This window comes from Pseudomonas sp. CAM1A, from assembly GCF_047501685.1.
Taxonomy (GTDB): Bacteria; Pseudomonadota; Gammaproteobacteria; order Pseudomonadales; family Pseudomonadaceae; genus Aquipseudomonas.
Map to the genome: position 1 here is coordinate 1 of NZ_JBFNXP010000015.1, position 57671 is coordinate 57671.

At 67.2% G+C, this 57671-nt stretch carries 44 protein-coding genes and 1 pseudogene (1 of these 45 running past the window's edge); 25 read left to right on the top strand and 20 right to left on the bottom strand.

Going from position 1 to position 57671, the window contains the following annotated elements:
- Positions 1 to 616: 616 nt before the first annotated feature.
- Positions 617 to 829: pseudogene (locus ABZO33_RS24505) on the top strand (MFS transporter); the annotation flags it as partial.
- A 3-nt stretch (positions 830 to 832) separates the two neighbouring features.
- Here ABZO33_RS24505 and ABZO33_RS24510 read toward each other — a convergent pair.
- The 3 genes from ABZO33_RS24510 to ABZO33_RS24520 all read right to left on the bottom strand — a co-directional run bounded on the left by ABZO33_RS24510 (position 833) and on the right by ABZO33_RS24520 (position 4348).
- The gene (locus ABZO33_RS24510) at positions 833 to 1465 is read right to left on the bottom strand and encodes a LysE family translocator (RefSeq protein WP_414538149.1); all 633 of its coding nucleotides are present in this window, start codon (positions 1463 to 1465) and stop codon (positions 833 to 835) included.
- 230 nt (positions 1466 to 1695) lie between these two features.
- Entirely contained in the window at positions 1696 to 2703 is a 1008-nt protein-coding gene (locus ABZO33_RS24515) for an aldo/keto reductase (protein ID WP_414538150.1), read from the bottom strand.
- A gap of 109 nt (positions 2704 to 2812) precedes the next feature.
- Positions 2813 to 4348 carry an FAD-dependent oxidoreductase gene (locus tag ABZO33_RS24520; protein WP_414538151.1) on the bottom strand — a complete coding sequence of 512 codons (1536 nt, stop codon included), beginning with the start codon at positions 4346 to 4348 and terminating at the stop codon, positions 2813 to 2815.
- 180 nt (positions 4349 to 4528) lie between these two features.
- On the opposite strand from ABZO33_RS24520, the gene ABZO33_RS24525 reads away from it, so the two are divergent.
- The 3 genes from ABZO33_RS24525 to ABZO33_RS24535 are packed head-to-tail and all read left to right on the top strand — an operon-like array spanning position 4529 to position 10218.
- Positions 4529 to 5671, top strand: coding sequence for a MexC family multidrug efflux RND transporter periplasmic adaptor subunit (locus tag ABZO33_RS24525; protein WP_414538152.1), 1143 nt, complete (start codon positions 4529 to 4531; stop codon positions 5669 to 5671).
- 15 nt (positions 5672 to 5686) lie between these two features.
- On the top strand, positions 5687 to 8815 hold the full coding sequence (locus ABZO33_RS24530) for a multidrug efflux RND transporter permease subunit (protein ID WP_414538153.1): 3129 nt from the start codon (positions 5687 to 5689) through the stop codon (positions 8813 to 8815).
- Complete coding sequence (locus ABZO33_RS24535) at positions 8815 to 10218, top strand: efflux transporter outer membrane subunit (RefSeq protein WP_414538154.1); 1404 nt, start codon at positions 8815 to 8817, stop codon at positions 10216 to 10218. Before ABZO33_RS24530 ends, ABZO33_RS24535 begins: the two co-directional genes overlap by 1 nt.
- A gap of 189 nt (positions 10219 to 10407) precedes the next feature.
- On the opposite strand, the gene mobA is transcribed toward ABZO33_RS24535, so the two are convergent.
- The gene (mobA, locus tag ABZO33_RS24540) at positions 10408 to 10983 is read right to left on the bottom strand and encodes a molybdenum cofactor guanylyltransferase MobA (RefSeq protein WP_414538155.1); all 576 of its coding nucleotides are present in this window, start codon (positions 10981 to 10983) and stop codon (positions 10408 to 10410) included.
- A gap of 215 nt (positions 10984 to 11198) precedes the next feature.
- Between mobA and ABZO33_RS24545 the strand changes: the two genes are divergently transcribed.
- Positions 11199 to 11471, top strand: coding sequence for an HU family DNA-binding protein (locus ABZO33_RS24545; protein ID WP_414538156.1), 273 nt, complete (start codon positions 11199 to 11201; stop codon positions 11469 to 11471).
- Between the two features lie 50 nt (positions 11472 to 11521).
- On the opposite strand, the gene ABZO33_RS24550 is transcribed toward ABZO33_RS24545, so the two are convergent.
- Complete coding sequence (locus tag ABZO33_RS24550; RefSeq protein ID WP_414538157.1) at positions 11522 to 14650, bottom strand: multidrug efflux RND transporter permease subunit; 3129 nt, start codon at positions 14648 to 14650, stop codon at positions 11522 to 11524.
- 11 nt (positions 14651 to 14661) lie between these two features.
- Positions 14662 to 15837 (bottom strand): efflux RND transporter periplasmic adaptor subunit, encoded by a 1176-nt coding sequence (locus ABZO33_RS24555; protein WP_414538158.1) that lies wholly within the window; start codon positions 15835 to 15837, stop codon positions 14662 to 14664.
- Positions 15838 to 15995: 158 nt separating this feature from the next.
- Here ABZO33_RS24555 and ABZO33_RS24560 point away from each other — a divergent pair, with 158 nt between their 5' ends.
- Together ABZO33_RS24560 and ABZO33_RS24565 are read left to right on the top strand one after the other, a co-directional pair.
- A complete protein-coding gene (locus tag ABZO33_RS24560; protein ID WP_062360827.1) occupies positions 15996 to 16697 on the top strand; it encodes a response regulator transcription factor in 702 nt (233 codons plus the stop codon).
- A 6-nt stretch (positions 16698 to 16703) separates the two neighbouring features.
- Entirely contained in the window at positions 16704 to 18002 is a 1299-nt protein-coding gene (locus ABZO33_RS24565; protein ID WP_414538159.1) for an ATP-binding protein, read from the top strand.
- 102 nt (positions 18003 to 18104) lie between these two features.
- Here ABZO33_RS24565 and ABZO33_RS24570 read toward each other — a convergent pair whose 3' ends face one another.
- From ABZO33_RS24570 to wecB, 5 genes are all read right to left on the bottom strand, one after another.
- Positions 18105 to 19190 carry a diguanylate cyclase domain-containing protein gene (locus tag ABZO33_RS24570; protein ID WP_414538160.1) on the bottom strand — a complete coding sequence of 362 codons (1086 nt, stop codon included), beginning with the start codon at positions 19188 to 19190 and terminating at the stop codon, positions 18105 to 18107.
- Positions 19191 to 19325: 135 nt separating this feature from the next.
- Positions 19326 to 20165: a DUF4434 family protein gene (locus ABZO33_RS24575; protein WP_414538161.1), complete on the bottom strand. Its 840-nt coding sequence runs from the start codon at positions 20163 to 20165 to the stop codon at positions 19326 to 19328.
- On the bottom strand, positions 20165 to 23167 hold the full coding sequence (locus ABZO33_RS24580; RefSeq protein ID WP_414538162.1) for a phage receptor: 3003 nt from the start codon (positions 23165 to 23167) through the stop codon (positions 20165 to 20167). The genes ABZO33_RS24575 and ABZO33_RS24580 overlap by 1 nt, the downstream gene beginning before the upstream one ends.
- Positions 23164 to 25338, bottom strand: coding sequence for a cyclic di-3',5'-guanylate-activated glycosyltransferase NrfB (nrfB, locus tag ABZO33_RS24585; protein WP_414538163.1), 2175 nt, complete (start codon positions 25336 to 25338; stop codon positions 23164 to 23166). Before nrfB ends, ABZO33_RS24580 begins: the two co-directional genes overlap by 4 nt.
- A complete protein-coding gene (gene wecB, locus ABZO33_RS24590) occupies positions 25335 to 26489 on the bottom strand; it encodes a non-hydrolyzing UDP-N-acetylglucosamine 2-epimerase (RefSeq protein WP_414538164.1) in 1155 nt (384 codons plus the stop codon). The genes nrfB and wecB overlap by 4 nt, the downstream gene beginning before the upstream one ends.
- Positions 26490 to 26805: 316 nt before the next feature.
- On the opposite strand from wecB, the gene ABZO33_RS24595 reads away from it, so the two are divergent.
- Together ABZO33_RS24595 and ABZO33_RS24600 are read left to right on the top strand one after the other, a co-directional pair.
- Entirely contained in the window at positions 26806 to 27243 is a 438-nt protein-coding gene (locus tag ABZO33_RS24595; RefSeq protein ID WP_050705876.1) for a PACE efflux transporter, read from the top strand.
- Between the two features lie 88 nt (positions 27244 to 27331).
- Positions 27332 to 28084, top strand: coding sequence for an AraC family transcriptional regulator (locus tag ABZO33_RS24600; protein ID WP_414538165.1), 753 nt, complete (start codon positions 27332 to 27334; stop codon positions 28082 to 28084).
- Here the strand turns inward: ABZO33_RS24600 and ABZO33_RS24605 are convergent.
- A complete protein-coding gene (locus ABZO33_RS24605; protein WP_414538166.1) occupies positions 28054 to 29484 on the bottom strand; it encodes an efflux transporter outer membrane subunit in 1431 nt (476 codons plus the stop codon). The two genes, ABZO33_RS24600 and ABZO33_RS24605, sit on opposite strands and share 31 nt — an antisense overlap.
- A 16-nt stretch (positions 29485 to 29500) precedes the next feature.
- Entirely contained in the window at positions 29501 to 30253 is a 753-nt protein-coding gene (locus tag ABZO33_RS24610; protein WP_414538167.1) for a helix-turn-helix transcriptional regulator, read from the bottom strand.
- A gap of 419 nt (positions 30254 to 30672) precedes the next feature.
- On the opposite strand from ABZO33_RS24610, the gene ABZO33_RS24615 reads away from it, so the two are divergent.
- Positions 30673 to 37014, top strand: coding sequence for an amino acid adenylation domain-containing protein (locus ABZO33_RS24615; RefSeq protein ID WP_414538168.1), 6342 nt, complete (start codon positions 30673 to 30675; stop codon positions 37012 to 37014).
- A gap of 31 nt (positions 37015 to 37045) precedes the next feature.
- Here ABZO33_RS24615 and ABZO33_RS24620 read toward each other — a convergent pair whose 3' ends face one another.
- A complete protein-coding gene (locus ABZO33_RS24620) occupies positions 37046 to 37690 on the bottom strand; it encodes a helix-turn-helix transcriptional regulator (protein WP_414538169.1) in 645 nt (214 codons plus the stop codon).
- A 310-nt stretch (positions 37691 to 38000) separates the two neighbouring features.
- Here ABZO33_RS24620 and ABZO33_RS24625 point away from each other — a divergent pair, with 310 nt between their 5' ends.
- The 7 genes from ABZO33_RS24625 to ribD all read left to right on the top strand — a co-directional run bounded on the left by ABZO33_RS24625 (position 38001) and on the right by ribD (position 44942).
- Positions 38001 to 39044 (top strand): methyltransferase, encoded by a 1044-nt coding sequence (locus ABZO33_RS24625; protein ID WP_414538170.1) that lies wholly within the window; start codon positions 38001 to 38003, stop codon positions 39042 to 39044.
- Positions 39044 to 39937: a VOC family protein gene (locus tag ABZO33_RS24630; protein WP_414538171.1), complete on the top strand. Its 894-nt coding sequence runs from the start codon at positions 39044 to 39046 to the stop codon at positions 39935 to 39937. The genes ABZO33_RS24625 and ABZO33_RS24630 overlap by 1 nt, the downstream gene beginning before the upstream one ends.
- A 65-nt stretch (positions 39938 to 40002) precedes the next feature.
- The gene (locus tag ABZO33_RS24635) at positions 40003 to 41013 is read left to right on the top strand and encodes a formylglycine-generating enzyme family protein (RefSeq protein WP_414538172.1); all 1011 of its coding nucleotides are present in this window, start codon (positions 40003 to 40005) and stop codon (positions 41011 to 41013) included.
- 33 nt (positions 41014 to 41046) lie between these two features.
- Positions 41047 to 41643, top strand: a complete 597-nt coding sequence (locus ABZO33_RS24640) for a GTP cyclohydrolase II (RefSeq protein ID WP_414538173.1) — start codon at positions 41047 to 41049, stop codon at positions 41641 to 41643.
- A 24-nt stretch (positions 41644 to 41667) separates the two neighbouring features.
- On the top strand, positions 41668 to 43359 hold the full coding sequence (locus ABZO33_RS24645) for a WD40 repeat domain-containing protein (protein ID WP_414538174.1): 1692 nt from the start codon (positions 41668 to 41670) through the stop codon (positions 43357 to 43359).
- Positions 43360 to 43371: 12 nt separating this feature from the next.
- Complete coding sequence (locus tag ABZO33_RS24650) at positions 43372 to 44031, top strand: SAM-dependent methyltransferase (RefSeq protein ID WP_414538175.1); 660 nt, start codon at positions 43372 to 43374, stop codon at positions 44029 to 44031.
- Positions 44028 to 44942: a bifunctional diaminohydroxyphosphoribosylaminopyrimidine deaminase/5-amino-6-(5-phosphoribosylamino)uracil reductase RibD gene (ribD, locus tag ABZO33_RS24655; RefSeq protein ID WP_414538176.1), complete on the top strand. Its 915-nt coding sequence runs from the start codon at positions 44028 to 44030 to the stop codon at positions 44940 to 44942. Before ABZO33_RS24650 ends, ribD begins: the two co-directional genes overlap by 4 nt.
- Positions 44943 to 45042: 100 nt before the next feature.
- Here ribD and ABZO33_RS24660 read toward each other — a convergent pair whose 3' ends face one another.
- Positions 45043 to 45771, bottom strand: a complete 729-nt coding sequence (locus ABZO33_RS24660; protein WP_414538177.1) for a class I SAM-dependent methyltransferase — start codon at positions 45769 to 45771, stop codon at positions 45043 to 45045.
- Positions 45768 to 47195 (bottom strand): MFS transporter, encoded by a 1428-nt coding sequence (locus tag ABZO33_RS24665; protein WP_414538178.1) that lies wholly within the window; start codon positions 47193 to 47195, stop codon positions 45768 to 45770. Before ABZO33_RS24665 ends, ABZO33_RS24660 begins: the two co-directional genes overlap by 4 nt.
- Before the next feature lie 134 nt (positions 47196 to 47329).
- On the opposite strand from ABZO33_RS24665, the gene ABZO33_RS24670 reads away from it, so the two are divergent.
- The 3 genes from ABZO33_RS24670 (at position 47330) to ABZO33_RS24680 (ending at position 48508) form a co-directional block, all read left to right on the top strand.
- On the top strand, positions 47330 to 47650 hold the full coding sequence (locus tag ABZO33_RS24670; RefSeq protein ID WP_023632483.1) for a YbjQ family protein: 321 nt from the start codon (positions 47330 to 47332) through the stop codon (positions 47648 to 47650).
- Between the two features lie 141 nt (positions 47651 to 47791).
- Positions 47792 to 47980 (top strand): hypothetical protein, encoded by a 189-nt coding sequence (locus ABZO33_RS24675; RefSeq protein ID WP_023632482.1) that lies wholly within the window; start codon positions 47792 to 47794, stop codon positions 47978 to 47980.
- Positions 47981 to 48202: 222 nt separating this feature from the next.
- On the top strand, positions 48203 to 48508 hold the full coding sequence (locus ABZO33_RS24680; RefSeq protein ID WP_414538179.1) for a hypothetical protein: 306 nt from the start codon (positions 48203 to 48205) through the stop codon (positions 48506 to 48508).
- A gap of 54 nt (positions 48509 to 48562) precedes the next feature.
- On the opposite strand, the gene ABZO33_RS24685 is transcribed toward ABZO33_RS24680, so the two are convergent.
- From ABZO33_RS24685 to ampC, 3 genes are all read right to left on the bottom strand, one after another.
- A complete protein-coding gene (locus tag ABZO33_RS24685) occupies positions 48563 to 48895 on the bottom strand; it encodes a hypothetical protein (protein WP_414538180.1) in 333 nt (110 codons plus the stop codon).
- Between the two features lie 307 nt (positions 48896 to 49202).
- The gene (locus ABZO33_RS24690) at positions 49203 to 49826 is read right to left on the bottom strand and encodes a glutathione S-transferase family protein (protein WP_414538181.1); all 624 of its coding nucleotides are present in this window, start codon (positions 49824 to 49826) and stop codon (positions 49203 to 49205) included.
- 1 nt (position 49827) lies between these two features.
- The gene (ampC, locus tag ABZO33_RS24695) at positions 49828 to 50967 is read right to left on the bottom strand and encodes a class C beta-lactamase (RefSeq protein ID WP_414538183.1); all 1140 of its coding nucleotides are present in this window, start codon (positions 50965 to 50967) and stop codon (positions 49828 to 49830) included.
- A gap of 133 nt (positions 50968 to 51100) precedes the next feature.
- Here ampC and ABZO33_RS24700 point away from each other — a divergent pair, with 133 nt between their 5' ends.
- Entirely contained in the window at positions 51101 to 52093 is a 993-nt protein-coding gene (locus ABZO33_RS24700; protein WP_414538184.1) for a bile acid:sodium symporter family protein, read from the top strand.
- A 34-nt stretch (positions 52094 to 52127) separates the two neighbouring features.
- On the opposite strand, the gene ABZO33_RS24705 is transcribed toward ABZO33_RS24700, so the two are convergent.
- Positions 52128 to 53444 (bottom strand): hypothetical protein, encoded by a 1317-nt coding sequence (locus ABZO33_RS24705; protein WP_414538185.1) that lies wholly within the window; start codon positions 53442 to 53444, stop codon positions 52128 to 52130.
- Between the two features lie 218 nt (positions 53445 to 53662).
- On the opposite strand from ABZO33_RS24705, the gene ABZO33_RS24710 reads away from it, so the two are divergent.
- The 4 genes from ABZO33_RS24710 to ABZO33_RS24725 form a co-directional block, all read left to right on the top strand.
- Positions 53663 to 54877 (top strand): sugar transporter, encoded by a 1215-nt coding sequence (locus tag ABZO33_RS24710; RefSeq protein ID WP_414538186.1) that lies wholly within the window; start codon positions 53663 to 53665, stop codon positions 54875 to 54877.
- Between the two features lie 204 nt (positions 54878 to 55081).
- Positions 55082 to 55567 carry a DUF2165 family protein gene (locus tag ABZO33_RS24715; protein ID WP_046855214.1) on the top strand — a complete coding sequence of 162 codons (486 nt, stop codon included), beginning with the start codon at positions 55082 to 55084 and terminating at the stop codon, positions 55565 to 55567.
- Between the two features lie 14 nt (positions 55568 to 55581).
- Entirely contained in the window at positions 55582 to 56676 is a 1095-nt protein-coding gene (locus ABZO33_RS24720) for an efflux RND transporter periplasmic adaptor subunit (protein ID WP_414538187.1), read from the top strand.
- Positions 56677 to 56694: 18 nt separating this feature from the next.
- Positions 56695 to 57671, top strand: partial view of a MexW/MexI family multidrug efflux RND transporter permease subunit gene (locus ABZO33_RS24725; protein WP_414538188.1) — the beginning only. It continues 2107 nt past the right edge of the window; the window shows 977 of its 3084 coding nt (coding positions 1-977); its start codon is at positions 56695 to 56697; the stop codon falls past the right edge of the window.

Here is a 57671-nt window from a genome sequence, read left to right on the forward strand (position 1 = left end):
TTCGGTGTAGCTGACCAGTTCGACGACGAGCCTGAACGGGGTGCTGAGGGCTTCGTCGAGGGTGAAGGAGACGACTTCGAAGAGGGTCTTGCTGGCCAGGGGCTGGAAGCGGTAATGCAGGTCGGATTGCGTGGGCATGGGAAGTCCTTTGGGTGCGGCTGTCCTTGAGTGGGCCGGTCTCGTCGCTGATGGCCTTTGCCAAACATGGCTATTGCAGTCAGTCACAAGCGACGGCTACGCAGACACGAAACCCTAGCGAGGAACGCCACACTGGTGGGCTATAGGGCTTCCCAAAACTACGTAGGACGTTTCTCCAATCGTCCTGATCGGCACGATTTGGCAGCATTCGGTTACAGTTCTTGGAGAAACTGTCTGAGGTTGCTGCCATGTCCGACACCTGCGCCCGTGAGCAGATCAACGCCCGTATCGCTAGCCTTGGCGCTCGGCCAGGCCTGGACCATCGCGCTCAGCTTGGGCAGGTGTCTGCGGTTGCGGCGCCAGGCCAGGTTGATCGGCAATCCTTCTAACGTGTACGCCGGCAGTACCTGTTGCCGCGTCCCGGCATCGAGCTGGCGCTGGAGCAGCCAGGTCGGTAACTGGGCGATGCCGTGCGCTGGCGCTGTTCCCGGTCTGCCAGGTGCGGGTGATGCAGGCCGGCGCCAAGGCCGGGACCTTGACCGTGTCGGCGGCCAATGCCGGTATCGCCGCCGGTGCGGCGTTGGGCGGCGCGACGATCCAGATGCTGGGGCTGGGCGCCTTGGGCTACGTGGCGTGCGGGTTTGCTGCGCTGGCGATGATCGCCACCCTGGCCATGCTGGCGAGCGAGTGAGGCCTACACCGCCCGGGCGTTGAGCAGGCGCACGCCCAGGCCGATGAACAGCGCGCCGCTGGCCCGCTTGAACCAGGCCGCCAGGGGCGAAGCCTTCAGGCGCAGGCCGAAGCGCCAGGCGGTGAAACAGTAGAAGGAATGCACCAGGCAGACGATCAGCGAGCCGCTCAGGTACATCGCCGCGAACTGGCCGAAGATCGGCCGCCCGGGCTCGAGAAACTGCGGCAGGAAGGCGCAGAAGAACACCAGGGTCTTGGGGTTGCTCGCCGAGACCAGGAAGGCTTCCACGGCGATCCGCCATTGCGTCTGGGGTGGCGTCGCGGCCACCTGCGCCGTCGGCGCGGTGGGGGCTCCTTTACCCAGCAACTGGCGCAGGCCGAGGTAGATCAGGTAAGCGGCGCCGGCCAGTTTCAGCGCCAGGAACGCCGTGGGCAACGAGATCAGCAGTGCGCCCACGCCCATGGCCACGGCGGTGATCGTCAGCAGTTGCGCGGTGAGGTTGCCGAACAGGGTCATGCCCATGCCGGAAGGGCCGTAGCGCAAGGCGTTACGCACGGTGAGCAGGACATTCGGGCCGGGCAGCAGCGAGGTGAGCAGATAGGCGAAGGAGAAGGTCAACCAGAGGTGCAGGGCCATGGGCGCGTCCTTTGCGCTGGGAAAGACAGACAATGCCAGTAATCGGCGCGGACCGCCATTGGGCTTGCGCACACATGAACTGTCGATCTGCTGGGGACAACGTGGAAGCGGCGGTGCGCCGATGCGACGGGCCCCGCGAACACCCGCGAAGCGGGTGCCAGGCATTGCGCAACCTTCATCGCGGGGCAAGCCCGCTCCCACGCCTCACACCCCTCGCCTTGGACCAGGTGTCAGCGCGCCAGGCGCCCGCTGACGAAGTGGGCGACATCGTTGAAGCCCGGGGTCGAGGCATGGCCCGGCGTCACCAGCGAATCGATGAAGGCCTCGTCCTCCGCCGTGACCTTGACCTCCAGCGCACCGGCATAGGTGTCCCACTGCGCCTCGGTGCGCGGCCCGACGATGGCCGAGCTGACCAGGCGGTTGTTGAGCACCCAGGCGATGGCGAACTCGACGATGCCGACGCCCTTGGCCTCGGTATAGGCATGGATCTTCTGGGCGATGGCCAGCGACTCCTGGCGCCATTCCACTTCCATGATGCGCTTGTCCTGGCGCCCGGCACGGCTGCCTTCGTCGGGGCTGGAGCCTGGCGCGTACTTGCCGCTGAGCACGCCACGGGCCAGCGGGCTGAACGGCACCACGCCCAGGCCATGGTAGGCGGCGGCGGTCAGTTGCTCGGGCTCGGCCTGGCGGTTGACGATGTTGTACAGCGGCTGGCTGACCACCGGCTTGGCCACGCCGAGCCTTTGCGCCACATTGCAGATTTCGGCGATGCGCCAGCCGCGGAAGTTGGACACGCCCCAGTAGCGGATCTTGCCTTGCGCCAGCAGGTCGCCGATGGCGCGCACGGTCTCTTCCAGCGGTACCGAATGGTCCTCGCGGTGCAGGTAGTAGATGTCCAGGTAGTCGGTGCCCATGCGCGTGAGGGTGGCCTCGATGGCATTGAACAGGTGCTTGCGCGACAGGCCGCTGCGGTTCGGCAGGCCATCGACCGGGCCATAGCCGGCCTTGGAGGCGATGATCCACTCGTGGCGGTTGCGCGCCACCGCCTCGCCGACGATCTCCTCGGAACGGCCGCCATTGTAGACATCGGCGGTGTCGACGAAGTTGATGCCCTGGTCCCAGGCCTTGTCGATGATGCGCAGCGAGTCTTCGGTGCTGGTCTGTTCACCGAACATCATGCTGCCGAGCGTCAGGGCCGAGACTTGCAGGCCGGAGTGGCCGAGGGGGCGGTAGATCATTGCAGATAATCCTTTTCTGACATCCTGAGAGGGGTTCCCCTCTTTTACACAGTTCCGCCCTGCTTTGAAAGCGCGGGCCAGGCGCCGTTTCCAGGCACTGGCGAATGGCTCATCCCTCCGGCCAGGCATCGATCAGCTCACGCGCCTCGCGGCTCGACAGCGGCCGTTTCATGCGCTGCGACAGCACGGCCATGGCCCGTGAACAGCCCTTGGCGATCACTGCCTCGACCTGATCGTCCAGGCACTGCAGAGCGATGAAGTCGCCCTGTTCCGGCGAGCCGACGTACTCGATGCGGTTCCAGCCGCTGGCATGCCCGAGCACTTCGTAGGTGCGGCCGTGCTGGTAGGTCCAGAAGAACGGCACGTCGTCGTAGCGGTGCCGCTCGCCGAGCATGTTGGCGGCGGCGATCACGCCGTGCTGCTGGGCCAGGCGCCAGTGCTCGATGCGTACCGGGCGGCCGGCCAGGGGGAAGGTGGCGATATCGCCGGCCGCCCACAGGCCGTCGGCGGCCTGCAGGTGCGCGTCTACCGTGAGCGAATGGTCATCGGCCAGGGGCAGGCCTTGGACGAAACGGGTGGCCGGGGTGACGCCGATGCCCAGCAGCACCAGCGCGGTCTCCAGGCGCTCGCCATTGGCCAGCAGCACGGCCTCGACGCGCTCGTGGCCGTCGAAGCCGATCACCTCGCTCGGCCCGTGGAACTGCACACCTTTGCGCTCGTGCAGCTCGCGCAGGGCCTGGCCGATGCGCTCGCCCAACTGCCGGGCCAGCGGGATGGCGTGGCGCGTGACCACATGCACCTGCAGGCCGTACTTGCGCAGGGCGCTGGCGGCTTCCAGGCCGATGAAACCGTCGCCGACGATCACCACCGGCTGGCCCGGCTCGGCCAGATCGAGCAGCTGCGCGGCATCGGTGCGCGAGCGCAGTACGCAGATGCCGGGCAGTTGCACGCCGGGGAGCTGGGGGCGGTTGGGCTTGCCGCCGGTGGCCAGCAGGGCGGCGTCGTACTTCAGTTGCTGGCCGTCAGCCAGGCTGATCACGCGTTTGCCGGCATCCAGCGCGCGTACCTTGCTGTGGATGCGCTGCAGCTGGCCCCGGCGCAGGTCGACTGGCGCGAGCAGCGAGGATACTTCGTCCACCGGCATCTGCCCGGCGATGACGAACTTGCTCAGGGCGGTGCGATCGTAGGCGTTTGGCTGTTCCTGGTCGATCCACAACAGGCGGCCGGCAAAGCCATGGTCGAGCAAGGTGGCGATGGCGGCCGCCCCGGCGGCGCCGGCGCCCACCACGACGAAGGTCCGCGCGTCGCTGTGGCGCGGCGTTTCGGCCTCGGGCAGTGGCTGGTCGTCCACCCATACCTGGCCGTCCCTGACCTGCACGGCATGGCGGCGCAGACCGGCCAGCGCCGGGGGCTCGCACACCAGGCCGTCGTCCACGGCGAAGGCGGCCTTGTGCCACGGGCAGATCAGCAACCCACCACAGACCGCGCCTTGTTCCAGTGGCGCGCCCTCATGCGGGCAGTTGGCCTGGTACGCACGCACCCGCTCGCCCTGGCGTACCAGGACGATGTCTTCGCTGCCGGCCTGGACGCGCAGGGGACGGTGTTCTTCGAGCTGTTCGAGGCTGGCCACGGCATGCAAGGTCATGGGGATCTCCTCAGCAGGTTGTGTTCATTTGACGCCCGCCATGGGCTCAGGCTGCGATCAGCCGACGACCGGAAGGGTGATTACAACATTTCACAAAAACTTCAAATGAGACTAAATTGACTCAAATCGAATGTGTAAGTACCATTCGCGCCAATTTTAGTTAACGGCTCGGGTGAGTTCATGAGCAATTTGCGTGTAATAGGGATGGTCAGCTGGCTGGCAGTGGCGGTAGCACTGGCTGGCTGCGGCGCGGCCGAAGAACAGCAGGCCGCGACTGAAACGGCATTTCCGGTGGAAACCGTGACGCTGGCCAGCGAACAGCTGGCCCTGGCTTCGACCCTGCCGGGCCGGGTCGAACCGATGCGGGTGGCCGAGGTGCGTGCCCGGGTGGCCGGCATTGTCCTGCACAAACGTTTCGAGGAAGGCGCCGACGTCAAGGCCGGCGATGTGCTGTTCCAGATCGACCCGGCACCGTTCAAGGCCGCCCTGGCGCGTGTCGAGGCCGATCTTGCGCGGGCCCAGGCGGTGCGGCAGGAGGCCCAGGCACGGGTCAAGCGCTATGAACCGCTGGTCAAGATCGAGGCGGTCAGCCAGCAGGACTTCGACAGCGCCAGCGCCGAGCTGCGCAGCGCCCAGGCGGCCGTGCGCTCGGCCCAGGCTGACGTGCAGACCGCGCGCCTGAACCTGGGCTATGCCACGGTCACTGCGCCGATCTCCGGGCGCATCGGCCGTGCCCTGGCCACCGAAGGCGCCCTGGTCGGGCAGGGCGACGCCACCTTGATGGCGCGCATCCAGCAGCTCGATCCGATCTACGTCGACTTCACCCAGTCCGCCGCCGAAGCCCTGCGTCTGCGTCAGGCCCTCAAGGACGGCGCGCTCGGCGGTGGCGACGACAAGGCGCTGACCGCCCAGGTGGAAGGCACCGACTACCAGCGCCAGGGCGCGCTGATGTTCACCGACGTGGCGGTCGACCGCAGCACCGGCCAGGTCACCCTGCGCGGTCGTTTCGACAATGCCGACGGCATCCTGCTGCCGGGCATGTACGTGCGCGTGCGCACCCCGCAGGGCACTGACCCGCAGGCCATCCTGGTGCCGCAACGGGCGGTGCAGCGCGGCAGCGACGGCGAGGCGCGGGTGATGGTGGTCGGCACCGGCAGCCTGGCCGAGGCGCGCAGTGTGCGTACCGGCGTGATGCACGGTTCGCGCTGGCAGATCACCGAAGGCCTGCGCGCTGGTGACCAGGTCATTGTCGGCAGCCCGGCCGGGCTGGCTCCCGGCATGCCGGTAACGCCTGCACAGGCGCAACAGGCCGCGGCGCATTAAGACGAGGGTAGCGAGATGTCCAAGTTCTTCATCAATCGGCCGAACTTCGCCTGGGTCGTGGCGCTGTTCATTGCCCTGGCCGGCCTGCTGGTGATCCCGGCATTGCCGGTGGCCCAGTATCCCAGCGTGGCGCCGCCGCAGATCTCGATCAACGCCGCCTACCCGGGCGCCTCCGCCAAGGTGATGGTGGAGTCGGTGACCAGCATCATCGAGGAGTCGCTCAACGGCGCCAAGGGCCTGCTGTACTACGAATCCACCAACAACTCCAACGGCGTCGCCGAGGTGCTGGTGACCTTCGAGCCGGGCACCGATCCGGACATGGCCCAGGTCGACGTGCAGAACCGCCTGAAGAAGGCCGAGGCGCGCATGCCCCAGGCCGTGCTGACCCAGGGCCTGAAGGTCGAGCAGGCGAGCTCCGGCTTCCTGCTGATCTACGCCCTGACCAGCAAGGCTGGCGACAGCGGTGACACCACGGCCCTGGCCGACTATGCCGCGCGCAATATCAACAATGAACTGCTGCGCGTGCCCGGCGTGGGCAAGCTGCAGTTCTTCGCCTCCGAAGCGGCGATGCGGGTCTGGGTCGATCCGCAGAAGCTGGTGGGCTACGGCTTGTCCATCGACGACATCAACAACGCCATCCGTGGCCAGAACGTCCAGGTACCGGCCGGCAGCTTCGGCAGCACGCCGGGCGCCAGCGAACAGGAGCTGACCGCGACCCTGGCCGTGCAGGGCACCCTGGAAACCCCCGAGGCGTTCGCCGCTATCGTCCTGCGCGCCAACCCGGACGGCTCCAGCGTGCGCCTGGGCGATGTCGCGCGCATGGCCATCGGCAGCGAGAACTACAACCTGTCGGCGCGTCTGAACGGTCACCCGGCCGTGGCTGGCGCGGTGCAGCTGGCGCCTGGCGCCAACGCCATCCAGACCGCGACCCTGGTCAAGGAACGCCTGGCGGAGCTGGCGCAGTTCTTCCCCGAGGGCGTCGAGTACTCGGTGCCCTACGACACTTCGCGCTTCGTCGACGTGGCCATCGAGAAGGTGATCCACACCCTGATCGAAGCCATGGTGCTGGTGTTCCTGGTGATGTTCCTGTTCCTGCAGAACCTGCGCTACACCCTGATCCCGTCGATCGTGGTGCCGGTGTGCCTGCTGGGCACGCTGATGATCATGAAGCTGCTGGGCTTTTCGGTGAACATGATGACCATGTTCGGCATGGTGCTGGCCATCGGCATCCTGGTGGACGACGCCATCGTCGTGGTGGAGAACGTCGAGCGGCTGATGGCCGAGGAAGGGCTGTCGCCAGTGGATGCGACTGTCAAGGCGATGGGACAGGTGTCCGGGGCGATCATCGGTATCACCCTGGTGCTGGCGGCAGTGTTCCTGCCGCTGGCGTTCATGTCCGGCTCGGTCGGGGTGATCTACCAGCAGTTCTCGGTGTCGCTGGCGGTATCGATCCTGTTCTCCGGTTTCCTCGCCCTGACCTTCACCCCGGCGCTGTGTGCCACGCTGCTCAAGCCGGTGCCCCATGGGCACCACGAGAAAGGCGGTTTCTTCGGCGCTTTCAACCGCGCCTTTGCCCGCGTCACCGAGCGCTACTCGGTGATGAACAGCGCCCTGGTGGCCCGTGCCGGGCGTTGGATGCTGGCCTATGCCGGCATCCTGGTGGTGCTTGGTTATTCCTACCTGCGTCTGCCGGAGGCGTTCGTGCCGGCCGAGGACCTGGGCTACAGCATCGTCGACGTGCAGCTGCCACCGGGTGCCAGCCGGGTGCGTACCGACCATACCGCCGAGGCGCTGGAGCAGTTCCTGATGTCCCGCGAGGCGACGGCCAACTCGTTCATCGTCAGTGGCTTCAGCTTCTCGGGCCAGGGCGACAACGCCGCGCTGGCGTTCCCGACCTACAAGGACTGGTCCGAGCGCAGCAAGGCGCAATCGGCCGAGGCGGAAACCGCCGCCATCAACGCGCAGTTCGCGGCAAATGGCGACGGCACCATCACTGCAGTCATGCCGCCGCCGATAGACGGCCTGGGCAACTCCGGTGGTTTCGCCCTGCGCCTGATGGACCGTGGCGGGCTGGGGCGCGAGGCGCTGCTGGCGGCCCGTGACCAGTTGCTGAGCCGTGCCAACGGCAACCCGGTGATCCTCTACGCGATGATGGAAGGCCTGGCCGAGGCGCCGCAGCTGCGGGTGCAGATCGACCGTGAGAAAGCCCGCGCCCTGGGCGTTAACTTCGAGTCGATCAACAGCACCCTGGCCACCGCTTTCGGTTCGGCGGTGATCAACGACTTCACCAACGCCGGGCGTCAGCAACGGGTGGTGGTGCAGGCCGAGCAGGGTGAGCGCATGACCCCGGAAAGCGTGCTGCGCCTGTATGCGCCGAACGCCCAGGGCGAGCAGGTGCCGTTCAGTGCCTTCGTCACCACCCGATGGGAAGAGGGCCCGGTGCAGCTGGTGCGCTACAACGGCTACCCGTCGATTCGCATCGCCGGCGACGCCGCGCCCGGCCACAGTACCGGCCAGGCCATGGCCGAGATGGAGCGTCTGGCCAGCGAACTGCCGCCGGGGATCGGCTATGCCTGGACCGGCCTTTCCTATCAGGAGAAGGTCTCCAGTGGCCAGGCCGCCGGCCTGTTCGCCCTGGCCATCCTGGTGGTGTTCCTGCTGCTGGTGGCACTGTACGAAAGCTGGGCGATCCCGCTGACGGTGATGCTGATCGTGCCGATCGGCGCCTTGGGCGCGGTGTGGGCGGTGCTGCTCACTGGCATGCCCAACGACGTGTACTTCAAGGTCGGCCTGATCACCATCATCGGCCTGGCGGCGAAGAACGCCATCCTTATCGTCGAGTTCGCCAAGGAACTGTGGGAGAAGGGTTACAGCTTGAGTGACGCCGCGATCGAGGCCGCGCGCCTGCGTTTCCGCCCGATCGTGATGACCTCCATGGCCTTCATCCTCGGCGTGGTACCCCTGGCCATCGCCACCGGCGCCGGCGCGGCGAGCCAGCGCGCCATCGGTACCGGGGTGATTGGCGGCATGCTCAGCGCCACCCTGCTGGGGGTGGTGTTCGTGCCGATCTGTTTCGTCTGGGTGCTGAAGCTGCTCAAGCGCAAGCCGGCCCCTGTGCAACACGCTGTCGAGGTGACGAAGTGATGGTCATGGGTAAATGTGCACTCCCGTTCGCGCTGGCCGTTACCCTGGTCGGCTGTTCCCTGGCACCGACCTACCAGCGCCCGGAGGCGCCGGTGGCGGCTGCCTGGGGCGATGCCGCCGGCCATCAGGGCAAGTCGGTGGAGCAGCTGGACTGGCAGGCGTTCATCGTCGATCCGGCCTTGCACCAACTGGTCACCACGGCACTGGACAACAACCGCTCCCTGCGTCAGACCCTGCTCGACATCGAGCAGGCCCGTGCGCAATACCGTATCCAGCGGGCCGATCGGGTACCTGGCCTGAATGCCGGTGCCTCCGGCAACCGCCAGCACCTGCCGGCGGACCTGTCGAACAGCGGCAGGGAAGGGGTCAGCAGCAGCTACCAGGTGGGGCTGTCGCTGCCAGAGTACGAAGTGGACCTGTTCGGTCGGGTCAAGAGCCTGAGCGATGCGGCCCTGGAGCAGTACCTGGCCACCGAGGAAGTCGGCCGCGCCGCCCGCATCGCGCTGATCGCCGAAGTGAGCCAGGCCTACCTGAGCCTGGACGGTGCCGAGCGGCGCCTGACGCTGACTCGCCAGACCTTGGCCAGCCGCGAGGATTCGCTGGCCCTGGTCGGCCAGCGGCGAGGCGCCGGCACGGCCACGGCACTGGACCACCAGGAGGCGCTGGGGTTGGTCGAGCAGTCACGGGCCGAGCTGGAAGGCATCGTGCGCGAGCAGCGCCAGGCCTACAACGCCCTGGTGCTGCTGGTGGGCAGCGCCGAGGCGGCCAAGTCGATTCCCGCCGAGCGGGCGCAGGCGCCGATGGTCCTGCAGGACATCGCCCCGGGCGCGCCGTCGGCGTTGATCGAGCGCCGCCCGGACATCCTCGCCGCCGAGCACCGGCTGCGGGCGCGCAATGCCGATATCGGCGCGGCGCGGGCGGCGTTCTTCCCGCGGATCAGCCTGACCGGCAGCTTCGGCACCTCCAGCGCGCAGATGTCCGGGTTGTTCGACGGTGGCTCGCGTAACTGGACGTTCATGCCGCAACTGTCGCTGCCGCTGTTCGACGCCGGGCGCAACCAGGCTGGCCTGAACCTGGCCGAGGTGCGCAAGGACTCGGCGGTGGCTGCTTACGAAGGCACGATCCAGAGCGCCTTCCGCGAAGTGGCCGACGCCCTGGCCACCACCGACACCCTGCGCCGCGAGGAAGCGGCGCGGCGGGCCCTGGCCGACACCAGCCGGGCGACCGTGGCGCTGGCCAAGGCGCGCTACGAGGGCGGCGTGGACAACCACCTGCGCTACCTGGACGCGCAGCGCAACGGCTATGTCAACGAAGCGGCGTTCATCGAGGCCAGCACCCAGCGCCAGCTGGCACTGGTCGATCTGTTCCGTGCCTTGGGCGGTGGCTGGCCGGCCGAGGGCTGAAAAAACTCCTTTGGTTGGGGATTCCAACCGCTTCGGCCCCGGGGGATTTTTGCCCCGGGGCTTTTTTTGCCTGAAAGATGAGGTAGGTAGGACCGACGTAATCGCGGGGCAAGCCCGCTCCCACGGAATTCGCCTATTACTGCGCAAGTGGGCTTTTCGTGGGAGCGGGCTTGCCCCGCGATCGAGGCGTTAATCCTGCAACAGATCCGGGCTGTTGAAGTTGCTCAATCGCGGATCGTCCTCGAAACACTCCAACCCCTGGACGCTCGCCTGCAGCAAGGCCTTCTGCAAACTCCGCTCGCCTGCCTGCCAGGCTTGCTCCAGCAATGGCAACACGCGCCGGGGCAACACACTGAACATCGGCTGCCAATACCCGCCCTGGCGCACCATCGCCACGCTGTCATGCGCCACGGCCAGGCGCAGCAGGTCCTCGACCAGCGCCCGGTCGATGCGCGGCGCATCGCAGGCCAGCACCGCCACCCACGCGTGTCGCGCTGCCCTGAGCCCGCTGATCACGCCGGCCAGCGGACCGGGAAAGTCCGCTTCGGCGTCGGTGACGAGCTGGTCGGCGTAGGTCGCGTAGGCCGCCTGGTTGCGGTTGCAGGAGATCACCAGGTCATCGCTCAGCGCCCGCACGGCGCGTTGCACATGCGCCACCAACGGCTCGCCGCGCCAGGGCACCAGCCCCTTGTCACGCCCGCCCATGCGCTGGCCACGGCCGCCGGCGAGGATAAGGATGGAGCAGGGGGGAAGGGGGGCAGGCATGACGGCGGCTTCTGTCGGTGGCACGAGGTGGACCACCCTCCCATGCCCTCGTCGCGTTGTCCAGCGCAGTGCAGGCAAGCGGCCACCTGACATTTCTGCCAGTTGTGCGAGGCCGGACGGCTAATAGCTAATGGTTTGCACAGGCGTCATCGAGCTGGCTCGAGACAGCCTCGATGACAGAATTGTGTCGAATCCTTTAGACCTGGAGCGTGGCGATGAACAAGAAAAACCTGATCGAATCGATTGCCGAGTATGCCGATATCAGCAAAGTGTCCGCCGGGCGCTGCCTGAATGCCTTCATCAATGCCGTGGCCAAGGAGTTGACGGCGGGGGGCTCGGTATCCCTGGTGGGCTTCGGGGCATTCTCTGTAGCGGATCGGCGCAGCCGTAAAGGGCGCAACCCGCGAACCGGCAAGGCGATCCGGATCCCGGCCAGGAAGCAGCCGGTGTTCAAGGCGGGCAAGGCCCTGAAAGAGGTCGTCAACTAAGGTGCGCAAGCGCCAGGCAGGCACTGGGGGCCTGCCTGGCGCTTGCCGGCTCACAGCGGCTGGTCGGCCGCCTCGGCACTATGCCGCGCCGTCTTGCCGCGCCCGGCCAGGCGCATCACCACCACGAAGAACACCGGCACGAACACCACGGCGAAGGTGGCGCTGAGCATGCCGCCGATCACCCCGGTGCCGATGGCTTGCTGGCTGGCCGAGCTGGCGCCGCTGGCGATGGCCAGCGGCACTACGCCGAGGATGAACGCCAGCGAAGTCATCACGATCGGGCGCAGGCGCAGACGGGCAGCCTGGATCGCCGCGTCCGCCGCATCGACGCCCTGGTCCACCAGGTCCTTGGCGAACTCGATGATCAGGATGGCGTTCTTCGCCGACAGGCCGATCAGGGTGATCAGGCCGACCTTGAAGAACACGTCGTTGGGCAGCCCGCGCAGGGTCACCGCGAGCACCGCGCCGAGCACGCCCAGGGGCACCACCAGCAGCACCGCGGTGGGGATCGACCAGCTCTCGTACAGCGCGGCCAGGCACAGGAACACCACCAGCAGCGACAGCGCCATCAGCAGTGGCGCCTGGCTGCCGGACAGGCGTTCCTGCAGCGACAGGCCGGTCCACTCCAGGCCGGCACCTGCCGGCAGCTGTGCCACCAGGCGCTCGATCTCGGCCATGGCCTCGCCCGAACTGTAGCCGGCCGCCGGCTCTCCGGAAATCGACACCGCCGGGTAGCCGTTGTAACGGGTCAGCTGCACCGGGCCGGACTGCCAGCGGGCGCTGACGAAGGCGCCCAGGGGCACCATCTTGCCGCTGCTGTTGCGCACGTGGATCTTCAGCAAGTCCTCGACCTGGCTGCGCCGGTCGCCTTCGGCCTGCACCACCACCCGCTGCATGCGGCCCTGGTTGGGGAAGTCGTTGACGTAGTTCGAACCCACCGCGGTGTCGAGCACCGCGCCGATGTCGGCGAACGACACGCCCAGGGCGTTGGCCTGGCGGCGGTCCACTTGCAGCTCGACCTGAGGGCTCTCTGCCAGCGATGCTTCGCGCACGTTGACCAGCACCTTGCTCTTGCGCGCCGCGTCCAGCAGTTGGTCGCGGGCCTCCATCAGCCCCGCGTGGCCCATGCCGCCGCGGTCCTGCAGGCGGAACTCGAAACCGGTCGACTCGCCCAGGCCGTCCACCGGCGGTGGCAGCACCGCGTAGGCGATGGCGTCCTTGAGCTGGGTGAAGGCCATGGTGGCGCGCTCGGCGATCGACTGCGCGCTGTCGTCGCCACCGCGCTCGGACCAGTCCTTGAGCGTGGTGAAGGCCAGCGCCGCGTTCTGCCCGCTACCGGAGAAGCTGAAGCCGAGGATCAGCGTGGTGTTGGCCACGCCGGGCTCTGCGGCGTTGTGCGCCTCGATCTGCTGCCCGACCTCGATGGTGCGTGCCTGGCTGGCGCCCGGCGGCAGCTGGATGTCGGTGATGGTGTAGCCCTGGTCCTCGGTGGGCAGGAAGGCGGTGGGTAGCTGGCTGAAACCGTACACCAGCACGCCGACCAGCGCGGCATACACCAACAGGTAGCGACCGCTGCGGGCCAGGGCGTGGGTCACCCAGCGCTGGTAGCCGTTGCTCATGCCTTCGAAGCGGCGGTTGAACCAACCGAAGAAGCCCTTGCGCTCATGATGCTCGCCTTTCTCCAGCGGCTTGAGCAGGGTGGCACACAGGGCCGGGGTCAGGCTCAGGGCGAGGAACGCCGAGAACAGGATCGACACCGCCATCGACACCGAGAACTGCTGATAGATCACCCCCACCGAACCTTGCATGAAGGCCATCGGCAGGAACACCGCCACCAGCACCAAGGTGATGCCGACGATGGCGCCGCTGATCTGGCCCATGGCCTTGCGCGTGGCTTCCTTGGGCGGCAGGCCTTCCTCGGCCATGATCCGCTCGACGTTTTCCACCACGACGATGGCGTCGTCCACCAGGATGCCGATGGCCAGCACCATGCCGAACAGGGTCAGTACGTTGACCGAGAAACCCAGGACGTTCATCACCGCGAAGGTGCCCATCAGCGCCACCGGCACCACCAGGGTCGGGATCAGCGTGTAACGGAAGTTCTGCAGGAACAGGAACATTACCGCGAACACCAGCACCATGGCTTCGAGCAGGGTGTTGATCACCTGTTTGATCGAGACCTTGACGAAGGGCGAGGTGTCGTAGGGGATGTCGTACTTCACCCCGGACGGGAAGTAGCGCGCCAGTTCGTCGAGCTTCTGCTTGACCAGGGTCGCGGTTTCCATGGCGTTGGCGCCGGGCGACAGCTTGACGCTGAAGGCGCTGGTGGCCTTGCCGTTGAGGCGGGTGCCGTACTGGTATTCCTGGGCGCCGATCTCGACCCGCGCCACGTCACCGACGGTGACCGTGGAGCCATCGGTGTTGGCGCGCAGGACGATGGCGGCGAATTCCTCGGGGGTGCTCAGCTGGCCCTTGACCACCACGTTGGCGGTGATCTCCTGGGTCGGTCGGCTCGGCAGATCGCCGATGCTGCCGGGGGCGACCTGGGCGTTCTGCGCGGCGATGGCCTCGGCCACGTCGTTGGGCGTGAGGTTGAAGCCGACCAGCTTGGCCGGGTCGATCCAGATGCGCATGGCCCGTTCGGAGCCATACAGCTGCGCCTTGCCGACGCCCTTGAGGCGACGGATCTCGTTCATCACGTTGCGCGCGAGGATGTCCGACAGGGCGATCTCGTCGAGGCTGCCGTCCTCGGAGGTAAGGGTGGCCAGCAACAGGAAACCGGTGGACACCTTCTCCACCTGCAGGCCTTGCTGGGTGACCGGGCGCGGCAGGCGCGACTCGATCACCTTGAGGCGGTTCTGCACGTCGACCTGGGCCATGTCCGGGTTGGTGCCGGGCTGGAAACTGGCGGTGATGGTGGCGCTGCCCAGGCTGCTCTGCGATTCGAAATAGAGCAGGTTGTCGGCACCGTTGAGCTCCTGCTCGATGATGCTGACCACGCTCTCGTCCATGGTCGCCGCCGAGGCGCCGGGGTAGACGGCGTAGATTTCCACCTGCGGCGGGGCCACGTCGGGATACTGGGCGACCGGCAGTTGCGGGATGGCCAGGGCGCCGACCAGGAGGATGAACAGGGCGACCACCCAGGCGAACACCGGGCGGTCGATGAAGAACTGCGGCATGGATCAGGCCCTCATTGGCCGTTGTGTTGGGCGACTGCGGTGGCGCCTGGTTGTTCGTCGACTTGCACCTGGTCGCCGGCCTTGACGTGTTGCAGGCCCTCGACCACCACGCGATCACCCGGGGCCAGGCCCTCGCTGACGATCCAGCGGTCGCCCTGGGCGCTGCCCAGGGTCACCTGGCGTTCGCTGATGCGGTCTTGCTGGTCGACCAGCAGCACCTTGGGCACCCCGGCGCTGTCGCGCAGGATGGCGCGTTGCGGCACGCTGATGCCCTGGGGCTGCACGGCCTGGTCCAGGCGCACGCGCACATAGCTGCCGGGCAGCAGGTCGAGGTCCGGGTTGGGGAACTCGCTGCGCAGGGTGATCTGGTTGGTGCTCGGGTCGACGCTGATATCGGAGAACAGCAGCTTTCCGGCCAGCGGGTAGGCGCTGCCATCGTCCTGGATCAGCGTGGCCTTGACCTGGTCGCGGCCCACCTGCTGCAGCTCGCCGGCACGCAGCGAACGGCGCAGGGCATTGAGCTCGCGGGTCGACTGGGTGACGTCGGCGTGGATCGGGTTCAACTGCTGGATGGTGGCCAGCGGCGTGGTCTCGCTCTGGCCGACCAGCGCGCCCTCGGTCACCAGGGCGCGGCCGATGCGCCCGGAGATCGGTGCGGTGACGGTGGCGTAGCCCAGGTTCAGGCGCGCGCGTTCCAGCGCCGCCTTGGCTTCGCCAACCGCGGCGTCGGCCTGGAGGAAGGCGGCGCGGGCGTTGTCGTATTCCTGGCGGCTGACCGCCTTGTCGTCGACCAGTTCACGGTAGCGTTGCTCCTGCAGGCGCGCCTGGTACAGCGTCGCCTCGGCCTTGGCCAGGGTGGCACGGGCGCTGTCGAAGTCGGCCTTGAACGGCGCCGGATCGATCAGGAACAGTACATCGCCCTGTTTCACGTCGCTGCCTTCGCGGTACACCCGCTTGAGCACCACGCCGGCTACCCGAGCGCGTACCTCGGCGGTACGCGGCGCGAGGATGCGGCCGCTCAGTTCGGTGCTGATCGCCAGTGGCTGCACGGCCAGGGTCTCGACCCGCACCTGGGAAGGCGGGGTCTGTTCTTCCTGTTCGGCGGCGTCGTTGCAGCCGGCCAGGGAAAGGGTCATCAGCGCCAGCAGCGCCAGGGGGCGCAGGCGCGAAGGGCAGGGAATGGACATACGGATCTTCCAGGTTTGATCCAGCGTATGCTAAAGCAGCCGTTCGGGTGGCGGCTGTTAAGCTGTGTTGGGCGTGTGTGAAAAAGTGTGAACAATCGGCGGTGGCCCGCGCGGGATTCTATATCCTGCCTTACTTCAATCTTTCGTCAAATCCCCTTATGCCGAACATTCTCCTGGTCGAAGACGACAGCGCGTTGTCTGAACTGATCGCCAGCTACCTGCAACGCAACGATTTCCATGTCCGGGTGATTGCCCGCGGCGACCATGTGCTGGACGAGTTCCGCCGGCAGAAGCCGGACCTGGTGATCCTCGACCTGATGCTGCCGGGCCTCGACGGCCTGCAGGTGTGCCGCCTGCTGCGCCAGGAGAGCCAGGGCCTGCCGATCCTCATGCTGACCGCCCGTGACGACAGCCACGACCAGGTGCTGGGGCTGGAGATGGGCGCCGACGACTACGTCACCAAACCGTGCGAGCCCCGCGTGCTGCTGGCCAGGGTGCGCACGCTGCTGCGCCGCAGCAGCGTCAACGAGCCGCGCCTGGACAGTGACCTGATCCAAGTCGGCGGCCTGCGCATCGACCTGGCCGAGCGCACGGTCAGCTGGCGCGGCGAGGAAGTGGAACTGTCCAGCGGCGAGTACAACCTGCTGGTGGTGCTGGCGCGCAATGCTGGCGAGGTGATGAGCCGCGACCGCATCCTCCAGCAGTTGCGCGGCATCGAGTTCAACGGCACCGACCGCTCGGTGGACGTGGCTATCTCCAAGCTGCGCCGGCGCTTCGACGACAGCGCCGGTGAAGCGCGCAAGATCAAGACCGTGTGGGGCAAGGGCTATCTGTTCAGCCGCGTCGAGTGGGAGTACTGATACGCCATGCTGAAAATCCTGGTGCGCTTGTACCTGGTGATCATCGTCGCCTATGCCGGTGCTTTGCTGTTGATCCCGGACGCCATCGTCGGGCTGTTCCACGATCGCTTCATGGCCTACAACCTCGACCAGGCCAAGGGCGTGCAGACCCTGATCGTGCGCCAGTTCCAGCAGGCGCCGCGGGAGCAGTGGCCGACGGTGGAAAAGGAACTGGCCGAGGCGTTCAAGCCGTTGGAGGTGCGCTTGCTGCGCATGGACGACGCCGAGCTGAGCAGCGAGGAAAAGGCCCGGCTCGAGCACAGCCTGTACGTGGTGCGCCTGGCCGACTGGGGCTACTACGAAACGGCGCTGGCGCCGCTCGGCGAGGGCTGGCTGGTGCGCCTGCACTCGCCGGACGACCCGCTGGACATCAACGTGCTGTCCTGGGGCGTGACCGTGCTGATCGGCGCGGCCATGCTCGGCTGCCTGCTGCTGTGGGTATGGCCGCACTGGCGTGATCTGGAGCGCCTGAAGGATACCGCGCGGCGCCTGGGGCGTGGCGAGATGTCCGAGCGCACGCATATCTCGCCGCGCTCGAACATCGGCGAGCTGGCCGGGGTGTTCGACACCATGGCCAGCGACCTGGAGCGCCACGTCAACCAGCAGCGTGAACTGCTCAACGCGGTGTCCCACGAGCTGCGCACTCCGTTGACCCGCCTGGACTTCGGCCTGGTGCTGCTGTTCGACGAGGTGCCGCCGGCCAGCCGCAAGCGTTTGCTGGGGCTGGTGGGCCATGTGCGCGAGCTGGACGAGCTGGTCCTCGAGCTGCTGTCCTACAGCCGCCTGGAAAGCGCCGACCAGGCCCGTGAACGGGTCGAGGTGTCGTTGCTCGAGCTGGTGGACAGCGTGCTCGGCGGATTCGCCGAGGAACTCGACGATCGCGGCATCCAGTGGGAGGTGCAGTGCGACACCGATCTACCACGCTTCGTCCTCGATCCGCGGCTGACCGCCCGCGCGGTACAGAACCTGGTGCGCAACGCCATGCGCTACTGCGACGAAAGCCTGCTGCTGCGCCTGCGCCTGGAAGAGGACGGTGCCTGCCTGGTGACGGTCGAGGACGACGGCATCGGCATTCCGGCCGAGGAGCGTGAGCGGATCTTCCAGCCGTTCTACCGCCTGGATCGCAGCCGTGATCGCAACACGGGTGGTTTCGGCTTGGGCTTGGCGATCAGTCGAAGGGCCATCGAAGGGCAGGGCGGCACGCTGACCGTGGCGCAGTCGGCGCTGGGCGGCGCACAGTTCAGGATTCGCTTGCCCGCTGGTTGAGGCAGCGCCTGGACCGGCCTCATCGCGGGGCAAGCCCGCTCCCACGTTGCTGATGGAGGCAGGTGATGGAGCTGGCGTGGGAGCGGGCTTGCCCCGCGATGTTCATTGTCCAAGCAGGCTTTCCGACCAGGTCACGAAGCGGTCCTTGCCCGTATGCTTGGCTTCGTACAGTGCCTGGTCCGCCCGGATCAGCGCCGTGCTCAGGGTATCGCCGCTATCGATCCGGGCCAGGCCGATGCTGATGGTCACCGGGTGTGCCCCAAGGTCCTCGCGTACCCGCTGGCACAGCCTCGCAACTTGCTGCTCGGCGCCTGTTCCATCCAACCCCTGGAAGAAGATCGCGAATTCCTCGCCGCCCAGCCGGGCGATCTCGTAGCCGGTCATCGCCGCTTTTATATGCCCCGCCACGCGCTTGAGCACCTCGTCGCCGATGTCATGGCCAAAGCGGTCGTTGACCTGCTTGAAGTTGTCGATGTCGATCATCGCCAGGTACTGCTCGCCGGCCTGTTGCAGCTGCTTTTCGGCCTTGGCCATGAACGAGCGACGGTTGGGGATGTCGGTCAGCGCGTCGATATAGGCCTGCTCCAGCAGTACCTTGGTCAGGTAGAAGTTGTGCAGCTTGGCCTGGCGGATGCGCAGGTAGCTGTAGATCACCAGGCCACTGAGGCATACCGCGTAGCTGATCAACATCGCGCCTTCGAGCTCCAGGGCTTCGATGCGGGTGTGGAGGAAAGGATTGAGCATGATCCAGGTGATGCCCATGGCGCAGAAAAACGACCAGCGTCGCACCGGCAGCACCGACACGGTGTACAGCACGGTGGAGACCCCGAGCACCAGCCATACCGGGCGCAGGGCGATGGGGATGCCCTCGATCACCAGGCGCATGGCCACGGTGATCACGGCCACGAACAGCAGGTTGAGCACGTCGAAATGCTGGCTCCTGTGGGTGAAGCCCAGGACCACGGTGAGGCTGCACAGCAGGGCGATGAACGCCCCGGACAGCCAGGTGAAGCCCTGGCCGCCGAGGTAGCTGACGATCAGGTCGAAGACCAGCCAGATGGCGATGCCGATGCAGAAGATCAGCAGGCAGAAGCGGCGCATGGCCTCGAATTCGTGCTGGCGGAACTCGGCGCGCAGCGCGGCGGGAGCGACTTGTTGGCGGATGTGGGCTTCGAGGGTTTTGTACATGCTGGAGGATACCCTCGGCTATTGTGCTGTTCTTGCCGGCCCTATCGCGGGGCAAGCCCGCTCCCACAAAGGTTGGGTGCTGCTATTCGTGGGAGCGGGCTTGCCCCGCGACGAGGTTCGTTCAGGTGGCTGGTTTCAATCCCTGGAAAGCGTCCCTCTGGCCCAGGGTCGATAGCGCAGGGCGAACACGGACTCGGCGTGGCAACCTGCGCTCAGCGCTGGCTGCGCAGGCTCGGCGCGGAACGGTTGGCCAGGCTTGCTGACCTGGCGAAACGCCTCGCGCACGATGCCCACCCGGCAGGGCAGGGCCTGTTCGTAGCCTTGGCGTACCAGCGGCGCCAGGCGGCTCGTGCCGGCGCCGTCCTGCCACCAGACGTTCAGGCCAAGGCTGGCCAACTGCTCCAGCCACGCGCCATTGACCCGCGGCGACAACTGGCCGGCGCTGAAGGCGCTGATATGCAGGGGCTTGTCCAGTTGCCGGTTGAACGCCTGCAATTGCGTGTGCAGCGCATCGCGCCTGGCCGGGTCGCGAAAGTGCAGGTCGTCCAGTTCCATGGGCAGGTACCAGCCGGCCACCGGCAGCGCCCATTCGGCCTTGAGCTGCTGGTACTGGGTGAGCGAGCGTCCCAGCTGCGCCTTGAAGTAACTGTTCAGGCCTTCGCCGTCGAGTTGTTCGAGGCGCTGATAGTAGGCGGGGTCCATGTACAGGCCCAGCACCAGCTCCAGGCCTTGGGCCCGCGCCTCGCGCAGACTCCCGGCCAGCCAGCCCTCGGAGCCTCCAAAGTCGCTGTCGCCGTAGGCGCTCCACTGCACGATCAGGGTCTTGCCACCCTGGGCCACGGTGGCGCGCCACAGGTTTTGCCACTGCGCCGGGGTGACGTTCGCGTCGCGGTTGAGCGGCTGGTAGAACAGGCGCTGGTCGGCTTGGGCGGGTAGCCAAAGGATGAACAGGCAGAGAGCCAGGAAGCTACGCATCAGAAGTTCATCTCCACACCCAGCAGCACGCCGTTGCCGCGTTCGTAGAGGTTGCCGCCCAGTGCCTGCTGATACTCGGCGCGTACTTTCAGCGAGCCGCGATAGGCGTTGTAGCGGTCGTCGTCGAACCACCACTGCCAGCGCACGCCGACCCCGGCGCGGGCATCCTGGCGCCAGTCGTTGCTCGGGTCCTGGCTGGAAAACTCGAGGAAGCCGTAGGGCATGATCGTCTGCGGCGACTGGCTCGGCAGTTTCCAGGCATGGCCCTGCTGCAAGCGCGACAGCCAGGCATGGTCGCCGGCGCGGGTCCACCAGGCGGCGTCGAGGTAGAGGAAGCGCTCGTCCCAGTCGTCCTCGTCGATACGCCAGTCGTTGCGGTACTTGCCCTGATCCAGGAACGAAGCAGTGGCGCGCAGCAGCAGGTCGTTGCTCGACTCGGCGTTGTGACGCAGGTCGCCCCAGTTGCCGCCGACCTTGGCCGGGCTGAGCAGTTCGCCCAGGCTCAGGCCACTGTAGTGCGTGCTGTCGATCTGGCGCTGGTGGTACAGCTCGGCGTACAGGTTGAGGTTGGCCTGGCCGAGCGGCTTGTAGCGCAGGCCGACGCCGGTGCCCATGCTCTGCGCATAGTCGGTGCGGCTCTGGCCACCGAACAGCACGCGGCCGTAGACCGACAGGGTGCTGCCATTGCGGCTGGGCTCCTCGCCCAGGGCGTGGTCCCACATCGCCAGCTGCACGTTCTGCGAGCGGGCCCGGCGCGAGCTGCCGCTGCGTTCGCCGGTGTCGAGGAACTTGTCGTTGGTCGAGGTGCCGGCGGGCGACCAGGTGCTGGCCAGGGTGATGCTGTCGCGGCGCGACAGGGCTTCATGGGCGCGACGCTGGCGGTACTTGCGCGCCTCCAGGCTGCCGTACTCGTCGTCGCCGTCGACCAGGTTGCGCTCCACGTCCAGCACCCGGCGCAGCTCGCGGCGGGCCGAGGCGCTGTCTTCGACCTCGTCGTAGCGCAGGGCCAGGGTCTCGCCCAGGCGGTAGTCCTCGGGGAAGTCGCGGCTGGCGCGCTCCAGGTAGGGTATGGACTGGCGGCGTTGCTGCTTGTCCGCCGAGCCCGCCAGACGCATGCCGTAGTCGGCGCGGTAACGCGGTTGGTCCGGCGCCAGGCGCACGGCCTCGGCCAGCCAGGCGCTGCTCTGGGCGCTGTCGCCGGCCTGCTGGGCGGTGCCGGCGGCAGCGTAGTAGTGATCGGCGCGCGGGGCATGACGCAGCGCTTCGCGCTGGAAGGCCAGGGCCTGCTGCGGGTCGCCCTGGCGCTGGGCAATGGCGGCGCCCAGCGCCCAGTCGTCAGCACTCTGGTGCGCCGCCGCATCCCAGTGGCGGCGGGCGGCGTCGGCGTCATCGGCGTTGAGCGCGCCACGGGCGGCGGTCAGGCGCGCATTGTCGGTCCAGGCGCTGGCCGGCAGGCTGTTCCAGATCGGCAGCGCCGCCTGGGAGTCGCCGGAGGCTTCCAGGGCGTAGGCCAGAGGCAGCCGACTGCCGCTATCGCCCAGGCGTTCGGCGGCCTGGTAGTAGACCACCGCTTCGCCAGGCTGATCAGGCATGGCGCAGCGCCCCAGGGCGCGATACTGCCCGGCTTCGACCGGGGTGGCCGGGATGGCCTGGCGCACGGCCTCGCACTGGCCGGCTTCGGCCAGGCGGCCCAGTAGCTGGCCACGGGTGACGGCATCGACCCGTGGCGCCAGGGCAAGCATGCGTGGGCCGTCCAGCGGGCCGTCGTTGCGCGCATAGAGGTTGCCCAGGCGTTGCAGCAGCGAGGGCGTCAGCCTGCCCTGGCGACGCGCGTAGGCGTTGTCGAGCAGCTGCCGGGCGCGTTCGCTCTGGCCGCTTTCGAGCAGCATGAAGCTGGCTTGTTCCAGGGCCGCGAGGTCGCCAGTCTGTCGGTAGCGTTGCTCCCACTGCGCCGCGGTGCGCGGTTGCGCAGGCTGCGCGGGGTCGCCGTACAGGCGTTGCCTGAGGATGGCATGGCTGCGCGGATTGTCGCGGGCCTGGCATTGGCCAAGCTGCTCGCGGGCCAGCTTCAGGTCCTTGTGCGACAGCCAGTCGACGGTCTCCAGGCACGGGCGTTGCAGTTCGTTGCTCAGCTGGCGCACCAGCGGCGCATCATCGCCTTCACGGGCCAGCTCCCACAGCTGCTGGCGCTGCTCGGGGTGCTGCAGTTGATCGGCGGGCAGGCTATGCAGCCAACGTTCGGCCTGCTGGTTGTGGCCCATGGCGATGGCGCGGTTGGCCATGGCCAGGCGGGCGCGGGTCGCCGCTTCCTGGGAAGGAGCGCTGGCCAGGAGTGAGTTCAGGCCCTTTTCATCGACCTGCTGGATATATGCATTGGCCAGGCGCTGCCAGTCCTGCGGGGGCAGTTGGCCCTGGTCGGCCAGCGGTTGCAACTGGTCGATGGTCTCGCCCCAGTTGCGCAACTGCTCGGCGAAGTTGGCCCGGGTCATGCGCAACACCATGCCATCGTCGCGTACCGGCAGATGGTTGAGCCACTCCAGGGCCTTGGCCGCGCCGCCGAACTTGGCCAGGCTGACGCTGTAGGCCTGCCACAGGCGCACGCGCTGCTGGCCATGGCTGTCGGCGAGCCATGCCTCCACCTGGCTCGCGGCCGGCGGGTCCTGCTCGATCCAGGTCAGGCGCAGTTCCAGCAGGGCATCGGCGTGTTCGGGGTTGTCGTCGAGGTCTTCGGCAATGGCCTGGGCCTCCTTGTACCGCCGTTGATGGGCCAGGGCCTCGGCCAGCAGGGCGCGGGCCTCGTTGTTGTTCGGCACGCGCCCCAGTACGTGGCGGGTCAGGCGCTCGACCTCGGCCCAGTTGTCCTTCTGCGCCTCCCGATAGCCACGTTCCATGAACGGGTAGCTGGTGAAGCGCTGGAAGTCGGTCATCGGCTTGGTCGGCGCGGCCAGGGCAGAAGAACACAGCAACAGGCTGGCGAAGGTCAGGGAAAGACGCGGCGTCATGCCACCTCCCGGGTCAGGTCGTAGGCGGCCTGCTGTTCGCTGGCCTGCTCGGCAAGGGCTTGCTGCAGCACCTCCTCGGTGATGATGCCGCGGGCGATCAGGTGCTCGCCCAGGCTCTGCTGCTCAGGGTTGAAGTCGATCAGGGCCTGGTTGAACAGGGTCACCGGCACCATGCCGCGCACCTGCAGCAGCGAACCGAGCATCACCTGATGGGTGCCGACCCGCTCCAGCAGCGCGCCATCGTCCTGGTGGCGTTCGAGTATCTCGAGCATTTCCCGGGTCTCGGGTTTCTGCCAAGGGCTCGGGTAGTGATAGCGCAGGCCCAGGGTCACGCGCCCCTGCGGCGCCAGGCGGGCACGCACCGGGCGTTTGAGCTGGCGGCTGATGACCCCCAGCGAGACCTGGCTGACCGGGCTTTCGCTGGCCAGCACCAGGGTGTCGCCGTCTTCGTCCACCGGCAGTACGCCGTAGTGGGTGGCGAGCTTGCGCGGCAGCTTGGCGATCAGCGCCGGGGCGATCTTGAACGGATTGAGCGGTGCCCAGGGCAGGTCCAGTTGCTCGGCGAGGGTCTCGACCAGCTGTTCGCTGGTGAGCCAGCCGCGCAGCAGCAGCTCGCGCCCGAGGCGCCGGCGTACCGGGCTGGTGATGGCCTGCTCCAGCTGTTCTTCGCTGATCAGGCCTTTCTCCACCAGGCGATGGCCCAGCGGCGTGCGTGCCGGCGCGGCGAGGGCAGGGAACTCGTGGGTGGTCTTGTCCCAGGCCACCCGCCGCGAATCGCCCATCTCCATCACCTGGCGCAGGGCGCGCAGGTTGGCGAAGAAGTTGACGAAGTTGCTCCACATCATCCGCGGTGCCGAGAGCAGGCCTTCGAAGACGCCGTAGTAGCGGGTGACGAACCAGAACCGCTGGAACAGGCGGTTGAACAGCAGCAGGCCGTTGAGCCACAGCAAGGTGCTGAGCAGCGTGCTGTCGCTGAGGATCGACATGAAGCGCCACGACTGCGGCGCGATCACCGTGACCAGCCACATGGCCAGCAGCACCAGCAGCAACAGGTTGACCAGGAAGCTCAGCAGGTAGGCGAACAGCCCGCGGCGGTCGCGCCAGAGGAAATAGTTGAGCGCGCCCTTGCGGCTCCAGCCGAGGTTGCTGGTGCCCTGGAACACGATGCCGACGATCCACCGCGATTTCTGGCGGATGGCGTGCTGCCAGTCACGGGGAAAATGCTCGCGTACGCAGATCACCTGGGCGAACTCGCGGCTCATGCCGGGGCGCCACGCCTGTTTGAGGGCCAGCGCCGGGTCGGTGATGGAGTAGCGGGCGAAGATGCACTTCATGCCTTTCTGCTTGAGGCGGAAGCCGATGTCGTAGTCTTCGGTCAGGCTCTGCACATCGAAGGCGATGCCGTCGCCGTCCTCCAGCAGCGCGCTGATGGCCCGGCGGCTGAAGCAGGTGCCGACCCCGGCGCTGGGCACCTGGCCGGTGAGCGCCTCGCGCACGATGACGTCCTTGCCGTGGTTCTCGGCGAACTCGTCGACGTAGTGGCCGGCGGTGAAACCTTTCCATTCCGGGGCGTAGGGGTATACCGGGATCTGGATCATGTCCTTGTTCGGCAGCAGGTAGTTGAACAGGCGCAGTTCCATGGGCGAGATGACGTCTTCGGCGTCATGCAGGATGAACCCGGCGAACTCGATGCGCGCGTCCTGCTGGAAACGCAGGATGGCGTCGATGATGTTGTTCAGGCAGTCGGCCTTGCTGGTAGGGCCGGGGCGGGCGCAGACCACCTTGTGCACGTTGGGGTAGTGCAGGCACACGGCGTCGACGTCGGCCTGGGTCTGCGGGTCGTTGGGGTAGGTGCCGACAAAGATCTGGTAGTTCTCGTAGTCGATGGTCGAGGCGGCCAGGCGCGCCATCTCGCCGACCACGCCGACCTCGTTCCAGGCCGGCACCATGATCGCCAGGGGCTTTTCCGGCACCTCGAACAGGCGCTTTTCGTCGGCCTTGTCGAACTTGTCGTAGATCCGGAAACGTCGGATCAGCTTGCGGCCCCAGTAGCACAGGTCGATGAACAGGTCATCCAGGCCCAGCAGGAACATCAGTGTTGCCAGGATGATGGCAAGGATCTTCAGGCCGAACAGGACGTAGGTGAGGAAATCGATGAAGGCCAGGCTCATGCGTTGTCCCGTGCGGCGGATTGCTCGGCGAACCAGCGGCTCAGGCGCTCGGCGATGCGCTCGCTGGCGTGGCCGTCGCCGAAGGGGGTGTAGACCCGCGCCATGCGCTCATAGGCGACCGGGTCGTCGAGCAGCTGGCTGGTCTCCTGGACGATGCGCTCGGTGAGCGTGCCGACCAGCTTGACCGTGCCACCCTTGAGCACTGCGGGGCGCTCGGTGACCTTGCGCAGCACCAGCACCGGCTTGCCCAGCGCGGGGGCCTCTTCCTGCACGCCACCGGAGTCGGTGAGGATGATGTGGGCGCGGTTCATCAGCCAGACGAAGTGCGGGTAGTCCTGGGGCGCGACCAGGTGGATGTTGTCGCGGCCCGAGAGCACGCTGTACACCGCGTGCTGCACCTGCGGGTTGAGGTGCACCGGATAGAGGAACTGCACGTCCGGGTAGCGCAGGGCCAGTTCGGCCAGGGCCAGGCAGATGCGTTCGAAGCCGCTGCCGAAGTTCTCCCGGCGATGACCGGTGATCAGCACCATGCGCTGGTCGTCGCGCAGCACATTGAGCGGGGAGTCGGCGGCGGGTCGCCAGTTGTCCTTGTGCAGTTTGTCGCGCATCCACAGCAGGGCGTCGATCACCGTGTTGCCGGTGACCTCGATGTGCTCGGGCGGCACGCCTTCGCGGATCAGGTTGGCGTCGGAGTCGCGGGTGGGGGTGAAGTGCAGTTCGGCGAGCACGCCGGTCAAGCGTCGGTTGGCTTCCTCGGGCCAGGGCTGCTGCAGGTTGCCGGTGCGCAGGCCGGCCTCGACATGGCCGATGGGAATGTGACGGTGGAAGGCAGCCAGCGAGGCGATGAAGCTGGTGGTGGTGTCGCCGTGGACCAGGACGATATCCGGTTTGACCTGTTCGTAGGCCTGGTCGAGCTTGTCCAGCAGGTCGCGGGCCAGGCCATTGAGGGTCTGGTTCTGGGTCATCACCTGCAGGTCCTGGTCGACCGTTAGGCCGAAGGCGGTAAGGACCTGTTCGAGCATTTCGCGGTGCTGGCCGGTGGAGCAGATTTGCAGGTCGACCTCTGGCCAGTCGCGCAGGACGCGGGCCAGCGGAGCCATCTTGATCGCTTCGGGGCGGGTGCCGAAAACCATCATCACGGTGTAAGCCATCGTGTAGTTCCTCGTTCGATTCCCTGGACGAAGTTGTACGACGTGTCGCCGCTTGCAGTCATAGATACAAGCAGCCGATCGCAGGGTTGTCCAATACGCGGCGTGCCCCGGACAGTGCGGTGCAGGCCTTGGCTGAAGGGTCACGCAGAGGGGGTCGTGTCGGCGAGAATGTGCTTGCCGAGCGCCAGGGTTAGGTGTTGCGGAAACGTTTATGCTAGCTTTTCTTGATTGAACGGTCAGTCAATAAAGTATTTCTGACTTTTGCTCGAAGCTTTCTTCTTGTAGTTTTGCAGGTCTTTTCTTCAGGGAGCTGAACATGCAAGGCAAGGCGCGCAAGGTCGTCCAGGCCATCCTTTACGAGGCCATCGCCGTGGCCTGCGTGGCACCGGCACTGGAGCTGGCGTTTGGCGCGGGCATGGCCCAGTCGACCGTGCTGTCGATCCTCATGTCCGGTATCGCCATGAGCTGGAACATGGCCTACAACTGGGCCTTCGAGCGCTGGGAGGCGCGCCAGCACCAGCGCAGCCGCACCTTCCTGCGGCGCCTGCTGCATGCCTTGGGTTTCGAGGGTGGGCTGGTGCTGATCCTGCTGCCGCTGGTGGCGTACTGGCTGGATATCGGCCTGTGGGCGGCGCTGGTCACCAACCTGGCGTTGTTCGTGTTCTTCTTCGTCTATGCGTTCGTGTTCCAGTGGGGCTTCGACAAGGTTTTCGATGTGCCGGTCTCGGCGCAGGAAGTGGCGAAGGGCTGCTGATTCGGGGCTTTTCGCACAAACCTGCGGGATTCCCCTTTGCTCCCCGCATCGCCAATAATCCCCATTCAACATTGCCAGGCTCGCATCAATGCCGCGCCCGATCATCCTGCCGCTCGCCGAGAACTACCGCCATGGCGAGCACATCGCCCTGCACTGCCATGACCGCGCCCAGCTGATCCATGCCATCAGCGGTGTGGTCACGGTCAGTGCCCGTGAGGGCAACTGGGTGGTCCCCCCCGGTCGGGGCGTGTGGGTACCGGCAGCCGTCGAACACGAGCTGCGCATGGCCGGCGTGGTGCGCATGCGCACCCTGTTCGTCGACCCGGGCGCGCGACCGGACCTGCCGCGCCAGTGCCAGGTGATCGAGATCTCGCCGTTGCTGCGCGAGTTGATCATCCGCGCCATGGACATCGCCCCCGATCATCCGGCGCAAGGCCGCGAGGCGCGGATCATGCAACTTATCCTCGACGAGATCCGCGTGCTGCCGGTGTTCGCCCTGCATGTGCCAAGCCCGCATTCGGCGCACCTGCAAAGGTTGTGCGAAGCACTGCGCCAGGCGCCGTCCGAAGACTGGGGCCTGGCCCGCGCCGCGGCCCACAGCGGCCTGAACCCGCGTACCCTGACCCGCGCCTTCCAGCGCGAGACCGGCCTGAGCCTGGTGCAGTGGCTGCGGCGCATGCGCCTGTTGGCCAGCCTGGATGCCCTGGCGGCCGGACAGTCGGTGCTGGAGGTGGCGCTGGACCTGGGCTACGACAGCCCCAGCGCGTTCAGCGCGATGTTCCGCCGTACCCTCGGGGTGTCGCCATCGGTCTACTTCGGCAGGACCGCCGAGCGCTGGTAGGCCAGCCCCGGTGCTTCGTCCCAGCCGCCGCCCAGCGCGGTGAACAGATTCACTTCGGCCAGCAACTGCGCCAGGCGATCACTGATCAGGCCTTGCTGGGCGCTGAACAGCGAGCGCTGCGCATCGAGGAACGTCAGGCTGCTGTCGATGCCGGTGCGGTAGCGGTTCTCGGCCAGGTCGTGGTAGCGCTGGCTGGCCTCGACCAGGTCGCGTTGGGCCTGCAGCTGCTGCTGGTAGGTAGTGCGCGCCGCCAGGCCGTCGGCCACCTCCTGGAAGGCGGTCTGGATCGATTTTTCGTAGCGCGCCACCTGCATGTCCTTTTGCAGCTTGGCGTAGTCGAGGCTGGCGCGCAGGCTGCCGGCATTGAACAGCGGCAGGTTCACTTGCGGCTGGAACAGCCAGCTGCCGGTGCCGGCATCGAACAGGTCGGCCAGCTGGCGGCTGCTGCTGCCGGCGTTGGCGGTCAGGCTGATGCTCGGGAAGAACGCCGCCCGTGCCGCGCCGATGTTGGCGTTGGCGGCCTGCAACTGGTACTCGGCCTGGCGGATATCGGGCCGGCGTTGCAGCAGGTCGGCGGGCAGGCCGGCCGGCACCCGGGCAATCTGCTCGTCGGCCAGGGGCAGGGGCGGCAAGTGCTCATCGACCTGCGCGCCGACCAGGCGCTGCAACTGGTTGAGATCCTGGGCGGCCAGGCGGGTATAGCGCGCCACGGCGGCGCGGGTGCTGTCGACGCGGGTGGTGGCCTGGATCTGGTCGAGCGCCGACAGCGTGCCGGTGCGGCGCTGGCGCTGGGTCAGGCGCAGGCTTTTCTCGTCGGCCTGCAAGGTCTGGCGCGACAGGGCCAGCAACTCCTGGTCGGCGCGCCAGGTCAGGTAGGCGCCGGCAACGCTGCTGATCAGGCTGAGCTCGACGCCGCGCCGGGCTTCGTCGGTGGCCAGGTAGGTCAGCAGCGCCTGGTCGCTGAGGCTGCGCAGGCGGCCGAACAGGTCCAGCTCGTAGGCGCTGATGCCGACGGTGGCCGATTGCTGGGTGCTGATCACGCCCTCGCCACCGGTACGCCGCCGGGGCAGATACTGGCGCGTGCCCTGGGCATTGGCGGCGATCTTCGGCAGCAGTTCGGCGCGCTGGATGCGGTACTGGGCACGGTAGGCCTCGGCGTTGAGCACGGCCACGCGCAGGTCGCGGTTGTTGGTCAACGCGGTGTCGAGCAACTGGCGCAGCACCGGGTCGTGGAACACCCCGCGCCATTCACCGGGCACGTCCGTGGAGGGCGGCCCGCCCCGGTAGGCGACGCCCGTGGGGTATTGTTCGGCGCTGGGCGAGGGCGGGCGCTGGTAGTCAGGGGCGAGGCTGCAGCCGGTTAAAACGAGGGCAAGCAAGGGCAGGGTGATTCGCGACATGGCAGGGTCTCTGGGTTCAGGTGCCGGCCATCCAGCGGGCCAGGCCGTGGCGTCCGCTGACGCCGAGCTTGGCGGTGGCGCGTTTGAGGTAGGTCTCGATCGAGCTGCTCTTCACGTTAAGGCGCTGGGCCATCTGCGGCACGGTGCCGCCGGTGAGCAGGCCGATGCACACCTCCTGCTCGCGGCTGGACAGGCGAATAGCCTCTTGTTCCAGGCGCTCGGTGAACACCTGGCGCAGCGACCCGGCCTCATCGGGCAGCAGGCCGCCCGGGCGGCGACTGGCCGCCTGCAGGAACAGCTGGGCGTGATGTTCGACCAACGGCAGCAGCGTGTCAGACAGGCGCTTGAGCAGCGACAGCTCGGCCAGGGAGAACATCCCCTCGCTGCGCAGCCGTTGGCAGCAGATGACCCAGCGCCGGTTACCGCTGCGCGATACCAGGTTGCACTGGTGCACGGGGGCGTTTATCTGGATCAGCAGCGGGTCTTCCATGCGCATGATGCTTTGCAGCAGGGGGTGGCGCAGGGGCTCCTGAAGCGGTGCTTCCTCGGGGCGGCCGGCACTGCCCAGCACCTTGACCTGGCGGATGCTGGCCTGATCGCTGTCGAGGGTCCACTCGCTGAGGTCGAGCCGATGGATCGGCACCTGGTTGCCGATCAGCTGGAGCATCTGTTCGGCGAAGGTGCCATCGCCGGTGCTGGCAACCAGTGCCCCCAGTTGCAGGTACAGGTGCGGGTCGTGGCAGTGTTCGAGGCTGTCGATCAGCTTCATGTGCGTGTCTTCCTTGATCCGGTAACGCGGCGGGTCTCGCGGTCGAGTCCTCTCTGTGCTGGGGCTTGGCGCTATTGAATAGCAGGCTCCGAGCCTGCGTCTGTAGCGGAAAGCGGGGACAGGAAATGCCAATTAATCCGACAAGAAAAGTCGGTGTTTTTCCCCTTGTGTGCCTTACGGAACGCAGGATTGTCGGACAATTGGCGTCAATAAGCGGCCAGATCGACGGCGTTTGCCGCGCTCGCTCACAGGGGTAGGTCACTGCCGGTTGCCCGCTAGCGTCAATGTCCTACAAAAAATTCCGCAGGTTCAGGTCGAGCAAAATGGCCCCTGCCATTGTCCGGGTTTGGGGGGCCATACAGGGGCCGGGGTGGGTGCTTGAATCCGCGGACGACCCCGTTTCAAGGAAGATCCACGCCATGTCCGCCGCCGACACCTTTCCCCTGACCTGCGCCCAGCGCGACATCTGGCTCGACCAGATCAGCCATGGCGATTCTCCGCTCTACAATGTCGGCGGTTATGTCGAGCTCGATGGCCGAGTGGACAGCGGGCTATTGAGCCAGGCGCTCGACCATCTGGTCCGCGTGCACGACGGGCTACGCACGGTGCTGGTGCCCCAGGCCGGTGGCGATGGCCTGGCGCGCCAGCGCTTCGCCTGCGACGTGCGGGTCGCGCTGGATGAGCACGACCTGCGCGACCACGGCTCGCCGTTCGAGGAGGCGCAGGAGCTGATCAAGAGGTTGCTGCAACAGCGCTTCGTTCTCGACCGCGGGCCACTGGTGCGCATGGCGCTGCTTCACCTGGGCGAGCGGCGCAGCCTGTTGGTCCTGCAAGGCCACCACCTGATCTTCGACGGTTGGGGCCTGGAGCAGTTCGTCTACCAGTTGGGGCAATACTACGGTTGGCTTGAGCAGGGCTTGGCGTTGCCGGACGCGGCGCCGTCCTACCAGGCTTTCATCGAGGACGACCTGGCGTATCAGGGCTCGGCACGCCAGCAGCGCGACCTCGCCTACTGGTTGGACAAATACCAGGCACTGCCCGATGCGTTGCTCAGGCCACGCGAACAGGGGCTGCCCGCCAGCGCCACGCCGAGCAATGCGCTGAAACGCAGCTTCGACACCAGGCTGCTGGCGCGCATGCAGCAACTGGCCGCCGAGCTGCAGGGGTCGCCCTTGCATGTGCTGTTGGCGGCGCTGCATGTCTGCTGCGCCCGGGCCTGGCAGCGTGACGACTGGGTGATCGGCTTGCCGGTGCGCAATCGCGGCAATGCCCGGGCCAAGGCGACGCAGGGAATGTTCGCCCAGGTCAATGCGTTGCGCATGGACTTCGGCAGGACCTTGAGTTTTGCCGAGCTGGTGCGGCGCATTGGCGACACCCTGAAGCGCGACCTGCGCCACCAGCGCTTGCCGCTGAGCGAACTCAACCGTGCGCTGGGCTTGTCCCGTGAAGGGCGTGGGCAGTTGTTCGAGATCACTGTGTCCTATGAGGAAGAGGGCCACGACTTGCGTTACGGCAGCCTCGGTGCGCACAGCGTCAAGGTGTGCAACGACCACGAACCCACGCCGTTATCGCTCTACCTGCGCAGCAACCCGCACAATGGCAAGGCCTGGCTGCACCTGGTGTACAACCAGGCCTGGCTGGCATCCGAGGACGTCGAAGTGTTCAGCACGCGCTTGCTTCACGTGCTGGCCCAAGGGCTCGAGCAACCTCAGGCGGGCATCGACAGCTACGACCTGTTGCTGGCCGAGGAACACCAGCGCCTGCGTCAGTGGAACGCCACCGCCCAGGACCCCGAGGGCCCGGCCTTGATTCACCGCCGTATCGAGGCCCAGGCCGCAACCCGCGCCGAGGCGACGGCCGCCGTGCATCAGGGGCGCAGCCTGAGTTACGGCGAGTTGAACGATCGCGCCAACCAGTTGGCCGCGCAACTGCTGGCCATGGGCGTGCTGCCAGAGCAGCGGGTGGCGGTGCTCGCCCGCCGTGGCCTGGACACCCTGGTCGGCTTGCTGGCGGTGCTCAAGGCCGGCGCGGCCTATGTGCCGGTGGACCCGGCGCACCCGAGCGAGCGCCTGCAGTACCTGATCGAAGACTGTGCGCCGAAGGTGGTGCTGACTCTCTCCGGCTTGCGTGACCGGCTACCGGCCACGAACGTGCCGGTGATCGAGCTGGACCGCCTGCCAGCGGCCACGGCTGGGCTGGCCAACCCCCAGGTAGAGCGGCTGTCCGGCGCCAACCTGGTCTACGTGATCTACACCTCCGGCTCCACCGGGCAACCCAAGGGCGTGATGGTCGAGCACCGCATGCTGGCCAACCTGGTCGACTGGCACTGCGCCGCCTTCGATCTGCACCCTGGCAGCCATACCTCCAGCCTGGCCGGTTTCGGCTTCGATGCCATGGCCTGGGAAGTCTGGCCAGCCCTGTGCGCCGGCGCGACGCTGCACCTGGCGCCAGTGGGCGAGGGGGGCGAGGACATCGATGCGCTGCTGCGCTGGTGGCGCGCCCAGCCGTTGCAGGTCAGCTTCCTGCCCACGCCCGTGGCCGAACACGCCTTCGCCCAGGGCGAGGCACACCCGACCTTGCAGACCTTGCTGGTCGGCGGCGATCGCCTGCGGCGCCTGGCGCGTGAGCGAGGTTGTCGGATCATCAACAACTACGGCCCGACCGAGGCCACGGTGGTTGCCAGTGCTGGCGAGGTGCACCCCGGGCAGGTGCTGCATATCGGCGCGCCGGTGGCCAATGCGCGCCTGTACGTGCTGGACGCCCAGGGCCGGCAACTGCCGGTGGGCGCCGTGGGCGAGTTGTACATTGGTGGCGCGGGGGTCGCCCGTGGCTACCTGAACCGCCCCGAACTCACCGCCGAACGCTTCCTCGACGACCCGTTCACCCAGCAGCCTGGCGCGCGGATGTACCGCACAGGGGACCTGGTGCGCTGGTTGCCCGAGGGCACCCTGGAATACCTCGGCCGCGGCGATGACCAGGTGAAGATCCGTGGTGTGCGGGTGGAGCTGGGCGAGATCGAGAGCGCGCTGGCCAGCCATGCGGCCGTGCGCGAGGCCGTGGTACTGCTGCGCGACGGGCAACTGGTGGCCTGGTATGTCGCCGGGCAGGCTCTGACCCCGCTGGACCTGCACGCGCACCTGCGCGAGCGCCTGCCCGCGGCATTGCTGCCATCGGCCTATGTGGCGATGGCGGCCTGGCCGCTGACCGCCAATGGCAAGCTCGACCGCCGCGCCCTGCCGGCGCCGGGCAGCGACGCTTCGGTGCGGCGCACCCACGAACCGCCCGAGGGCGAGCTCGAGCAGCGCCTGGCCGCGCTATGGGCCGAGCTGCTGGAGGTAGAGCAGATCGGTCGGCATGATCACTTCTTCGAACTGGGGGGCCATTCGCTGCTGGCGGTACGCCTGATCGAGCGCATGCGCCAGGCAGGGCTGCACGCCGATGCCCAGGTGCTGTTCGGCCAGCCGACCCTGGCCAGCCTCGCCGCATCGCTGGGCAGCGCCCCCGCGCAAGCGGTACCGGCCAACCGCGTGGCGCCGGGTTGCCAGCGCATCACCCCCGAGATGCTGGCCTTGACCCACCTCGACCAGGCCAGCATCGACCACATCGTCGGCACGGTTCCGGGCGGCGCGGTCAATGTGCAGGAGATCTACCCCCTGGCGCCATTGCAGGAGGGGCTGCTGTATCACCACCTCACCGACGAGCGCGATCCCTACCTGCAGCAGGCGCTGTTCGCCTTCGACAGCAGGGCGGCGCTGGAGGCGTTCAACCAGGCTTTGGCCCGGGTCATCGAACGCCACGACATCCTGCGTACCAGCCTGGCCTGGGAAGGCCTGGCACAGCCCCAGCAGGTGGTGTGGCGCCAGGCGTGGCTGCCGTTGAGCGTGCTCGGGCCCGGCCCGGGCGACGCGGCCACGCGGCTGCGCGAGCAGGGGCTGCGGCTGGACTTGCGCCAGGCGCCGATGATGGCTCTGGCCTGTGTCGAGGACAGCGCCCATGCGCGTTGGCTCGGCCTGTTGCATTTCCACCACCTGGTCAACGATGCCGTCTCGGTGCAGGTGCTGCTCGCCGAGCTGGCGACGCTGATGGCAGGCGACGGCCATGCACTGCCTGTTCCGGTGGCTTACCGCAACTATGTTGCGCTGAGCCGCGATGAGGGCCGGCAGGCGGGCCATGAACGCTACCTGCGCGAGGCCCTGGCCGGGGTGGAGGCGCCGCCCCGGCTGGCCGGCATGGCTGAGGGGCCGCAAGGGTTGGCGCAGGTCGAGACCTGCGCCGTCATCGTGCCCGAGGCCCTGGCCGCCACCCTGCGTCAGTGTGCGCGCAAGCACGACGTTGGCCTGGGCAGCCTGATGCACCTGGCCTGGGCGCAGGTACTGGGGGCGCTGGGCGGCCGTGACGAGGTGGTCTTCGGCAGCGTGCTGCTGGGCCGGGTGATGGCCGGTGAGGGTGCCGACCGGGCGCTGGGCATGTTCATCAACAGCCTGCCGCTGCGGGTGACGCTGGCCGGGCGTAGCGTGGCCCAGGCCCTGGCCGCTACCCACAGCCAACTGGCGGCGCTGCTCGGGCACGAGGACGCGCCATTGGTCCTGGCCCAGCGGTGCAGCGGCCTGCCGGCCGGCGTGGCGCTGTTCGACAGCCTGCTCAATTATCGGCATGGCGCGGCGCAGGCTGCGTCGTTGCCGGGCGTGACACTGCTCGAAGCCAGCGAGGTGCACAGCCATGCCCTGGTGCTGACCGTGGACGAGCAGGGCGACACTTTGCGCCTGAGTGTGCGCGCACCCCTTGAGCTGGGCGCCGAGCGCGTGCTCGGGCATGTGTCGTGCGCGTTGCGGACCTTGGCCGAGGCACTGACCGGCGACGCCACGGTGGCGCTCGACTCGCTGTCGACCTTGCCGGAGGACGAGCGTCGCTACCTGCTGGAGACCGTCAACGCCACCGAGCTGGCGCTGGACCCTGGGTACCCGCATCTGCCTGCTTTGTTCGCCGCCCAGGTGAGGCGTGCGCCGGATGCCGTGGCACTGCAGACCGAGCAGATGCAACTGACTTACCGCGAGCTCGACGCCCAGGCCAATCGCCTGGCGCACCACTTGATCGGCCTTGGTGTGCGGCCCGACACCCGGGTCGCCGTATGCCTCGAGCGCGGCGTGGCGTTGATCGTCGGCCTGCTGGGCGTGCTCAAGGCCGGTGGTGCCTATGTGCCGCTGGACCCCGACTACCCCGACGAGCGCCTGCACTACCTGCTGGCCGACAGCGCACCGCTGGCGCTGCTGGTGCAGGGCGCCACCCGTGGCCTGTTCGATGGCCAGCCAACACCGCTGGTGGACCTGGACCAGGGCGCCTGGCAGGCGCACAGCGACCAGGCGCCCGCGCTGGCGGAGCTTGGCGGCGGGCACCTGGCCTATGTCATGTATACCTCGGGCACCACCGGCACGCCGAAGGGCGTGATGGTCGAGCACCGTGGGCTGTGCAACTTGATGCGCTGGGGCAGCGACCTGTGCCCGCCGCAGCCCGATGATGCGTTGCTGCAACGGGCACCGTTCAGCTTCGACGGTTCGGTATGGGAGCTGTTCTGGCCGTTGTGCGCCGGGCTGCGCCTGGTGCTGGCGCGTCCCGACGGTCACCGTGACCCGGCCTACCTGGCGCAACTGATCCAGGCCCGCAGGGTAACCACCGTGAAGTTCGTGCCGGCCTTGTTGCATGCATTCCTCGACACCCCGGGCGTGGAGCGCTGCACCAGCCTGCGCGATCTGTTCTGCGGTGGCGGCGAACTGACCCTGGCACTGGCGCGGCGCGTGCGCGAGCGACTGCCCCAGGTGCGCCTGCACAATGTCTATGGCCCCACCGAGGCCACTGTCGACAGCACCGCCTGGACCTTGGAACCGCGGCAACCACTGCCCGTCGTCGCCCCACCGATCGGGCGGCCGATCGGCAACACCCGCCTGTATGTGCTCGACGCCAATGAACGCCCAGTGCCCATGGGGTGCGCCGGCGAGCTGTACATTGGCGGTATCGGCGTGGCCCGTGGCTACCTGAACTTGCCGGCGCTGCAGGCCGAGCGCTTCATCGCCAGCCCGTTCGTGGCCGGTGACCGGCTGTATCGCACCGGCGACCTGGTGCGTTACCGCGTCGATAGCGAGCTGGAGTTCCTTGGCCGCAACGATTTCCAGGTCAAGCTCAATGGCCTGCGTATCGAGCCGGGCGAGATCGAGGCCCTGCTGGCGAGCCACCCGGCCCTGGGCCAGGCCGTGGTGCTGGTGCGCGATGATCGCCTGGTGGCCTATGCCAGCTGCCGCGATAACCACGACGTGCCCGCGCTGGAAGCGTTGCGCGCCTACCTGCTGGCGCGCCTGCCGGCCTACATGGTGCCGTCGGCCTACGTGCTGCTGGCCGAGCTGCCGCTGAGCGCCAATGGCAAGGTCGATCGCAACGCCTTGCCGGTGCCGGACGCTGCGGCGGTGATCAGCCGGGCCTATCAGGCACCGCGCGATGAGCTGGAGCAGGCCTTGGCGCAGATCTGGACCGAAGTGCTGAAGATCGAGCAGGTCGGTCGCGACGACAACTTCTTCGAACTGGGCGGGCATTCGCTGTTGGCGGTCAGCCTGGTCGCGCGCATGCGCCAGGCCGGCCTGCACGCCGATGCGCGGTTGCTGTTCAGCCAGCCGACGCTGGCGGAACTGGCGGCCAATACCCGCCGCGAGCAGGTGCAGGTGGAGATCGCCCAGACCACCGTCCCGCTGCTGAAGGGCAGGCGGCGGATCTGATAGCGTCGCGTGACGGGCACTGCGTGGGGGACTACTTCGGCGAGATGCGGTAGACGCAGCGCCGGTCCCCCGAGATCAGGTGCTCGCAGCGCTCCACCAGCCCTTGCTCGCCGATCGCCGCCTGGAACACCTGCAGTTCGCTGCGGCAGAACCCCTGGCAACGGGTGGCGGCGATACAGATCGGGCAGTGGTTCTCGACGATCAGCCAGTTGTCGCCGTCGGCCTGGATCTCGGCCATGTAGCCTGCGCGTTCACGCAGTTGCACGAGGATACGCACCTTGTCTTCCAGGCTTTCGGCTCCCACGCAGGCTTGCTGGTACTCGCGGCTGTTGCTGTCTTCCATGCGGCTGATCAGGCGGTCGACGCCGTCGCTGCCGAACACCTGCTCGACGCTCTCGATCAGTTGCAGGGTCAGCACACTGTGGGAGTCGGGGAAGCGACGCTGGGCGGTGGCGGTCAACGTCCATTTCTGCGAGGGCCGCCCGGCGCCCTTGGCCGGCACGCTGATGCCGCTGATCAGCTCGGCCGCCTGCAGTTTCTGCACCTGCTGGCGGGTGGCTTCGAAGGTGATGGCGAGCAATTGGGCAAGGTCGGCGGTCTTGAGCGGCCCGCGGGTCTTGAGCAGGAACAGGATGCGGTCGGCGGTGCAGTTCGAATCTACGGTGGTCGAGGTCATGGAGCGCTGGAAACCGGGCGTGAATGAGCGGATCGGGCACTCTCCTGGGCCATCCTTTGCGCAGGCAAGTGGGCGAAGGATAGCCCGGATTCGCGGTGATTTGTGCAAGGCGAACGATTATCGATGAGAAAATTCATATGCGATAAAAATATAAAAGGTATTAGTTGTATTTATTTGATCCGCGTCTAGGCTGATCTGCGGAGCCTGTGCTTGCCGGTCCCAGGGAGGGGTGCGTGCAAGTGCGTCAACACCTTGCTGGCAAATGCCGGGCATGGGCCCATCAACAACAACTCGACAGGGATGTGAGTGCATGAATGCCCAGAAACCCGTGACCATCTATGAACACGCCGATGAAGTGAGCAGCCTGCAGAGCGTGGTCGACCTGGTGAAGCTCTCCGACCAGTACCGTCAGTCCGCCATCCTGCATTCGGCGCTGGCCCAGCGCGTGTTCGACCACACCCGCCAACCCGTCGGTGCCGAGGCATTGAGCGATGCGCTGGGTTGGGTGCCGAACAAGGGCCGTATCTTCCTCAACGCGCTGGTGGCCATGGGCCTGCTCAAGCGCACCGCCCAAGGCTTCGAGAACCTGGCGCTGAGCCAGCGTTTCCTGGTCAGCGACAGCGCCGAGTTCATCGGCCCGATCATCGACCACCAGCGCCTGCAATGGCACAACTGGCCACGCCTGGACGAAGTCCTGCGCAGCCGCGCTTCGCTGGACTTCCAGCAGGAAAATCGCTTCAAGCACGACCTGGCGGCCCGCGATGCCTTCAACGACGCCATGGTCCGTTTCAGCCAGCCCATGGTCGACGTGCTGCGCGACCTGCCGCTGTTCGACAAGGCCCATCGGGTGATCGACCTGGCCGGTGGCCACGGTACCTACCTGGCCGAGATCGCCAGCCGCCATCCGCAGGTCAAGGGCGAGGTCTGGGACCTGGAGCCCACCCGCGAGGCGGCCGCGGCCACCTTCGCCAAGTACCGGCTCGACGAGCGCCTGGGCTTCCATGCCCGCAACCTGCTGGACCTGGCCCAGTACCAGGGCGAGCGCGCCGATGTGGTGATGCTCAACGACTGCCTGCACTATTTCACCCGCGAGCAGGTGCGCACCCTGATTGCCGGTGCCGCCGGCATGGTCGAGGGCGACGGCGCGCTGCTGGTGCTGAGCATGGCCCTTGAAGACGATGAGATTCATCCGGCCCTGTCGGCCGACTTCTCCCTGCACATGATGCTCAACACGGCCAACGGCGAACTGCATCCGAGCCGCTACCTGATCGACAGCATGGCAGCGGCGGGGCTCACGGTGGAGCAGGAGCCGATCGGCCGCTATACCCTGCTGATCGGGCGGAGGGCTGCCTGATGTTGCGTCTATTGGCATTGCACGCCGCGCCGCTCGGTGACGCGGCGGCCCAGGCCCTGGACAATCTGGGCAGCGCCGCGGCGGCAGCGGGTTTCAGCCTGCAGGTCAGCCAGAAGCCGGCCGGCCAGGGGCCGGTGGACGCGGTCTGCCTGCTGCTCGACAGTGCCACGCCCCCGGCAGCGCTGAACACCCTGCTCAGCGAGGCCGCCGGGCTGTGCCGTAATACCGCGCTGGTGCTGGTACGGGTGCAAGGTACGCTGGCGCAGTTGCCGTCCGCCACGGGGGTGATCGCCCAGTGGCAGCAGGCCAGCCAGGGCTTCCTCTACCCGTACCCGCTGGATATCGCCAGCGGGCAGGTGCCCGGGGTGGTGATCAAGGACTGGCTGGCGGGCTTCGCCAAGTTCGCCGCGGCGACCAAGCTGTGGCGCTCTCTCGACGGCCTGGGGCTGGACGAGGCGGCGCGGGCCAGGCAGCGCCCGGAAATGAACCACGTGAACATCCTGACCCGCGACCTGGAGGCGTCCAAGGCCTTCTACAGCGATATCCTCGGCGCCAACTACTGCTACAACCTCGGCCCGCGCAAGGCAGTCATGGAGCTTAACGGCTTCGACTTCTTCATCGAGCAGAGCGAGTCGTTCAGCTACCCGGCCGGCTACCACATCGGCATACGGGCACTGCCCGAGGATGTAAGGCGCATTGCCGACCAGGTCACCGCCGCCGGCACCATCAAGCTGGTCAAGGGCAATGGCCCGGCCCCGGGTTATCACCATGGGCCGGACAACGTGCGCAGCGCCGTGTACTTCGAAGACCCTGATGGGTTGGTGATCGAGGTGTACAGCGCCGAAGTGGAGATGATCGAAAGCAACCCGCGGTTGCTCCTCGACCGTCTCTGACCCCACGTCGTCACACACCTGCCGCGCCTTTGCGCGTGCAGGCGTGTGCCCAGGCAGGTATTCGCATGAACAGCTACAAACAGTGGCATTGGCCACGGCTGCCCAGCCCGCTGCCCAAGGATGTCAGCGACCGGGCATTGATGGGCTATCCCGAGCAGTACCAGGAGCATCCCCTGCAGGCCCAGGTCGGCGAGGCGTTCGCCGATCTGCTGCAGGCTCCGCTGGATGTCCTGCTGGCGATTCTGGAACAGCAGCGCCAGCCTTTGGCGCGCCGCATCGGCGCCGGCGAGGTGCTGGCGCTGCGTGGTGATCCACGCATCGACACCTTCGCCCCGGACATGATCGACATTCCCGCGGCGCGGGTGCACATCGGCCTGGACCCAGGCGCGGTGACGCAGGTGATGGACCAGTTCGACGGGCTGGGTCTGGACCGCAGCTGGATCGACAAGGAGACCCCGCGCCACGCGGTCGAGCTGGCGGCGTTCCGCATCGCCCGCTTCCCGGTGACGCACCAGGAGTATCGCCAGTTCCTGCTCGACAGCGGTCACACCGGCATTCCCGACGGCTGGGCCTTCGGCCGCTACCCACGGCACCATGCCAACCACCCGGTGTACAGCGTCTCGGCCAGCGATGCCGATGCCTATGCCCGCTGGCTCAGCGAGCGTACCGGCCGGCGCTTCGCCCTGCCCAGCGAGGCGCAGTGGGAGTATGCCGCCGCAGGCCCCGAAGGGCGCCAGTTCCCCTGGGGCGATGCCTACCAGGTCGAGCATGCCAACACCGCCGAGCTGGGCTACCTGGACAGCACGCCGGTCGGCGTGTTCAGCGACGCCGCCTCGCCGTTCGGGGTGCTGGACATGGCCGGCAACGTCGAGGAGTACGTTGCCGAGGACTACCAGCCTTACCCCGGCGGCCCGCGCATCGAGGACGACCTGGTGCTCGATGTCGGCACCCACCGCGTGGCCCGCGGTGGCAGCTTCACCCGTTTCCGCGACCTGGCGCGCACCGCGCGCCGCCACGGGCGTTACCCGCGACCGATCTACGTCATGGGCTTTCGCCTGGTTGAAAACCACAACTGAGTTTTTCGTCTTCCGTGCAAGAGGTCTGATTCCATGAACAAGGATGTTTCGCTTCACACCATCGTGCCGATTTCCATCCTCGGCGGCGACGTCGATGCCCATTTCTTCGGCTTCAAGGGCTTCGAGCGCGACAAGGAGCATTTCGCCGTGGGCATCGGGCGCGATCAGTGCGACGTGCCGCTGGTGCGGGTGCACTCCGAATGCATCACCGGCGATGTGTTCGGCTCGCAGCGCTGCGATTGCGGCCCGCAGCTGCAGGAGGCCCTGCGCACCCTCAAGGAGGTCGGTGGCTACCTGATCTATCTACGCCAGGAAGGGCGCGGCATCGGCCTGTATTCCAAGTTCGAGGCCTACCTGCTGCAGGACTCGGGCCTGGACACCTACGAAGCCAACCTGCGTCTCAACCACCTGGCCGACTCGCGCTCCTTCGACCCGGCTGTGCAGATCCTGCGCGCCCTGGGCGTGGACCAGTGCCGGCTGCTGACCAACAACCCGGAGAAGGTCGCCCAGTTGCGCGCTGGCGGCATCGATGTGATCGAGCAGGTACCCACCGGGGTGTTCCTGACCAACCACAACCGCAATTACCTGCAGGCGAAGGCCGTCAAGTCCGCCCATTCGATCAAGCTCTGACCTCCAGCGAAAAAGGATCTTTCGATGAAACACATTGGCCCTATCAGCGGTATCGCCGCCCATGCCGCGCACTTCGTCGCCACCGCCGGCTATGACAACCAGGTGATCCTGTGGAATGCCATCACCGGCGAACCGATCCACCGCGTGCACCATGACCATCTGGCCAACCAGTGCGCCTTCAGCAGCGACGGTAAGCACCTGGTCAGCGCCAGCAGCGACTACACTGCGCGCATCTGGGAAGTACCGAGCATGCGCCTGAAGGCCGTGTTGCAAGGGCACAACGACGACGTCGAGATGGCGGTGTTCTCGCCTGACAGCCAGCGCGTGGCGACCTGCTCGCGTGACCACGTGCTGCGCATCTTCGACCTCGATGGCGTGCAGCTGCAGGCATTCCATGGCCACCAGGCCGACGTGATCTCGGTGGTCTGGTCGCCGGATGGCCAGCGCCTGATCTCCAGCAGCGACGACGGCACCGTGCGCCAGTGGGACACCCTCAGCGGCCAGCAATGCGACGAGGTGGACATCGGCGGCGTGGAAACCGACACCATCGCCATCACCCGGGAAGGCGTGGTGTTCGCCGGCGATGACGAGGGGCGTATCTCGATCATCGCCAACGGCCAGGTGCAGACCGTGCCGGCCCATGCCGCAGGGATCAAGCGCATCGTCTGGAACGACGACAAGCGCCTGCTGGTGAGCCTGAGCTACGACCGCTCGGCGATCCTCTGGACCTTCGACGCCGGGCGCAACCTGGTCAAGCGTCGCAGCACCGCGCTGCCGAGCATCGTCTGGCCACGCAGCTGCGCCTTCGTCGGCGACGAGCAACTGGTGTTCGCCACCTTCGGCTCGCGCTACGCCACCTGGAACTACGAGCAGGACCAATGGCAGGTGTCGGGCATCGAGCCGGCGGTGAGCATCAATGCCGTGGTGCGCAGCGAAGAGCGCCAGTACAGCATCGGCGATGCCGGCATCCTGCACCGTGACGACCAGCCGGTGACCTCGGTCGGCAGCCTGTGCAACTTCCTCCTGCCGTTCGGCCCGCTGTTGCTGACCGGTGGCCAGATGGGCCAGGTGTTCGATGGTCTGTCCGGGCGCATGCTCTACCAGCACCGTTCGCCGCTCAACTGTGGCGCCACCTTCGTCAAGCAGGGCGAGGACCTGGCGCTGATCGGCACCTACACCGGCGAAGGCCTGGTGTTCGGCCATGACGGCAAGGGCGGCCTGCGCCTGGTGGCGTCGATCCCCATGCACGACAACGCGATCAAGGGCGTGGCCGCCGACGAGCGTCACCTGTTCAGCGTCTGCGCTTCGGCCGACGCCGCGTTGCACAGCATCGCCGACTTCAGCTGCGTGCGGCACATCGAGGCGGCGCATACACGCATTTCCAACGGTTGCTGCCCGATTACCGGCGGTTTCGCCAGTATCGGCCGCGACCTCAAGCTGCGCCTGTGGCTGGAGACCGGCGACGAGGTGTTCGATTCGCCGCACCAGCACTCGATCAAGTGCATTGCCGCCTCCAGCGATGGCCGGGTGATCGCCACCGCCGCCTACAACGGCACCGTGGCGCTGTTCGACCTGGCCTCGCGACGCTGGCTGCCGGTGCAGCGCCCTACCGCCAGCGGCATTTCCTGCCTGACCCATGACGCGGCCAGCGATGCGTTCCTGGCCAGTTCCTATGATGGGCGCATCTACGGCATCGACGCCCGCCTGGCATCCTGAAGGAGCAGCACGATGAGCAAGCAAGCAAGCGACTTCATGCCCCAGGGCGACTACCGCAAGGCCCTCGACACCTCGTTCGTGCACCGCTACAGCCACGGCGAGGACGAGTGGTCGTGGGATGTCGGCATGATCCAGGCGGCCCAGGCCTTCCTCGAAAGCCTGGACGCGCGCGCCGACCAGCATGTGCTCGACCTGGGCGTGGGGCGCGGGCGCGATGCCTCGACCTTCATCCTCGCCGGGCACCGGGTGACTGGCCTGGATATTGTCGAGAACTCCAGTTGGCCGCTGTTGCGCAAGCGCTGGGGCGATCGCCTGAACCTGGTGAACAAGGCGGTGCAGGACTGGCAGCCGGCGCCGGGGACGGTGTTCGACGCGGCCCTGGACAACGGCTGCTTCCACCACCAGCACCCGGACGAATGGGGCCCTTACCTGGCCCATGTGCGCCGGCTGCTGCGCCCCGGCGCGCTGGTCGGGCTCAACGTGTTCGGGGTCGATGACGCCCACCCCGAGGCGGGGTGGCGGGAAATGGACAACCAGCGCCAGGGGTACTTCTTTACCGACGACGGCATTCGCCGCACGCTCGAGGCCCACGGCTTCACCTGGCAGGGCCTGGAGGTGATCGAGCGTCAGCATGGCGAGGCCCGCTATCTGCTGGCGCTGGTCCGCACGTGAGTGCGCTCGACCGCCATTACCTGGACATGGCCCTGGCGCTCGCCAGCCAGGGCCTGTACAGCACCATGCCCAACCCGCGGGTCGGCTGCGTGATCGTCAACGGTGGTCAAGTGGTGGGGCGCGGCTGGCACCAGCGCGCCGGCCACGCCCATGCCGAGGTGCACGCCTTGGCCGAGGCGGGCGCGGCGGCGCGGGGCGCCACCGCCTACGTGACGCTGGAGCCCTGCGGCCACCATGGGCGCACTCCGCCGTGCGCCGATGCCCTGGTGGCCGCTGGGGTGCGCCGGGTGGTCACGGCCAGTGCCGATGCGTCGCAGAGCATCGGCGCGATTCGCCTGCGCGAGGCGGGTATCGCGGTCGATGCTTTGTCTTGCCCGAGGGCGCGGGCGCTCAACCGCGGATTCTTCTCGCGCATCGAGCGCCAGCGTCCCTGGGTGCGGGTATTGCGGCCGGCGGCGCTGGCCATTGGCGCGATGGGTGAGGGCGCGATGCTCAGCCATTGCGACGAGCAGGCGCCGCTGGAGCACTGGCGGGGCAGGGCGTCGGCGTTGTTGACCACCTGTGACTGGGTCAAGGCCTGCGACCCGTCGCTGCTGGCGCAGGTACCGGCACAGCGAGTCGAGCCGGTGACACCGTTGCGGGTGGTGGTCGATCAGGGGCTCGATTGCCCGGCCTCGGCCAAGGTGCTGGATGGCCTTGCACCGACGCTGGTGCTGCATGCGGCGCAGGCGACACGCGACGGGCGCTATGCCCGGGCGCGCTGCCAGGTGATCGAGGAGGTCGATGCGCGGCGGGTGTTGCAGGCGTTGTACGAGCTCGATTGCAATGAAGTCCAGGTCGAGGCGCAGCCGGCGTGGTGCGAGGCTCTGGCGCGCCAAGGGCTGGTGGATGAGTGGTTGGTGCAGGTTTGAGCGTCCCGGTTCCCACAGGATGGCGCATGGCTTGAGGTTGACGCGATCGGTGTGGGAGCCGGCTTGCCAGCGATGCGCCGCGTTAGCGGCGCCAGCGATCTCAGCGGCTGCAGATCAACCCGACCTGCAGGCTGTTCTGCTCGAACAGGTCCCAATACCCCGGCGGATGCGCCTTCTTGCGGATGCCGCTGATCAGCGGGGCGATCCAGCGCACGTTGTGCAGGCCCACGTCATGGGCGGCCTGCTCGTAGACAGCCTTGTGCCAGCGATAGTAGGTGAAGTCCGCCGGCGGCGTGCTCATGAACTGTCCCTTGCAGCGCAAGCCGCCTTCGACCGGCTGTTCGTCCAGTACACGGATGCCGTACTCGGTGAAGTTGCCACGGGCCAGGTCGAAGTCCGGGTTGGCGGTATAGGCAATCAATCGACCGGACGGCTTGAGGTTGAGGGCGACGCTTTCGAACATGCGCCGCAGCTCCTCGACGCTGCCGGCGTAATTGAACAACCATGCCGCAGTGACTTTGTCGAATTGGCCGATCTGGCCCATCTGCGCCACGTCGCGCACTTCGTAGGCAATGCCGTCATTGGCCTGGCGCGCCTGGTAGATCATGCTCGGCGAGATGTCCACGCCATGCACCCGCGCCGCGCCCCAGTCCTTCAGGCGGCGGCTGAAGAAGCCATGGCCGCAGGCCAGGTCGAGGATCTCCTCGCCGATCACTTCGCCGGCCATGTAGCGAAAGGTGTCGACCTCGACCCCGCGCTGGCTGGCGTGGCTGGTGAAGTCTTCGAACTGCTCGCTGATGCGTTCGTAGACTTCCTTGGATTCCTTCATGGGCACTCCTTGCGTTCAGAGGTGAGGCGCAGCGCCAATGGCAGGGCCAGCAGCGGTGCGCAGGCAAATACGGCGAACAGCCACAGCGCCGCCCGGCGTGCGCCCTCCACGCCACCGGGCTCGACCAGCCCGGCGCTGTTGGCCACCAGGCCGGCCAGGGCAGCGGCCAGCGCGGTGGCATACAGCTGCACGGTGGTGATCGAGGCCGAAGCGAGGTTTTCCTCGCCGGGGCGTGCCGCCTGCAGCACGCGGGTAAGCAAGTGCGGCCAGCCCAGGCCGATGCCCAGGCCTACGCCGGCCAGGGCCAGGGCAAACGCGGCCAGGCCCGGCGCGCTGGCGACCCACGCCAAGGCGGGTGTCAGCAGTGCCAGGGCCAGCAGCGCCAGGGCCACCAGCAGCGGGCCGCATCGAATCTGCCAGGCACCGCCATCGCGGTCACGCCCGGCACTGGCCAGTGCGCCGACCGTCCAGCCAGCGGCCATCACGGCTGTCAGGTAGCCCGCGGCCAGGGGGCCGAAGCCATGGATGCGCTGCAGGAAGTAGGGCACGTAGATCTCGGTGGTGATGGCTGCGACCAGCAGGCACATCATCGCGAACAGTGCGCCCATCGGTTGCCTGAGGCTGTAGGCGCCCGTAGGCAGCAGGTGGTGGCGGGCGCGGGGATCAAGGCGGGCGATCAGCGCGGCGATGGCCAGGCCCGCGACGATCCCGCCCAGGTTGACCCACAGTGAGTCAGCCAGGCTGGCCGCGCAGATCGCCAGCACCGAGGCCACCAGGCAGGCGATCAGGCCATAGGCCGGGCGTGCGCCATTGTCGTCCAGCGCCTGGCGCGCCGGCAGGCGCAGGCAGACGATCAGCGCCAGGGCAGCGGCCACCGGCAGCAGCGACCAGAATGCCCAGCGCCAGTGCCCGCCCTCGGCGAACACGCCGCCCACGGCCGGGCCGCACAGTGTGGCCACACCCCACATCGCCGAGACCAGGGCCATGGCGCGGGGCCACAGGCGGCTCTCGAACACCAGGTGGATCAGCGCATAGCTCAGGGCGAACAGGATGCCGCCGCCCAGCCCCTGCACGCTGCGCCCGACCAGCAGCAGCGGCATGCTGGTGGCCATTGCGCACACTGCCGAACCGAGGCTGAACACCAGCAGCGCCAGCAGGTAGGCGACCCGTGGCCCGCCGCGGGCCAGCAGGCGGGTGGAAAGGGTGGAGCCGATGATCGAGGCCACCACGAACAAGGTGGTGTTCCAGGCATAAAAGGCCAACCCGCCGATTTCGTCGATCACCGTGGGCAGCAGCGTGGTGACGATATAGACATTGACGGCGTGCAGGGCGACCCCGCCGGCCAGGGCGATCGAGCGCAGCGCATTGCCGCCGCTGAGCAGTTCGCTCCAGCGTGCGGGGGGCTGTTCGGGGATGGCGGTCATGAAGGCTCCTTGCGTGATCCTGCGCTGGGAGTCTAGGAGCCGGAAAATCATTATTCAAGAAGTTGCTTGTGTAATTTGGCCGCAGAGGATTTGTTAGGATCGTGCTCTTTTATCTTGTTCCAGGAGCTTCCCCCATGATCATCAGCACCACCAGCCAGCTCGAAGGCCGCCCCGTTGCCGAGTACCTCGGTGTGGTCAGCGCCGAATCGGTGCAGGGGATCAACTTCGTGCGCGATTTCTTCGCACGCTTTCGCGATTTCTTCGGTGGCCGTTCGCAGACCCTGGAAAGCGCGCTGAAGTTGGCCCGAGAGCAGGCCACCGAGGAGCTTGTGGCGCGGGCACGGCAGTTGCAGGCCGATGCAGTGGTAGGCGTGGACTTCGAGATCAGCATGCCGTCGGTGCAGGGCGGCATGGTCGTGGTGTTCGCCACCGGTACGGCGGTGCGGTTGAAGTAAGGCCAGTTGCCACTGGTCGGGCAAGGAGTTTTTGTCCGGCTGGTCTGCAAATGACCGGCTAGTCTCACTTCTGACGGGCCGCTGCTTCACTAGGCAGGTGCATTGCCTGCCGGCACGGTCGCCATTGGAGGGAGTCAGGGCATGAGCGAATCTTTTTTTGAAGACCTGAACGATGCGTTTCCGATCAACAGCCAGGTGCGCTGCGGGCAAGCGGCTTTGCGCCTGGGTTTTGCCAACATGACCCTGGACGAGTCGGAGCAACTGCAGCCGGCGCACCTGCAACGGGCCAAGAAGGGGCGGTTCACACCGCGTGTCCCGTCGAAAAAGTGAAACAGCACATCAGCGGGGCAAGCCCGTTTCTACAGGCAAGCAAGGTCTGTGGGGGCGGGCTTGCCCCGCGATCATGTTTGTCCGATCACTGCAAAACCGCCCAACGGCACGCATTTCCCGTCATTTCTTGATCCCGCTCATGGTATCGGCGCGTCCCCCTCGCCGCCGGCTCGAGGCTGTGCTTTTCTTGCGCGGCATTTCAGACACGGAGTATCGACTTCAATGCGAATCAGGGAAGAGACGTACTGGCAATGGGCCGATGCGCAGTTGCACAGCCGCAGCCATGACGAGGAGTTGAGCGACGGCACCAGCTTCGATGTGCAGGTGCGCCTGTCCAGGGTTGGTGCCACGCAGCTGTTTCTCGGGCTGTACGCCCGCGGCGGCAAGGCGTTGCTGGAGGAGTACTACCCCTCGCGCCCGGGTGAAACCATGACCCGCGCCCTGGTGTGGGGTGTGGACCGCGCCCGCGCCCTGGCCACAGGTGCCTTGCCGTTGCCCGAAGCCATGCCGCGCAGGCGCCAGGCATGAAAAAGCCCGGCCTTTGTCGGGCCGGGCTCAAGAAACGGTGTACTGATCGCAGGATCAGTTCAGCGTGTCGATCACCTTGATTGCCTGCCGCTCACGGGCGGTCGGCCATTCTTGTTGCAGGGTCTCGAGCACGCGACCGACGAAGGAGGTGTCGGCGGCGGCCTTCTTGCCGACGTAGCCCTGGCCACGGCGGTAGACCTTGAAACGGGCGCGCATGCTGGGCATGTGCGATTCGAATTCGTCCTCGATCGTGTTCGGCGGCAGGCGGTCCAGGCGGACCTCGCCGGACTGGCTGACCCACAGCAGGTGGTCGTCGAGGCTGTCCTTGCGCGCGGCGAACAGCTGGGCCAGTTGGTCGATGGTTGGATTGTTGTTCAAGTTCATCATAAAGCCCCCATTACTCACATTCGTCGGTGAAGTTCGGCTGAAGTTCACATTTGGCGCCACACCATGTAGCGCGCTAACCAAGGCTGCTACAGCAGCTTCGCAACAGGGGCTTTCTCACGCTGCCTTCTGGGCAGTTTCCCTCTCCACGGACGGCCTGCGTTACCGCGCAGGCCGTCTGGAACACCCTTGCCACCGCTCCCGATCAGGGAGACGGCCTCATCATGCACAAGGCGCGGGAAGGGCGTCAATCGTTTTGTAGTGATTATTTTTAGTCACTACATCTTGTCGGACAATCCTGCCGATTCTTTCACGCCAGCCCGTTGTCGCCGTGCTCGAGGTAGCCGGGGCGTTGCCGCAACCGCTGGTGATAGGCCTCCAGCGCCGGCAGTCGCGGGTGCTCCAGCGGCGTGCGCCGCCAGCGGTTGAGGGACAGGCCGATGGCCACGTCGGCGAGGCTGAACGCGTCGCCGGCGACATAGGCGCCGGTGGCCTGCAGGCGCGCTTCGAGCAGGTGCATCCTGGCCGTCCACTGGGCGCTGCTGGCGGCCAGCAGCGCGGGATCCTGATGTGTCGGTGCCTGGCGCACCAGCGACAGGAACGGGTAGCGCCAGGCGTCGTTGAGGTCGGTGGCCTGCCAGTCCAGCCACTGGTCCACCGCGGCGCGGGCGCGCGGGGCGCTGGGGTAGAGCGCCTCGCCGCCGTACTGGTTGACCAGATAGCGCAGGATGGTATTGGACTCCCACAGCACAAAGTCGCCATCGACGATCACCGGCACCATGGCGTTGGGGTTCAGCGCCAGGAACTCGGGTGTATCGGTGGCGCGAAAGCCGCTACCCCAGTCTTCGCGCTGGAACGGCAGGTTCAGTTCGGCGCAGGTCCACAGCACCTTGCGCACGTTGATCGACGAGGCCTTGCCCAGGATCTTCAGCACGTCACGGCTCCAGGCTGGAAAGGATGCGTTGCGCGGCGCGCACGCGTTCTTCGTTGGGGTAGTTGCGGTTGGCCAGCAGCACGATACCCATCTGCCTGGACGGCACGAACGCCACATAGGCACCGAAGCCGCCGGTGGCGCCGGTCTTGTTGTACCAGGCGGCAGGGTCGGCGGGCAGCGGCGGGTTCAGGGCCTGGATCGGGTTTTCCCCGCGGATGATCTTGGCTCCGTTGTATTCCAGCAGGGTGTCGAGGGTGGCCGGGTAGGGGTAGCGCTCCCAGCCCAGGCCCTGGGTCATCGCGCCGACCTGGAAGTAACCGGACTGGGTGATGGCGATGGCCTTGCGCATGGCCGGGTCGAGCGTGTCCGGCTGCAGTTGCAGTTGAACATAGCGCAGCAGGTCGCTGGCGCTGGTCTTGATGCCGTAGGCCTGCTCGGCATAGGGGCCCGGGTTGACCCGCACCGGGTTGTCCTTGGCGTCGTAGCCTTGCGCGTAGAGCCCGCGGGCGCTGGCCGGCACCTCCAGGTAGGTGTGCTTGAGTCCCAGGCGGGGCAGCACCTGTTGGGTCATCAGTTCGGCGAACGGCCGTTGCTGGGCGCGGGCTGCCAGGTCACCGAACAGGCCCAGGCTGGGGTTCGAGTAGCAGCGGTGAGTGCCAGGTGCGAAGCGGCGCTGCCAGTGCTGGAACCAGGTCAGGGTCTGGTCTGGTGTCTGTACCTCATCGGGGAACTGCAAGGGCAGGCAGTCGCCGCTGTAGGCACCCAGTTCCAGCACGCTGGCCTTGCCGATCGACGCCTTGGCCAGGGCCGGCTGGTAGTGGCTGGCCGGGGCCTGCAGGTCGAGTTTGCCTTCGGCGCTGGCCAGGGCGGCGAGGGTGGCGGTGTAGGTCTTGCTCACCGAGCCGACCTCGAACAGCGTATCGCGGGTCACGGCCTGGCCGCTGGTCTTGTCGGCCAGGCCATAGTTGAAGTAGTGCGCCTGGCCATTGGCATACACCGCCACGGCCATGCCGGCGATGCCGTGCTCGCGCATCAGAGGCTGGATGACGCCATCGACGCTGTGCTGCAGGTCGCCGGCCAACAGTGGTGGCGCGGTCAGCGTCAGGGCAGTGGCCAGCAGCAGGTGTGGGGGACGTTTCATGGTGCAAGGTTCCTTTTCGTGATTCAGCCGCCGGGTTGTCCGTTGGGCGACACTGACGGGAGTTCCGGCGTTAGCGGCATAAAGGCCGAGACCTTATCGTCCAGGCTTGCACAAAGACAAGACGGAACCTGTGATGAGATATCTGCGCATGCTGTTCGACAACTTCACCCTGGCCCTGCTCGGGGTGGTGTTCATCGCCACCGTGCTGCCGTGTTCCGGCGACGGCGCGGTGTTGTTCGGCTGGCTGACCAACCTGGCCATCGGCCTGCTGTTCTTCCTGCACGGCGCCAAGCTGTCGCGTGAGGCGATCATCGCCGGTGCCGGCCACTGGCGCCTGCACCTGCTGGTGTTCTCCTGCACCTTCGTGCTGTTCCCGTTGCTGGGGCTGGCGTTCAAGCCGCTGTTCGTGCCGCTGGTGGGCAACGAGCTGTACCTGGGCGTGCTCTACCTGTGCGCCTTGCCGGCCACGGTGCAGTCGGCCATCGCCTTTACCTCGCTGGCCCGTGGCAATGTGCCGGCGGCGATCTGCAGCGCGGCGGCCTCGAGCCTGCTGGGCATCTTCCTCACGCCGCTGCTGGTGATGCTGCTGCTGGGCGCCTCGGGCGATACCGGCTCCGGGCTGGACGCGGTGCTGAAGATCACCCTGCAGTTGCTGGTGCCTTTCGTTGCCGGGCAGATCGCCCGCCGCTGGATCGGTGCCTGGGTCAAGCGCAATGCACGCTGGCTGAAACTGGTGGACCAGGGCTCGATCCTGCTGGTGGTGTACACCGCCTTCAGCGAGGCGGTGGTGACCGGGTTGTGGCACACGGTGTCGGCGCAGCACCTGGCAGGCCTGTTCGCCGTGTGCGGGATCCTGCTGGCGGTGGTGCTGCTCGGCACGCGGCTGCTCGGGCGACTGCTGGGCTTCAATGTCGAGGACCGCATCACCATCCTCTTCGCGGGCTCCAAGAAGAGCCTGGCGACCGGCGTGCCCATGGCCCAGGTGCTGTTCGTCGGCGGTGGCATCGGGGCGATGATCCTGCCGTTGATGCTGTTCCACCAGATCCAGCTGATGGTCTGCGCGGTGCTGGCCCAGCGTTATGCGGCGCGGGTCGAGGAGGGCGGGCAGGCAACGGCGGCTTCCTGAAACGGAGGCCTTGCCGCAGGCCCGCGCCAGCAACCTACCAGGCCAGCGGCCGGTCGAAGCCTTTCCAGCACAACCAGCGTCGCACCTCGCCATGCGCCCCCGTGCCGATCTGCCACTGCGGTCGGCCACGGTCCAGGGCGATCTGCGAAATGAACCCGGCATGGCTGGCCGCCACCAGGGTGCGGCCGTCGGCGCTGATGTCCATGGCGCTGATGGTCGAACCAAGATAGTGCTGCCAGTGCTCGTGGCCGTCCTCGCCGAAGGCGCGCAGGTAGCCATGGGCGTCACCGACGATGTATTCGCCGTTACGGGCCACCCCGGCGTAGACCCTTGCGCCGCCCTGCAACAGTGGCGTGCGCGGGTCCTTGCTGTAGAAACCGGTATCCAGCCCCGGCAGGTCGGCCACCCGCACGCCGACGGTGCCGCCCTGATAGAAATGGCAGGCATTGAGGATCAGCTGGTCGCCCCGCCGGTTGAACAGCGCGAAGTGCGGGTACTCGCTGGCCGGGCCGACCTCTGCGAGGCGCCTGAACTGCTCGTCGAGCACCAGGTGACGACCGCATTGTTCGCCCAGGGCGACCAGCCTGCCGTCCGGTGACAGCGCGGCATGTGCCATGGTCAGGCCCAGGGCGATGTCGTCCGGGTCGGTGCCCTGGCGCAGTTCTTCGAGAATGTCGTCCTCGCGTGGCAGCAGACGTGTGGCGCCGGTGGCGGCAAGCACGAAGATGCCGTCGCTGCTGACCAGCAGCACCCGCTGGCCATCGGGGAAGGGCAGCAGCGCGGTGGGCGTCGGCGGCAGGTCGAAGGGGTCGAACGGGTAACCCGCCGGCAACCCCTCCAGGCCATGGGGCCAGGCCAGCCGGGCCACCTGCGGGCCGCCCCAGCCATCGGTCACGCGTACCCCCTCGGCGTTGGCCAGGGCGTAGTAGCGCCGCCCTGGGCAGCGCCCGAAGTGCTCGACACCGATTACCGGGGTGACGCCTTGGCCATCGAGGCGCAGCACCTGGCCGCGCTCGAACGGCATGCCGATGCGCACCAGCAGGCTGCCGTCGTCGAGCAGCAGCAGGTTGCCGATGCCCTGGGCCTGCTCGTCGAGCAATGGCAGCAGCGGCAGGTGCGCCGGGGGCCAGGCTTCGCGAAACAGCTGGCGTTGCTGCTCGTCGGTGCCCGGGCGGTTGATGGCCAGCAGCGCCGCCTGCCAGGCCTCGAGCAGGTGCTCGGTGGCCGGCGCCTGTGGTTCCTCCAGATCGTCCCAGCCTTGCGCGTGGCCCTGCGCGACATAGCGATTGATGGCCTCGGCATAGGCGATGACCGCCTCGCGCCATTGCTGCTGGGGGTGCTGCTTGTCCATGGGCGGATCGAACTCCTTGTTCCGCAGGGTAGGTAGTGTGCGACAAAAAGGTGCACGCAGGCGCGCATGGTACTCCGTCCGCACCCGCGGTTGTGAGGCCCCGCCTTGATGCGTACCATGCCGGACATCCTTCCAATAAAAAACGTGCGTCACCGGCCTGGCATCTGGGCAGGCGATGCGCGTCCTGTTGCCTTGTCCGCGGAGAAAAACGTCTTCACATGAATGGTCCCGTCCCCACCTCCATGCCTCCCACCGCCGGCAGCGGCAGTTGGCTGAGCGTCATCGCCCTGGCGCTGGCGGCGTTCATCTTCAATACCACCGAGTTCGTCCCGGTGGCGCTGCTCAGCGATATCGGCCGCAGCTTCGAGATGAGCACCGCGCAGGTCGGTCTGATGCTGACCATCTATGCCTGGGTGGTGGCGCTGGCCTCGCTGCCGATGATGCTGGTGACCCGCAACATCGAGCGCCGCCGCCTGCTGCTGCTGGTGTTCCTGGTGTTCATCGTCAGCCACCTGGCGTCGTGGCTGTCGCAGAGCTTCGCCATGCTGCTGGTCAGCCGCATCGGCATTGCCCTGGCGCATGCCGTGTTCTGGGCCATCACCGCGTCGCTGGCGGTGCGCGTGGCGCCGCCCGGCCAGCAGGCCAAGGCGCTGGGCCTGCTGGCCACCGGCACCACCCTGGCGATGGTCATGGGCATCCCGCTGGGGCGGGTGGTGGGTGAGGCGCTGGGCTGGCGCATCACCTTCCTGTGTATCGCCGGGGTGGCGCTGGCGACCATGCTCTGCCTGATGAAGTCGCTGCCGCTGCTGCCAAGCCAGAACTCCGGTTCGCTGCGCAGCCTGCCGGTGCTGTTCAAGCGTCCGGCGCTGGTGATCACCTACATGCTGGTGACCCTGGTGATCACCGCGCAGTTCACCGCCTACAGCTACATCGAGCCCTTCGCCCTGCACGTGGCGCGGATCAGTGGCGAACACACCACGTTGCTGCTGTTGCTGTACGGCGGTGCCGGCGTATTCGGCTCGGTGCTGTTCAGCCGCTACAGCGAGCGCTTCCCCCATGGCTTCCTGGTGGGCGCCATCGGCGCCCTGGCCGCGTGCCTGCTGTTGCTGTTGCCGCTGTCGGGCAATTTCCAGGTGTTCGCCGCCCTGAACATGGTCTGGGGTGTGGCGATCCTGAGCTTCAGCCTGGCCTTGCAGTCCAAGACCCTCAAGCTTGCCTCGGATGCCACCGACGTGGCCATGGCGCTGTTCTCCGGTATCTACAACATCGGAATCGGCGGCGGTGCGTTGCTTGGCAGCATTGTCAGCAGCCAGGTGGGCGTGGCGCATATCGGCCTGGTGGGGGGCGGTGTGGCGGTTGTCGGCCTGGTGCTGGCGCTGGCCAGTACCCAGCGCTTTCGCGAAGCCCTTGGGCGCGTGCCTGGGCAGGCGTGAGCATGTCTAGCGCAGCGCTCGATGCCGCGCTGTCCCATTACCTGCCCCCGGTAACGCCGGGGCACTGACCCGCATCAACGCTCCCTCGATCATGCGCCCCTGTAATAGGGGCGCTTGTGTATCGGCAAGGCTGCCTCTAATATCCAAGCGTTTTCTTGTGTAATTGCCTGGCGTCCCGCCCAGGCCATCAATACGGACGTTGATATGGATTTGCACACCTCCCTGTGGCTGTTCCAGGCCATCCAGGCCGTGGGCCTGGCGTTGTGGCTGAGCATCGCGGTATTGAACAACCTGCAGGCTTTCGCCAGCTCCGTCGGCGCCATTGGCGCCACCTTGGCCATGGCGCCATTGCGCCAGCCGCCGGCCATCGAATTCCCCTTGCTGCGCAGGGCCTGCCATTCGGCGGGCCTGGCCCGCGCCGCGCTGCTGGTGATCCTGCTGCTGCAGATCGTCGCCAGCCTGGCGGCCTGGGTCGGCACCTATGGGTTGATCGTCGTGCAGGATCCGCTCATGGCCCGCACCTGGTTGAACCTGGCGCTTGGCGCCTTCCTTGCCTTCACCTTCGCCATGCTGCTCGGGGGCCTGTGGTTCGGCTACTGGATACGCCAGGAAGGCCTGCAGCTCACCCACCTGGTGCTGGTGCTGTGGGCGACCCTGGCGTTCTTCCTGTTCAACCTGGATTGGGCCTGAGGCGAGGACGCGCAATGAATAGCAAGGCAATACTTGGCAGTGCCCTGGTGCTGGCCCTGGTCACCGCTGGTGGCCTGGCCTGGCGCCACACCGGGCAGGCCCAGGCCACGGCAGCCGCGCCGCGGCACCTGGTCAAGGTGGCCCTGGCCACGGTACAGAAAGCACCCCAGAAACGCGCCTTCGCCGGTGTCGGCGAGCTGGAGGCGGTGCACCAGGTGCTGGTGTCGGCCGAGATCGGCGGGCGGGTGACGGCGATCAACTTCAGCTCCGGCCAGCAGGTGCGCAAGGGKGATGTGCTGGTCACCCTCAATGATGCCCCGGAGCAGGCCGAGCGCCTGCGTCTGAAGGCCCAGCTGGACAATGCACGGACCAACTACCGGCGGGTCAAGGACCTGCTGCGCGAGAACGCCGCCACCCAGGAGCAACTGGACAACGCCCTGGCGGCCCGCGACATGGCCCAGGGCGAGCTGGCCCGTACCGAGGCGGTGATCGCCCAGAAGGCGGTGCGCGCACCCTTCGACGGGCGCCTGGGCATCCGCCGGGTGAACCAGGGCCAGTACCTCAATGTCGGCGACCCGGTGGTCAGCCTGATCGACACTCGCAGCCTGTACGTCAACTTCTCCCTCGAGGAGCAGCTCAGCGCCCAGCTGCGCACCGGTCAGGCGGTCGAGGTGCGCCTGGATGCGTTCCCCGATACGGCTTTCACCGCGCATATCACTGCCATCGACCCGTTGATCGGCCGTTCGCGCACGGTGCAGGTGCAGGCCACCCTGGCCAAGCCCGATGCGCGCCTGTCGGCCGGCATGTATGCCAGCGTGCAGGTAGCCAGCCCCGATGACGGCCAGGTGCTGACCGTGCCGGAAACCGCCGTGGCCTACACCGCATACGGCGACACGGTGTTTGTCGCCCGCCACGATGCCGCCGCCGATGCCCTGGTGGTACAGCGTGTGGCAGTGCGTACCAGTGAGCGCCAGGCCGGCCGGGTGGTGATCGAGCAGGGCTTGCGCGAGGACGACCAGGTCGTGGTGTCCGGGCAGTTGCGCCTGAGCGACGGCGCCGCCGTGCAAGCCACCGAAGACACCCTGCAGGCCCCGGCCAGCGGCGCCTGACCCCAGCGAGAAAACGTCATGACATTCACCGACCTGTTCGTGCGCCGGCCTGTGCTGGCGCTGGTGGTCAGCACCTTGATCCTGCTGCTGGGGTTGCTGTCGCTGCTGCAGTTGCCGATCCGCCAGTACCCCTTGCTGGAAAGCTCGACCATCACCGTGACCACCGAGTACCCCGGCGCCCCCGCCGAGCTGATGCAGGGTTTCGTCACCCAGCCGATCGCCCAGGCGGTGTCATCGGTGGAGGGCATCGACTACCTGTCATCCTCGTCGGTGCAGGGCCGTAGCCTGGTGACCGTGCGCATGGAGCTGAACCGCGACTCGACCCAGGCTCTCACCGAGGTGATGGCCAAGGTCAACCAGGTGCGCTTCCGCCTGCCGGAGCGGGCCTACGATCCGGTGATCGAGCGCTCGGCCGGCGAGTCCACGGCGGTGGCCTACATCGGCTTCGCCAGCGCGAGCCTGCCGATCCCGGCCATGACCGACTACCTCACCCGGGTGGTCGAGCCGCTGCTCAGCACTATCGAGGGCGTGGCCAAGGTCCAGGTGTTCGGCGGCCAGACCCTGTCCATGCGTCTGTGGATCGACCCGGCGCGCCTGGCCGCCCGGGGCCTGACCGCGGCCGACGTGGCCGAGGCGGTGCGCCGCAACAACTACCAGGCGGCGCCGGGCAAGGTGAAAGGCCAGTACGTGATCGCCAATATCCGCGTCGACACCGACCTGACCTCGGTCGGCGACTTCCGCGAGCTGGTGATCCGCAACGACGGCAACGGCCTGGTGCGCATCCGCGACATCGGCACCGTCGAGCTGGGTGCGGCTTCGGCCGAGACCAGCGCCAGTATGGACGGCGTGCCAGCGGTGCACCTGGGGCTGTTCGCCACCCCGGGCGGCAACCCGCTGGTGATCGTCGACGGCATCCGCCAGTTGCTGCCGCAGATTCGCCAGACCCTGCCGCCGGACGTCAAGGCCGAGCTTGCCTTCGAGACGGCGCGCTTCAT

Coding starts and splice junctions, on each gene's coding strand:
- ABZO33_RS24510 (WP_414538149.1), bottom strand. CDS start 1,465: ATGGCCCTGCACCTCTGGTTGACCTTCTCCTTCGCCTATCTGCTCACC.
- ABZO33_RS24515 (WP_414538150.1), bottom strand. CDS start 2,703: ATGATCTACCGCCCCCTCGGCCACTCCGGCCTGCAAGTCTCGGCCCTG.
- ABZO33_RS24520 (WP_414538151.1), bottom strand. CDS start 4,348: ATGACCTTGCATGCCGTGGCCAGCCTCGAACAGCTCGAAGAACACCGT.
- ABZO33_RS24525 (WP_414538152.1), top strand. CDS start 4,529: ATGAGCAATTTGCGTGTAATAGGGATGGTCAGCTGGCTGGCAGTGGCG.
- ABZO33_RS24530 (WP_414538153.1), top strand. CDS start 5,687: ATGTCCAAGTTCTTCATCAATCGGCCGAACTTCGCCTGGGTCGTGGCG.
- ABZO33_RS24535 (WP_414538154.1), top strand. CDS start 8,815: ATGGTCATGGGTAAATGTGCACTCCCGTTCGCGCTGGCCGTTACCCTG.
- mobA (WP_414538155.1), bottom strand. CDS start 10,983: ATGCCTGCCCCCCTTCCCCCCTGCTCCATCCTTATCCTCGCCGGCGGC.
- ABZO33_RS24545 (WP_414538156.1), top strand. CDS start 11,199: ATGAACAAGAAAAACCTGATCGAATCGATTGCCGAGTATGCCGATATC.
- ABZO33_RS24550 (WP_414538157.1), bottom strand. CDS start 14,650: ATGCCGCAGTTCTTCATCGACCGCCCGGTGTTCGCCTGGGTGGTCGCC.
- ABZO33_RS24555 (WP_414538158.1), bottom strand. CDS start 15,837: ATGTCCATTCCCTGCCCTTCGCGCCTGCGCCCCCTGGCGCTGCTGGCG.
- ABZO33_RS24560 (WP_062360827.1), top strand. CDS start 15,996: ATGCCGAACATTCTCCTGGTCGAAGACGACAGCGCGTTGTCTGAACTG.
- ABZO33_RS24565 (WP_414538159.1), top strand. CDS start 16,704: ATGCTGAAAATCCTGGTGCGCTTGTACCTGGTGATCATCGTCGCCTAT.
- ABZO33_RS24570 (WP_414538160.1), bottom strand. CDS start 19,190: ATGTACAAAACCCTCGAAGCCCACATCCGCCAACAAGTCGCTCCCGCC.
- ABZO33_RS24575 (WP_414538161.1), bottom strand. CDS start 20,165: ATGCGTAGCTTCCTGGCTCTCTGCCTGTTCATCCTTTGGCTACCCGCC.
- ABZO33_RS24580 (WP_414538162.1), bottom strand. CDS start 23,167: ATGACGCCGCGTCTTTCCCTGACCTTCGCCAGCCTGTTGCTGTGTTCT.
- nrfB (WP_414538163.1), bottom strand. CDS start 25,338: ATGAGCCTGGCCTTCATCGATTTCCTCACCTACGTCCTGTTCGGCCTG.
- wecB (WP_414538164.1), bottom strand. CDS start 26,489: ATGGCTTACACCGTGATGATGGTTTTCGGCACCCGCCCCGAAGCGATC.
- ABZO33_RS24595 (WP_050705876.1), top strand. CDS start 26,806: ATGCAAGGCAAGGCGCGCAAGGTCGTCCAGGCCATCCTTTACGAGGCC.
- ABZO33_RS24600 (WP_414538165.1), top strand. CDS start 27,332: ATGCCGCGCCCGATCATCCTGCCGCTCGCCGAGAACTACCGCCATGGC.
- ABZO33_RS24605 (WP_414538166.1), bottom strand. CDS start 29,484: ATGTCGCGAATCACCCTGCCCTTGCTTGCCCTCGTTTTAACCGGCTGC.
- ABZO33_RS24610 (WP_414538167.1), bottom strand. CDS start 30,253: ATGAAGCTGATCGACAGCCTCGAACACTGCCACGACCCGCACCTGTAC.
- ABZO33_RS24615 (WP_414538168.1), top strand. CDS start 30,673: ATGTCCGCCGCCGACACCTTTCCCCTGACCTGCGCCCAGCGCGACATC.
- ABZO33_RS24620 (WP_414538169.1), bottom strand. CDS start 37,690: ATGACCTCGACCACCGTAGATTCGAACTGCACCGCCGACCGCATCCTG.
- ABZO33_RS24625 (WP_414538170.1), top strand. CDS start 38,001: ATGAATGCCCAGAAACCCGTGACCATCTATGAACACGCCGATGAAGTG.
- ABZO33_RS24630 (WP_414538171.1), top strand. CDS start 39,044: ATGTTGCGTCTATTGGCATTGCACGCCGCGCCGCTCGGTGACGCGGCG.
- ABZO33_RS24635 (WP_414538172.1), top strand. CDS start 40,003: ATGAACAGCTACAAACAGTGGCATTGGCCACGGCTGCCCAGCCCGCTG.
- ABZO33_RS24640 (WP_414538173.1), top strand. CDS start 41,047: ATGAACAAGGATGTTTCGCTTCACACCATCGTGCCGATTTCCATCCTC.
- ABZO33_RS24645 (WP_414538174.1), top strand. CDS start 41,668: ATGAAACACATTGGCCCTATCAGCGGTATCGCCGCCCATGCCGCGCAC.
- ABZO33_RS24650 (WP_414538175.1), top strand. CDS start 43,372: ATGAGCAAGCAAGCAAGCGACTTCATGCCCCAGGGCGACTACCGCAAG.
- ABZO33_RS24660 (WP_414538177.1), bottom strand. CDS start 45,771: ATGAAGGAATCCAAGGAAGTCTACGAACGCATCAGCGAGCAGTTCGAA.
- ABZO33_RS24665 (WP_414538178.1), bottom strand. CDS start 47,195: ATGACCGCCATCCCCGAACAGCCCCCCGCACGCTGGAGCGAACTGCTC.
- ABZO33_RS24670 (WP_023632483.1), top strand. CDS start 47,330: ATGATCATCAGCACCACCAGCCAGCTCGAAGGCCGCCCCGTTGCCGAG.
- ABZO33_RS24675 (WP_023632482.1), top strand. CDS start 47,792: ATGAGCGAATCTTTTTTTGAAGACCTGAACGATGCGTTTCCGATCAAC.
- ABZO33_RS24680 (WP_414538179.1), top strand. CDS start 48,203: ATGCGAATCAGGGAAGAGACGTACTGGCAATGGGCCGATGCGCAGTTG.
- ABZO33_RS24685 (WP_414538180.1), bottom strand. CDS start 48,895: ATGATGAACTTGAACAACAATCCAACCATCGACCAACTGGCCCAGCTG.
- ampC (WP_414538183.1), bottom strand. CDS start 50,967: ATGAAACGTCCCCCACACCTGCTGCTGGCCACTGCCCTGACGCTGACC.
- ABZO33_RS24700 (WP_414538184.1), top strand. CDS start 51,101: ATGAGATATCTGCGCATGCTGTTCGACAACTTCACCCTGGCCCTGCTC.
- ABZO33_RS24705 (WP_414538185.1), bottom strand. CDS start 53,444: ATGGACAAGCAGCACCCCCAGCAGCAATGGCGCGAGGCGGTCATCGCC.
- ABZO33_RS24710 (WP_414538186.1), top strand. CDS start 53,663: ATGAATGGTCCCGTCCCCACCTCCATGCCTCCCACCGCCGGCAGCGGC.
- ABZO33_RS24715 (WP_046855214.1), top strand. CDS start 55,082: ATGGATTTGCACACCTCCCTGTGGCTGTTCCAGGCCATCCAGGCCGTG.